This window comes from Kitasatospora sp. NPDC004272 (genome assembly GCF_053603035.1).
Genome location: NZ_JBSGET010000044.1, coordinates 1 through 51,843, shown reverse-complemented (window position 1 = coordinate 51,843; position 51,843 = coordinate 1). Strand labels below are relative to the sequence as shown.

The 51,843-nt window shown below is 74.0% G+C and carries 38 protein-coding genes, 1 rRNA gene and 1 pseudogene; 14 read left to right on the top strand and 26 right to left on the bottom strand.

Translation table 11 applies throughout. From position 1 onward, the window contains the following. Positions 1 to 76 precede the first annotated feature (76 nt). From hflX to miaA, 5 genes are all read right to left on the bottom strand, one after another. Entirely contained in the window at positions 77 to 1,576 is a 1,500-nt protein-coding gene (gene hflX / locus ACWEO5_RS16085; RefSeq protein ID WP_344552657.1) for a GTPase HflX, read from the bottom strand. 1 nt (position 1,577) lies between these two features. Then, positions 1,578 to 3,833, bottom strand: coding sequence for a RelA/SpoT family protein (locus tag ACWEO5_RS16080; RefSeq protein ID WP_452162971.1), 2,256 nt, complete (start codon positions 3,831 to 3,833; stop codon positions 1,578 to 1,580). Positions 3,834 to 4,026: 193 nt separating this feature from the next. After that, on the bottom strand, positions 4,027 to 4,905 hold the full coding sequence (gene dapF, locus ACWEO5_RS16075; RefSeq protein ID WP_452162970.1) for a diaminopimelate epimerase: 879 nt from the start codon (positions 4,903 to 4,905) through the stop codon (positions 4,027 to 4,029). A gap of 49 nt (positions 4,906 to 4,954) precedes the next feature. Then, positions 4,955 to 5,440: a hypothetical protein gene (locus ACWEO5_RS16070; RefSeq protein ID WP_452162969.1), complete on the bottom strand. Its 486-nt coding sequence runs from the start codon at positions 5,438 to 5,440 to the stop codon at positions 4,955 to 4,957. 252 nt (positions 5,441 to 5,692) lie between these two features. Further along, a complete protein-coding gene (gene miaA, locus ACWEO5_RS16065) occupies positions 5,693 to 6,670 on the bottom strand; it encodes a tRNA (adenosine(37)-N6)-dimethylallyltransferase MiaA (RefSeq protein ID WP_452162968.1) in 978 nt (325 codons plus the stop codon). Between the two features lie 109 nt (positions 6,671 to 6,779). Between miaA and ACWEO5_RS16060 the strand changes: the two genes are divergently transcribed. Beyond that, on the top strand, positions 6,780 to 7,001 hold the full coding sequence (locus ACWEO5_RS16060) for an antitoxin (protein ID WP_014138444.1): 222 nt from the start codon (positions 6,780 to 6,782) through the stop codon (positions 6,999 to 7,001). A gap of 42 nt (positions 7,002 to 7,043) precedes the next feature. On the opposite strand, the gene ACWEO5_RS16055 is transcribed toward ACWEO5_RS16060, so the two are convergent. After that, positions 7,044 to 7,736 (bottom strand): class III extradiol dioxygenase subunit B-like domain-containing protein, encoded by a 693-nt coding sequence (locus tag ACWEO5_RS16055; protein WP_344552664.1) that lies wholly within the window; start codon positions 7,734 to 7,736, stop codon positions 7,044 to 7,046. Positions 7,737 to 7,958: 222 nt separating this feature from the next. Then, positions 7,959 to 9,452, bottom strand: a complete 1,494-nt coding sequence (gene miaB, locus ACWEO5_RS16050) for a tRNA (N6-isopentenyl adenosine(37)-C2)-methylthiotransferase MiaB (protein WP_452162967.1) — start codon at positions 9,450 to 9,452, stop codon at positions 7,959 to 7,961. 73 nt (positions 9,453 to 9,525) lie between these two features. On the opposite strand from miaB, the gene ACWEO5_RS16045 reads away from it, so the two are divergent. Beyond that, entirely contained in the window at positions 9,526 to 10,551 is a 1,026-nt protein-coding gene (locus ACWEO5_RS16045) for a TAXI family TRAP transporter solute-binding subunit (protein WP_452162966.1), read from the top strand. A gap of 30 nt (positions 10,552 to 10,581) precedes the next feature. On the opposite strand, the gene ACWEO5_RS16040 is transcribed toward ACWEO5_RS16045, so the two are convergent. Both ACWEO5_RS16040 and ACWEO5_RS16035 read right to left on the bottom strand, forming a co-directional pair. Next, the gene (locus ACWEO5_RS16040; protein WP_452162965.1) at positions 10,582 to 12,009 is read right to left on the bottom strand and encodes a sensor histidine kinase; all 1,428 of its coding nucleotides are present in this window, start codon (positions 12,007 to 12,009) and stop codon (positions 10,582 to 10,584) included. A 6-nt stretch (positions 12,010 to 12,015) separates the two neighbouring features. Continuing rightward, positions 12,016 to 12,747, bottom strand: a complete 732-nt coding sequence (locus tag ACWEO5_RS16035) for a response regulator transcription factor (protein WP_452162964.1) — start codon at positions 12,745 to 12,747, stop codon at positions 12,016 to 12,018. A 441-nt stretch (positions 12,748 to 13,188) separates the two neighbouring features. On the opposite strand from ACWEO5_RS16035, the gene ACWEO5_RS16030 reads away from it, so the two are divergent. From ACWEO5_RS16030 to ACWEO5_RS16010, 5 genes are all read left to right on the top strand, one after another. After that, the gene (locus ACWEO5_RS16030; RefSeq protein ID WP_380274751.1) at positions 13,189 to 13,971 is read left to right on the top strand and encodes an amino acid ABC transporter ATP-binding protein; all 783 of its coding nucleotides are present in this window, start codon (positions 13,189 to 13,191) and stop codon (positions 13,969 to 13,971) included. Between the two features lie 75 nt (positions 13,972 to 14,046). After that, positions 14,047 to 14,964: a glutamate ABC transporter substrate-binding protein gene (locus ACWEO5_RS16025; protein WP_344552670.1), complete on the top strand. Its 918-nt coding sequence runs from the start codon at positions 14,047 to 14,049 to the stop codon at positions 14,962 to 14,964. A gap of 43 nt (positions 14,965 to 15,007) precedes the next feature. After that, positions 15,008 to 15,658 (top strand): amino acid ABC transporter permease, encoded by a 651-nt coding sequence (locus tag ACWEO5_RS16020; protein WP_344552671.1) that lies wholly within the window; start codon positions 15,008 to 15,010, stop codon positions 15,656 to 15,658. Then, positions 15,655 to 16,482, top strand: coding sequence for an amino acid ABC transporter permease (locus ACWEO5_RS16015; RefSeq protein WP_452162963.1), 828 nt, complete (start codon positions 15,655 to 15,657; stop codon positions 16,480 to 16,482). The genes ACWEO5_RS16020 and ACWEO5_RS16015 overlap by 4 nt, the downstream gene beginning before the upstream one ends. Before the next feature lie 107 nt (positions 16,483 to 16,589). Then, positions 16,590 to 18,263 carry an FAD-dependent monooxygenase gene (locus tag ACWEO5_RS16010; protein ID WP_452162962.1) on the top strand — a complete coding sequence of 558 codons (1,674 nt, stop codon included), beginning with the start codon at positions 16,590 to 16,592 and terminating at the stop codon, positions 18,261 to 18,263. Positions 18,264 to 18,585: 322 nt separating this feature from the next. Here the strand turns inward: ACWEO5_RS16010 and rny are convergent, their stop codons facing one another. From rny to ACWEO5_RS15980, 6 genes are all read right to left on the bottom strand, one after another. Next, positions 18,586 to 19,989: a ribonuclease Y gene (rny, locus tag ACWEO5_RS16005; protein WP_344552675.1), complete on the bottom strand. Its 1,404-nt coding sequence runs from the start codon at positions 19,987 to 19,989 to the stop codon at positions 18,586 to 18,588. Positions 19,990 to 20,186: 197 nt separating this feature from the next. Next, the gene (locus ACWEO5_RS16000) at positions 20,187 to 21,116 is read right to left on the bottom strand and encodes a RecX family transcriptional regulator (protein ID WP_452162961.1); all 930 of its coding nucleotides are present in this window, start codon (positions 21,114 to 21,116) and stop codon (positions 20,187 to 20,189) included. A 4-nt stretch (positions 21,117 to 21,120) separates the two neighbouring features. After that, the gene (gene recA / locus ACWEO5_RS15995; RefSeq protein WP_344552677.1) at positions 21,121 to 22,221 is read right to left on the bottom strand and encodes a recombinase RecA; all 1,101 of its coding nucleotides are present in this window, start codon (positions 22,219 to 22,221) and stop codon (positions 21,121 to 21,123) included. Between the two features lie 241 nt (positions 22,222 to 22,462). Further along, entirely contained in the window at positions 22,463 to 23,959 is a 1,497-nt protein-coding gene (locus ACWEO5_RS15990; protein ID WP_452162960.1) for an AI-2E family transporter, read from the bottom strand. A 34-nt stretch (positions 23,960 to 23,993) separates the two neighbouring features. After that, on the bottom strand, positions 23,994 to 24,188 hold the full coding sequence (locus tag ACWEO5_RS15985; protein ID WP_030457969.1) for a DUF3046 domain-containing protein: 195 nt from the start codon (positions 24,186 to 24,188) through the stop codon (positions 23,994 to 23,996). Positions 24,189 to 24,273: 85 nt separating this feature from the next. Further along, on the bottom strand, positions 24,274 to 25,950 hold the full coding sequence (locus ACWEO5_RS15980) for a S8 family serine peptidase (protein ID WP_452162959.1): 1,677 nt from the start codon (positions 25,948 to 25,950) through the stop codon (positions 24,274 to 24,276). Between the two features lie 151 nt (positions 25,951 to 26,101). On the opposite strand from ACWEO5_RS15980, the gene ACWEO5_RS15975 reads away from it, so the two are divergent. Further along, on the top strand, positions 26,102 to 30,790 hold the full coding sequence (locus tag ACWEO5_RS15975; RefSeq protein WP_452162958.1) for an ATP-dependent helicase: 4,689 nt from the start codon (positions 26,102 to 26,104) through the stop codon (positions 30,788 to 30,790). 15 nt (positions 30,791 to 30,805) lie between these two features. On the opposite strand, the gene ACWEO5_RS15970 is transcribed toward ACWEO5_RS15975, so the two are convergent. From ACWEO5_RS15970 to ACWEO5_RS15930, 9 genes are all read right to left on the bottom strand, one after another. Beyond that, positions 30,806 to 31,054, bottom strand: coding sequence for a hypothetical protein (locus tag ACWEO5_RS15970; RefSeq protein ID WP_452162957.1), 249 nt, complete (start codon positions 31,052 to 31,054; stop codon positions 30,806 to 30,808). Between the two features lie 52 nt (positions 31,055 to 31,106). Continuing rightward, on the bottom strand, positions 31,107 to 31,475 hold the full coding sequence (locus tag ACWEO5_RS15965) for a helix-turn-helix domain-containing protein (RefSeq protein ID WP_030457965.1): 369 nt from the start codon (positions 31,473 to 31,475) through the stop codon (positions 31,107 to 31,109). Positions 31,476 to 31,789: 314 nt separating this feature from the next. After that, a complete protein-coding gene (locus tag ACWEO5_RS15960; protein WP_452162956.1) occupies positions 31,790 to 32,272 on the bottom strand; it encodes a CinA family protein in 483 nt (160 codons plus the stop codon). Then, a complete protein-coding gene (gene pgsA, locus ACWEO5_RS15955) occupies positions 32,265 to 32,897 on the bottom strand; it encodes a CDP-diacylglycerol--glycerol-3-phosphate 3-phosphatidyltransferase (protein ID WP_452162955.1) in 633 nt (210 codons plus the stop codon). Before pgsA ends, ACWEO5_RS15960 begins: the two co-directional genes overlap by 8 nt. Further along, entirely contained in the window at positions 32,894 to 34,375 is a 1,482-nt protein-coding gene (rimO, locus tag ACWEO5_RS15950) for a 30S ribosomal protein S12 methylthiotransferase RimO (RefSeq protein ID WP_452162954.1), read from the bottom strand. Before rimO ends, pgsA begins: the two co-directional genes overlap by 4 nt. 82 nt (positions 34,376 to 34,457) lie before the next feature. After that, positions 34,458 to 35,324 carry a helix-turn-helix domain-containing protein gene (locus tag ACWEO5_RS15945; protein WP_452162953.1) on the bottom strand — a complete coding sequence of 289 codons (867 nt, stop codon included), beginning with the start codon at positions 35,322 to 35,324 and terminating at the stop codon, positions 34,458 to 34,460. Between the two features lie 157 nt (positions 35,325 to 35,481). Beyond that, positions 35,482 to 38,172, bottom strand: coding sequence for a DNA translocase FtsK (locus ACWEO5_RS15940; protein WP_452162952.1), 2,691 nt, complete (start codon positions 38,170 to 38,172; stop codon positions 35,482 to 35,484). A gap of 121 nt (positions 38,173 to 38,293) precedes the next feature. Further along, positions 38,294 to 38,929 carry a response regulator gene (locus ACWEO5_RS15935; RefSeq protein WP_344552704.1) on the bottom strand — a complete coding sequence of 212 codons (636 nt, stop codon included), beginning with the start codon at positions 38,927 to 38,929 and terminating at the stop codon, positions 38,294 to 38,296. Positions 38,930 to 39,131: 202 nt separating this feature from the next. After that, positions 39,132 to 43,595: a HAMP domain-containing protein gene (locus ACWEO5_RS15930; protein WP_452162972.1), complete on the bottom strand. Its 4,464-nt coding sequence runs from the start codon at positions 43,593 to 43,595 to the stop codon at positions 39,132 to 39,134. Positions 43,596 to 44,113: 518 nt separating this feature from the next. Here ACWEO5_RS15930 and ACWEO5_RS15925 point away from each other — a divergent pair. From ACWEO5_RS15925 to ACWEO5_RS15900, 6 genes and pseudogenes are all read left to right on the top strand, one after another. Next, positions 44,114 to 46,663, top strand: a complete 2,550-nt coding sequence (locus ACWEO5_RS15925; protein ID WP_452162951.1) for a SpoIIE family protein phosphatase — start codon at positions 44,114 to 44,116, stop codon at positions 46,661 to 46,663. Positions 46,664 to 46,942: 279 nt separating this feature from the next. Continuing rightward, complete coding sequence (locus tag ACWEO5_RS15920; protein ID WP_344552690.1) at positions 46,943 to 47,497, top strand: acetate uptake transporter; 555 nt, start codon at positions 46,943 to 46,945, stop codon at positions 47,495 to 47,497. A gap of 185 nt (positions 47,498 to 47,682) precedes the next feature. Further along, positions 47,683 to 48,072 carry a GntR family transcriptional regulator gene (locus ACWEO5_RS15915; protein ID WP_452162950.1) on the top strand — a complete coding sequence of 130 codons (390 nt, stop codon included), beginning with the start codon at positions 47,683 to 47,685 and terminating at the stop codon, positions 48,070 to 48,072. Further along, a pseudogene (locus ACWEO5_RS15910) lies at positions 48,069 to 48,350 on the top strand (ATP-binding cassette domain-containing protein); the annotation flags it as partial. The gene ACWEO5_RS15915 and the pseudogene ACWEO5_RS15910, both read left to right, overlap by 4 nt. A 184-nt stretch (positions 48,351 to 48,534) precedes the next feature. After that, positions 48,535 to 49,776, top strand: coding sequence for an RNA-guided endonuclease InsQ/TnpB family protein (locus ACWEO5_RS15905; RefSeq protein WP_452162949.1), 1,242 nt, complete (start codon positions 48,535 to 48,537; stop codon positions 49,774 to 49,776). Positions 49,777 to 49,816: 40 nt separating this feature from the next. After that, positions 49,817 to 50,692, top strand: a complete 876-nt coding sequence (locus tag ACWEO5_RS15900) for an ArsR family transcriptional regulator (protein ID WP_452162948.1) — start codon at positions 49,817 to 49,819, stop codon at positions 50,690 to 50,692. A gap of 96 nt (positions 50,693 to 50,788) precedes the next feature. Here the strand turns inward: ACWEO5_RS15900 and ACWEO5_RS15895 are convergent, their stop codons facing one another. Continuing rightward, entirely contained in the window at positions 50,789 to 51,676 is an 888-nt protein-coding gene (locus tag ACWEO5_RS15895; RefSeq protein WP_452162947.1) for a phosphatase PAP2 family protein, read from the bottom strand. Positions 51,677 to 51,755: 79 nt separating this feature from the next. After that, a 5S ribosomal RNA gene (gene rrf / locus ACWEO5_RS15890) occupies positions 51,756 to 51,843 on the bottom strand; the annotation flags it as partial.

Below are 51,843 nucleotides of genomic sequence, written 5' to 3'. Positions count from 1 at the left end.
TTCGCCCGCGGGCCCGCCCGGGGCGGGGGGCCCCGCGGGCGGGGCGCCGCCCGCCCGTCGGGTCGGTCCGGCCGCGTCAGGCCGTGACGACCTCGTACTTCTCCAGCTCGCCGGCCAGCACCGTCGCCACCTTGGCGTGCAGCAGGGTGCCGTCCGCCGTGTGCTCGGTGGAGATCAGCTCGCCCTCCGCGTGGACCCGGGAGACCAGGTCGCCGCGGGTGTAGGGGACCAGGGCCCGGATCTCCACCGCGGGGCGGGGCAGTTCCCGGTCGATCAGTTCGAGCAGTTCCTCGATGCCCTGGCCGCTGCGGGCCGACACCACGATGGCGTGCGGCTCGCGGCGCAGCAGGCGCTGGAGGACCAGCGGGTCCGCCGCGTCGGCCTTGTTGATCACCACGATCTCCGGCACGTTCTGCGCGTCGACCGAGACGACCACCTCGCGGACGGCAGCCAGCTGGGTCTCCGGCTCGGGGTGCGAGCCGTCCACCACGTGCAGGATGAGGTCGGCGTCGGCGACCTCCTCCATGGTGGAGCGGAACGCCTCGACCAGGTGGTGCGGCAGGTGCCGGACGAAGCCGACCGTGTCGGCCAGGGTGTAGAGCCGGCCGCTCGGGGTCTGGGCCCGGCGGACCGTCGGGTCCAGGGTGGCGAACAGGGCGTTCTCCACCAGGACGCCGGCGCCGGTGAGCCGGTTGAGCAGCGAGGACTTGCCCGCGTTGGTGTAACCGGCGATGGCCACCGACGGGACGTGGTTGCGCCGCCGCTCCTGCCGCTTGGTGTCGCGGCCCTTCTTCATCTCGGCGATCTCCTTGCGGAGCTTCGCCATCTTCTCGCGGATCCGCCGCCGGTCGGTCTCGATCTTGGTCTCACCGGGACCGCGGGTGGCCATGCCGCCGCCCGAGCTGCCGGAGCCACCGCCACCCATCTGCCGGGACAGCGACTGGCCCCAGCCGCGCAGGCGCGGCAGCATGTACTGCATCTGCGCGAGCGAGACCTGCGCCTTGCCCTCCCGGGACTTGGCGTGCTGGGCGAAGATGTCCAGGATCAGGGCGGTGCGGTCGACGACCTTGACCTTGACCACGTCTTCGAGGTGGATCAGCTGGCCGGGGGTGAGCTCACCGTCGCAGACCACGGTGTCGGCGCCGGTGGAGGCGACGATGTCGCGCAGCTCCTTGGCCTTGCCGGAGCCGATGTAGGTGGCCGCGTCGGGCTTGTCGCGGCGCTGGATCACGCCGTCCAGGACTTCGGAGCCGGCCGTCTCGGCGAGGGCGGCGAGCTCGGCCATCGAGTTCTCCGCCTCCTCCAGCGTGCCGTCCGTCCACACCCCGACGAGCACCACGCGCTCCAGCCGGAGCTGGCGGTACTCGACTTCGGTGACGTCCTGCAGTTCGGTGGAGAGGCCGGCGACGCGGCGGAGCGCGGCGCGCTCGGTGCGGTCGTACTGCTCTCCGTCGTAGTTGCCGAGGCCCTCGTCGATCGCCGCGAGGTCCTCGTCCATCAGGGCTTCCGCCTTGAGGTCGGTGAGTCGGTTGGCGGACTCGCCCGATCGGGTGCGGCTGTCGAACGTGGAGGTCATTTCATCCTTGGGTTGATCGGATCGTGCTCTCGGACAACACGGCGGAGCCGCCGTGAATTCCCCACGATGGTGGCACGTCCGCCGTGTCCGAGCCATCCCTTTTACCAGGGGCCTCCTCGGCCCCGGCACCCGCCCCCGCCGCCGCCTCCGGTCCGCTGGGCCGGTAGACGTCGTACACGCCGGAGACCCGGAGCATCGCCCGCATCACCGCGGGCAGCGCCGCCGCGTCCGGCAGTTCCAGGGTGTAGCTGTGCCGGACCCGCAGCTGGCGGGGCGGTTCGACCTCGGCGGAGAAGATCGACACGCCCTCGCCGGAGATCGCCGCGGTGAGGTCGGCGAGCAGCCGGGGGCGGTTGAGCGCCTCGGCGTGCAGGGTGGCCCGGTAGCCCCACTGCGGGGCGCCGCCGGGCAGCCAGCGGACGGCGGCGGCGTGGCGGCCGCCGCGCAGCATCCGGGTGCCGGTGGGGCAGCCCGCGCGGTGCACCGCGACGGCCCCGCCGCGCAGCACGATGCCGGTCACCTCGTCGGGCGGGACGGGTGTGCAGCAGCGGGCCAACCGGACGGTGGCACCGGGCAGTTCGGGTACTTCCGCGGGGGCGGCGGCGGGCGGCGCGGGGGGCGCGGCGGGGGCCGGGGCGGTGTTCGCGGCGGGCTGTTCGGGCAGTTCGGGGGCGGCCGGGCGGGCGGCCAGCCGGCGGGCGACGGCGAGCCGGGCGCCGGGGGTGCGGACGTACTCCAGCCACTGCGGGTCCGGGCCGCTGTCCTCGCCGTCGGGGGCGAGCAGCAGGCCGAGCATGTCGCCGTCGCGCAGTTCGGTGGAGAGCGCGGTGAGCCGGCCGTTGACCCGGGCGCCGATACATCGGTGGCCGGTCTCCTCGCCGAGCTGGTAGGCGGCGTCCAGGCAGCTGGAGCCGGCCGGCAGGTGCAGGGTGGCGCCGTCCTCGGTGACGGCGGTGATCTCGCGGTCGTCGCGCAGGTCGGCGGTGAGCGCGGACCAGAAGGCGTCCGGGTCGGGGGTGTCCTGCTGCCAGTCGAGCAGCCGGGCCAGCCAGCCGGGGCGGGCCGGGTCGGTGCGGTCCTCGGGGTCGTCGGCGGCGCCCTGCCGGTCGGCGGCGCGCGGGTCGCCGAGGGCGACCACGCCGGTCTCGGCGACCTCGTGCATCCGCCGGGTGCGGACCAGCACCTCGACCACCTCGCCGCCGGGCAGCGCGACCGCGGTGTGCAGCGACTGGTACAGGTTGAACTTGGGGGCGGCCACGAAGTCCTTGAACTCTCCGGGCAGCGGCGTCCAGCAGGTGTGCAGCTCGCCGAGCACGGCGTAGCAGTCGGCGTTCTCCTCGACCACCACCAGCAGCCGCCCGAAGTCGGCGGGCCGCAGCCCGGCGCCGTCCGGCCCGGCCCCGCGCTTGATCATCAGCCGGTGCAGCGAGACCAGGTGCCGGGGGCGGACGGTCACGGCGGCGGGGACGCCGGCCTCGGCGAGCTGGCGGCCGAGCTCGGCGGCGAACGGGGCGAGCACGCCGTCCGTCCAGCCGCCGGCCACCGCGCCGGTGCGCCCGTACTCCTCGGGGTGCAGGGTGGCGAAGACGATGTCCTCCAGCTCCGCCTTGACCACCTGGATGCCGAGCCGCTCGGCGAGCGGGATCAGCACGTCCCGGGTGACGTTGGCGATCCGCACCTGGCTGGCGGGCTTCATGTGCCGGATGGTGCGCATGTTGTGCAGCCGGTCGGCGAGCTTGATCACCATCACCCGGACGTCGTCGCCGGTGGCGACCAGCATCTTGCGGAAGGTCTCGGGCTCGGCGGCGGCCCCGAAGTCGACCTTCTCCAGTTTGGTGACGCCGTCCACCAGGTACGCCACCTCGGGCCCGAAGTCCTCGGCGACCTGCGCCAGGGTCACCTCGGTGTCCTCGACGGTGTCGTGCAGCAGCGAGGCGACCAGCGTGGTGGTGTCCGAACCGAGCTGGGCGAGGATCATCGTGACCGCGAGCGGGTGGGTGATGTACGGCTCGCCGCTCTTCCGGGTCTGCCCCCGGTGGCTCTCCTCGGCGAGGCGGTACGCCCTGGTCAGCAGCGGTACGTCGGCCTGCGGGTGGTGCACCCGGTGGGCCTGGACGATCGGCTCGATGGCGTCGGGGACGGGCGTCCGCCCGGTGGCGAGCAGTGCCGCCCGGCCGGCCCGGCCGAGCGCCGCACGGCTGAACCGGCCCGCCTGCTGCTTGGACGGCGAACCCGCCAACTCGGAGCGGATGGTCATCTGCACCTCCGGCAGCAACACCGGAGCGACGGCCGACCCGGTGGTCCATGCTACCGAGCAGAGCACGTTGCGCGAGCCCCCGCTTCCCCTCTGCCACCCGGATCACTCGAACGGGCGGATTAGCCGGAGAGCGGTCTGGGAAGCGGGAACTGACCCGCCGTCGCCCTGACCCGCCCGTCGCCCTGACCGGCCGTCAGGCGAGCACGCCCTCCGCGACGATCACCGCGGGGCCGGTCATCTCGATCCGGCCGTCCGGGAACTCCTCGATCACCAGCCGCCCGCCGGGCAGGTCCACCGTGTAGCGCGCGGACTCGCCGGTGACCGCCGGGTCGACCCCGTCGCGCCGGATCGCCGCCACCGCGACGGCGCAGGCGCCGGTGCCGCAGGAGCGGGTCTCGCCGGAGCCGCGCTCGTGCACCCGCATCGCCACGTGCCGCTCGCCGCGGTCCACCACGAACTCCACGTTCACGCCCTGCGGGTAGGCGCCCGCGGGGGCGGTGGCCGGGGCGTCGAGCAGGTGGCCCGCGTGCGCCAGGTCCGCGACGAAGGCGACGGCGTGCGGGTTGCCCATGTTGACGTTCAGCGCGGGCCAGGTCCGCCCGTCCACGGTGACGGTGATGCCGTCCGGGCCGGGGAACACGGCGCGGCCCATGTCCACGGTGACCTCGCCCGGGGTGCCGTCCGGGGCGTCCGGGGCGATCCGCACCCGCTTGACCCCGCCGCGGGTGGCCACCGCCAGCTCGCCCGGCTCGGCGTGCCCGGCGTGCACCAGGTACCGGGCGAACACCCGCACCCCGTTGCCGCACATCTCGGCGATCGAGCCGTCCGCGTTGCGGTAGTCCATGAACCACTCGGCCTGCCCGGCCATCCCCGCCGCGGCGGGCTCGGCCGCCGAGCGGACCACCCGCAGCACGCCGTCCGCGCCGATCCCGGCCCGCCGGTCGCACAGGGCGGCGACGTCCGCCGCCGACAGGTCGATCCGACCGTCCGGGTCCGGGACGATCACGAAGTCGTTCTGGGTGCCGTGCCCCTTGAGGAAGGCCGTTCCGCTGGTTCCGCTGCGCTCGCTCACACCGCCGATGGTAACGGGGGCCGCCGGGCGACCGGCCCGCGGTGCGGCGCTAGCCGCGCAGGTGGACGACCCGCCAGACGGCGAGCGCGACGGCCGCCGCGGCCAGCAGGGTGTACAGCACGATGGCCTTCCAGCCCGCCCGCTCGCTGCTGCCCCGGCGGGGCACGCCCGGCCACTTGTAGCCGGCCCGGCGGCCGGCCATCGCGCCCCAGCCGACCGAGGCCGAGGTGATCAGCAGGCCGAGCATCCCGATCATCGCGGTGGCGCCCTCGCTGCCGAAGGCGAGCGGGAAGGCGAACATCAGCGAGCCGAACATCAGCGTCGCGGCGATCGGCAGGATCTGCCACCAGCGCAGTCGGCGGCGGGGCCGGATGTCCCGCTCGTGGACCACGCCCGGCGCGGCGGCCAGGTCGTCGATGGCGGGCAGCGCGACCGCGTACGAGGTGGTGGGGACGGCGAGCTCGGGAAGGGTCTCGGACCCGTCCGAGACGTCGCCGAGCAGCTCATCGGTTTCGGGGCCGGTACCCGTTGACACGCGGCCTCCCCTGACGGCTCGACACGAGCTCCGGGGCTCGCGGGCAGTGAGGCCGGCCCGCGTGCCGGGCCTCGGTGCTACCGATGATGGCACGTACCAACACTCCGGCAGGGGGTCCCACGGCTTGATCGGGTGATCCGATGCCAGGACGTGATCCGGTCGTGACCGCCGGTGCCTTCTGCACCTGCGTCTGCCGGTGCAGACGCCGCGGGCCTGGCCGGATCAGGCCGCCGGGCAGCCGAAATGCGCCGGTCAGCCCGCCTTGCCGGGTTCTTCCGGACGGTGGATCAGTTCCAGTGCCCGGCCCAGCAGCCCGACCGGATCGGCGCCCTCGGGGCGGTCCAGCCAGTGGATCCGGTCGTCCCGGCGGAACCAGGACTCCTGCCGCCGGGCGAACCGGCGGGTGGCCCGGACGGTCTCCGCCCGCGCCTCGTCCTCGGTGCACTCCCCCGCGAAGAACGCCAGCACCTGCTGGTAGCCGAGCGCCCGGCTCGCGGTCAGCCCCTCGCGCAGCCCGGCCGCCTCCAACTCCCGCACCTCGTCGAGCAGCCCGGCCTCCCACATCCGGTCCACCCGCAGCTCGATCCGCCGGTCCAGCTCCGGACGGGGCACCCGGACGCCGATCTGCACCGCGTCGTACACCGCCCGCTGGGTCGGCAGGCTGGCCGTGAACGGGCGCCCGGTGAACTCGATGACCTCCAGCGCCCGGACCACCCGCCGCCCGTTGCTGGGCAGGATCGCCGCCGCCGCCGCCGGGTCGAGGCCGGCCAGCCGCCGGTGCAGCACGCCGGAGCCGACCCGCTCCAGCTCCTCCTCCAGCCGGGCCCGCACCTCGGGGTCGGTGCCGGGGAACTCCATCTCGTCCACCGCCGCCCGCACGTACAGGCCGGACCCGCCGACCAGCACCGGCACCTGCCCCGCCGCCAGCTGCCGGTCCATCTCCGCCCGCGCGAGGCGCTGGTACTCGGCCACCGAGGCGGTCTCGGTCACCTCCCACACGTCCAGCAGGTGGTGCGGGACGCCGGCCCGCTCCTCGGCCGTCAGCTTGGCGGTGCCGATGTCCATGCCCCGGTACAGCTGCATCGAGTCGGTGTTCACCACCTCCCCGCCGAGCTCGCGGGCGATCGCCACCGCCAGGTCGGACTTGCCGGCCGCCGTGGCGCCGACCACCGAGACCACCCGGGGCAGGGCGTCGGGGCGTGCGGAAGGGGGGGTAGGGGAACCACTCACCCCACCAGTCTCGCAAAAGCCGGGCACCTCCCGTGTCGCAGCGTCGTTGACCGGGGAGGATCAGCTATATCCGGTACCGAAATCACCCGATTCGCGAGGAGCGCACTCCATGGGCCTGATGGACAACCTCAAGGGCAAGGCCGAGGAACTCAAGGAGAAGGCCAGCGAGCTGGCCGGCAAGCACGGCGACAAGATCGACAGCGTGGTGGACAAGACCGGCGAGGCGATCGACAAGGCCACCAAGCACAAGTACTCCGACAAGATCGTCAAGGGCACCTCGGCCACCAAGCACGCCCGCGACGACTTCGCCGCCAAGCCCAAGGACGACTGACCCCGCCCGGGGCCCGCGCGCCGTCCGGCGCGTTCGGCGCGCTCAGCGCCAGGAGGCCACCAGGTAGCCGACGCCGTACGGGGCGTCCTCGTACCGCAGTTCACCGCTGAGCGCGGCGCCCTCCGCGGCACCCGCCAGCACCTGCCACGGGGCGCGCCCCTCGGCCATCAGCTCGGCCGACAGCCCCGCGTCCAGCCCCGCCAGCGCGGACGCGTCCGCCCCGGCCAGCGCGAGCGCCACCGCCCGGTCGTACCCCTCGGCCCGCTCGTCCAGGTACCCGGGCGCCTTCACCGAGCGCCGGGCGCTGCCGTCACCGAGCACCAACAGGCCCACCCGGTCCGCGAGTTCGGCCAACCCCCGGCCCAGGCCCAGCAGCCGCTCGACGCCCGTGTCCGGCCGCACCGCGACGGCGTGCGTCGGCACCCGGACGCCCGCCTCCTCCAGCAGCCACGCCCCCACCGTCAGCGCGGGCGACAGCTCCGGACCGTCCACCCCGCCCAGCGGCAGCCGCACCGCCTTCGACACCCCGTACCGGCGCAGCGACCCCGCCCCGCCCTCCGTCCACACCCCGGCCCGCTCGCCGGTCCCGACCACCACCACCAGGTCGACCCCCGCCAGCTCCCCCACCGCCGCCAGGCACGCCCCCCGCAACTCCGCCACCTCACCGGCGGCCCCCACCGCCACCTCCGGCACGAGCAACGGCGGGCAGGGGCACACGGCGGCGGCAGCAAGCATGACGATCACTCTACGCGGAGCGCACCGACGACAGCCGCGAAGCCCGGGAACGCGAGCACGCACAGCGGGATCGCGACGCAGGACGATCACCTGCACCGTCCCGCGACCACGCTGACGTGCCGCTCCCTCCCGCGGCCCCGAGGGGGCTGGGGGTGCCCCCTGCGCGCGGTTCCCCGCGCCCCCGGCTTCACCTCGGCGCAGCAGCCCGGCCGAGCGCAGCGGCTACTCGCAGCCGCAGCCGCCCCCGCCCGGCGCCGCCGCGACCTGCTTGGGCGCGCCGATGCCCGGCAGCCCCAGCATCACGCCCGCCGGCTTCGCGGCCGGCGCCGCCTGCCGCTTCTCCCACGCGTCGCCCGCCCGGGTGCGGCGCACGCCCAGCGCGGGGCCCTCCGCGAGGAGGTGGTGCGGGGCGGCGTAGGTGATCTCGACGGTGACCATGTCGCCGGGCCGCACGCCGCCCTCCGGACGCGAGAAGTGGACCAGCCGGTTGTCGGGCGCGCGCCCGGAGAGCCGGTCGGTGCGGTCGTCCTTCTTGCCCTCGCCCTCGGCGACCAGGATCTCCAGCCGGCGGCCGACCTGCTTCTTGTTCTCCTCCCAGGAGATCTCCTCCTGGAGGGCGACCAGCCGTTCGTAGCGCTCCTGCACCACGGCCTTCGGGACCTGGTCCGCCATGTCGGCGGCGGGCGTCCCGGGCCGCTTGGAGTACTGGAAGGTGAAGGCGTTGGCGAACCGGGCCTCGCGGACCACGTGCATGGTCTGCTCGAAGTCCTCGTCGGTCTCGCCGGGGAAGCCGACGATGATGTCGGTGGAGATCGCGGCGTCGGGCATCGCGGCCCGGACCTTCTCGATGATGCCGAGGAAGCGTTCCTGCCGGTAGGAGCGCCGCATCGCCTTCAGGACGGTGTCCGAGCCGGACTGCAGCGGCATGTGCAGCTGGTGCATCACGTTGGGCGTCTCGGCCATCGCGGCGATCACGTCGTCGGTGAAGTCGCGCGGGTGCGGCGAGGTGAAGCGGACCCGCTCCAGGCCCTCGACCTGGCCGCAGGCGCGCAGCAGCTTGCCGAACGCCTCCCGGTCGCCGAGGTCGGAGCCGTACGCGTTGACGTTCTGCCCGAGCAGGGTGACCTCGACGACGCCCTCGGCGACCAGGGCCTCGACCTCGGCGAGCACGTCGCCGGGGCGGCGGTCCTCCTCCTTGCCGCGCAGGGCGGGGACGATGCAGAAGGTGCAGGTGTTGTTGCAGCCGACCGAGATCGCGACCCAGGCCGCGTACGCGGACTCGCGCCGGGTGGGCAGGGTGGAGGGGAAGGTCTCCAGCGATTCGAGGATCTCGACCTGGGCCTTGCGCTCGACCGCGGCGCGCTCCAGCAGGGCGGGCAGGTGGCCGATGTTGTGGGTGCCGAAGACGACGTCGACCCAGGGGGCCTTGCGGACGATGGTCTCGCGGTCCTTCTGCGCCAGGCAGCCGCCGACGGCGATCTGCATGCCGCGGTTGGCCTGCTTGGCGGGGGCGAGCCGGCCGAGGTTGCCGTACAGCTTGTTGTCGGCGTTCTCGCGGACCGCGCAGGTGTTGAAGACCACCAGGTCGGGGTCGCCGTCGCCGGCCGCCTTGGCGTAGCCGGCCTCCTCCAGCAGCCCGGACAGGCGCTCGGAGTCGTGGACGTTCATCTGGCAGCCGTACGTGACGACCTTGTAAGTTCGCAAGCTCTCCTCCATACCCACAGAGCCAAGGGTACGGGCAGCGGAGGGGGCCTCCCGCCGGGCGGTGGGGGCTGGCAGTATCCACGGCATGGCTGCTGCGAACCTCCCCTCCCGTCCGGGTGCCGCGCTGCGCCGGGTGCTGCGCCACCGGCTGTTCCGGCTCGGCGCGGTGCTGCTGCTGGTGGCGGCGGGCGCGGGCGGCTGGTGGGCGTCCTCGGCGTCCTCGGCCTCGGGCCCGCACGGCCGGGTCACCTTCGCGACCGGGGTGAACGGCGGGGTGTACGACCGGTACGGGGTGCTGCTGCAGCAGTACCTGGGCGTGCACATGCCGGGGCTGAAGGTCCGGCTGGACAACTCCGAGGGCTCGCTGGACAACCTGGAGCGGGTGCTGGCGGGCCAGGACGACTTCGCGGTCGCCACGGCGGACTCGGTGGCGACCTTCGGCAGCCCGCGCAAGCCGGAGCTGCGGGCGATCGCCCGGCTCTACGACGACTACATGCAGCTGGTGGTGCCGGCCGACTCGCCGGTGCACTCGGTGGCGGACCTGCGGGGGAAGCGGGTCGGGGTGGGGCAGGCGAAGTCGGGGGTGAACCTGGTGACCCGGCGGCTGCTGGAGGCGGCGGGCCTGAACCCGGACCGGGACGTGCGGCCGTCCCTGGTCAGCGTCGGCCAGGCGGCGGACGGGCTGCAGCGGAAGGAGCTGGACGCGTTCTTCTGGTCGGGCGGCCTGCCGACGACCGCGCTGACCGACCTGTCGCAGCGCACGCCGATCCGGATCGTGCCGATGGGCGACCTGTCCGACCCGCTGCACCAGCTGGCGGGCCCGGGGATGGACGCGTACCGGGCGGCGACCATCCCCGCCGACGCCTACCCGGACGTGCAGCCGGAGCGGGTCGCGGTGCCGACGGTGGCGGTGCCGAACCTGCTGGTGACCCGGGCGGACGTAGACCCGGCGCTGGTGGAGGCGCTGACCCGGGCGGTGATCGACAGCCGGGACGACATCGGCGGCCAGGTGCACGCCGCCCAGCTGGTGGACCTGCGCACCGCGGTGTACACCGATCCGCTGCCGCTGCACGACGGCGCCGAGCGCTACTACCTGTCGGTCAAGCCCTGACCGCTCCGGGGACCGCGGGCCCGCCGCGCCTCACCGGCGGCGCCGGGGCACCGCCAGCCGGACGGTAAGGCCGTGGGGCTCGGCGGGCGCGAAGTCCAGTCCGCCGCCGCCGGCCAGCAGCAGGGTGCGGGCGATGGACAGGCCCAGGCCCGAGCCGTCGATGTTCTGGTGCCGGGAGGAGCGCCAGAACCGGTCGCCGACCCGGGCCAGTTCCTCCTCGGTGAGGCCGGGCCCGGCGTCGGTGACGGTGGCGGTGACCTCGTCCTTGCCGATGCTGAGGCCGACCCGGACGGTGCTCTCGGCCGGGGTGAACTTCAGCGCGTTGTCCAGGACGGCGTCCAGCGCGCTGCCGAAGCCGATCGGGTCGGCCCAGGCGTGCGCCATCGGCGGGCCCTCCCAGCTGAGCCGGACGCCCCCGCGCTCGGCCAGCGGCCGCCAGGCGTCGACCCGGGTGCGGACGAGTTCGGCCAGGTCGACGGGTTCGGGTTCGGGCCGGGAGCCCTCGGCGGTGGCCAGGCCGAGCAGGTCGTCCAGCACCCGGGCCAGCCGGGCGCCCTCCTCGCGGACGGCGACGAGCTCCTCCTCGTGGCCCTCGGGCAGGTCCAGGCCGATCAGCTCGACCCGCAGCAGCAGTGCGGCGAGCGGGTTGCGCAGCTGGTGGGAGGCGTCGGCGACGAACGCCCGCTGCTGGTCGATGGCGAGCACCACGTGGTCCGCCATGTCGTTGAACGAGCGGGCCAGCCGCCGCAGTTCGGGCGGCCCGCCGCTGGGGGCGACCCGGGCGCCGAGCCGTCCGGTGGCGATGTCGTGGGTGGCCCGGTCCAGGGTGCGGACCGGGCGCAGCACCCAGCCGGTCAGCCGGACGGCCAGCAGGATGGCGACGATCATGGCGAGCGCCTCGCCGCCGGCCAGCACCATCCAGCGGTGCAGGATGCGCGAGCGCAGGCCGCCGGTGGGCGACTCGGTGAGCACCACCGCGACCACGTCGCCGTCGCGGACCACCGGCAGGGCGACGGCCAGGGTACGGTCGGGGGTCCACGGCCAGACCTGCGGCGGGTTGTGGCTGCGGCGGCCGGCCAGCGCCTCCTGGTAGGCCTGCCGGCCGGGGCCGTCGGCGGGGGGCCGCCAGCCGTCGGGGGCGGCGGCGACGGCGCTGCCGTCGCGCTGGAAGACGCCGATCCGGACGCCGTACAGCTCGTGGTAGCGCTCGGCCTCGCTGGTCAGGGCGTACAGTCGGCCGTTGTCGCCGGGGCCGGGCTGCGGGTCGCCCTTGACGGCGGCGGTGTTGGGGCGGCCCTGGGTGGGCAGGTCCTGGGCGAAGCGGGCGGCGTCGTCGATCCGGTCGACGACCACCTTGGACTGCTCGGAGGCGGCGATCAGGTAGGCCAGGGGCACTCCGAGCGCGGCCAGCACGCAGGCCATCAGGGCGATCAGGATGCCGAGCAGGCGGTTGCGCACGTACGGTCAGCGCTCCGCCGCGTCGTCGGTGACGCCGCCCTCGGGCTGGTCGGCTATCAGCCGGTAGCCGACGCCGCGGACGGCCTCGACCAGTCCGGGCAGGCCGAGCTTGGTGCGCAGCGAGCCGATGTGCACCTCCAGGGTGCGGCCGTTGCCCTCCCAGCCGGAGCGCCAGACCTCGCTGAAGATCTGTTCCCGGCGGTAGACCACGCCGGGGCTCTGGGCGAGCAGCGCCAGCAGGTCGAACTCCTTGCGGGTGAGCGGGACGTCGCGGCCCTCGACCGAGACCCGGCGGCGCTCGCGGTCGATCTCGATGCCGCGGGAGGCGAGCGGTCCGGCCGGTTCGGGGCCGTTCTCCTCGGTGGCCCTGGGGGTGCCGCGGCGGGCGACCGCGTGGATGCGGGCCAGGAGTTCGCCCATGTCGTAGGGCTTGACCACGTAGTCGTCGGCGCCGAGGTTGAGGCCGTGGATGCGGGAGCGGATGTCGGCGCGCGCGGTCACCATGATGACCGGGACGCCGCTGCCGGCCCGGATCCGGCTGCACACCTCGAAGCCGTCCCGGTCGGGCAGGCCGAGGTCGAGCAGCACCACCCGGTAGGGGTCGCTGCCGTCGGGGACGAGCGCGTCCAGCGCCTCGTGGCCGCTGCGGGCGTGCCGGACCTGGAAGCCGTGCCGGCCGAGCACCGCGACCAGGGCGGCGGCCACGCGGTCGTCGTCCTCGACCAGGAGCAGGCGCATCGGGTTCCCTTTCCGGCGGTGTTCGTTCGGGTTCGGTTCGGCGTGTTCGTCCGGGTTCGGTCCGGCGGCGCCGCGGACCGGTTCGGACACGTCCGGTCGTTCCGCGGCGCGGGTCGCCCCGCGGCCGCGGCTTCGGCACCGTCCCGGCGGAACGGCGCCATCCTGGCATCCATGCCCATCCGGCGTCACCCGGTCAACCGGGACGGCCGGTCCGTTACCCAGCCGGTATCCGCTACCTGCCGACTACCCGGCGTAGCCGAACCGTGATCCTCAAGTTCAGCTCAGATCGGCTGACGAGGGGTCGTGTACCTGTCTAAAGTCACCCCAGTCCGGGGGCCGAGGGCTCCGCCGGCTCCGGCCCCCGGACATCAGACGGACCATCACCGGCTCTGCGGCCCCTGCGAGTTGGCCCGGGTTCGGAGGACGAGGGAGCGAGCCGCGATGACCGAGAACAGCGCCGAGCCGCAGCGGGCGGAGGGCGGCGGGAGCACCCCGCTGGTGTCGCTGCGCGGGGTGAACAAGCACTTCGGCGCGCTGCACGTGCTGCAGGACATCGACCTGGAGATCGCCCAGGGCGAGGTCGTGGTGCTGATCGGCCCGTCCGGCTCCGGCAAGTCCACGCTGTGCCGCACCATCAACCGGCTGGAGACCATCGACTCCGGCACGATCGAGGTGGACGGCCGTCCGCTGCCCGCCGAGGGCCGCGAACTGGCCCGGCTGCGCGCCCAGGTCGGCATGGTGTTCCAGTCCTTCAACCTGTTCGCGCACAAGACCGTGCTGCAGAACGTGGTGCTGGCCCAGGTGAAGGTCGGCCGGGTGCCGAAGGCCGAGGCCGAGAGGACCGCCCGCGAGCTGCTGGAGCGGGTCGGCGTCGGCGCCCAGGCGGACAAGTTCCCGGCCCAGCTGTCCGGCGGCCAGCAGCAGCGGGTGGCGATCGCCCGCGCGCTGGCGATGAACCCCAAGGTGATGCTGTTCGACGAGCCCACCTCGGCCCTCGACCCGGAGATGGTCAACGAGGTGCTGGAGGTGATGCGCTCGCTCGCCGCCAAGGGCATGACCATGGTGGTGGTGACCCACGAGATGGGCTTCGCGCGCTCGGCCGCCAACCGCGTCCTGTTCATGGCGGACGGCCGGATCGTCGAGCAGAACACCCCCGAGGCGTTCTTCACCGCGCCGCGCAGCGACCGTGCCAAGGACTTCCTCTCGAAGATCCTGCACCACTGAGACCCAGCTTGATCTAGCGTCAGTTCGAATGTGCCCGGAGCCAGCGATGGCCCCTACCGAGGAGAGAACGACCGCATGAAGGCCCGTCGTACCGTAGCCGCCGCCCTGTCCGTCCTCGCCCTGACGGCGGTCGCCGCCTGCGGCAAGGACGGATCGCCGAACTCCGATGCCGACAAGGGCGGTTCGGCCGCCCCGCAGCTGCCGACCTACCAGGTGAACGCCGACGCCAAGCTGGACGGCTCGCCGGTGTGGACCGAGGCCAAGAAGCGCGGCAAGCTGGTCATCGGCGCCAAGTCCGACCAGCCCTTCCTCGGCTTCGAGGACGTGCAGACCGGCAAGCGCAACGGCTTCGACATCGAGATCGCCAAGATGGTCGCCGCCGACCTGGGCTTCTCCGCCGACCAGATCGACTTCAAGACGATCAACTCCAGCGCCCGCGAGACCTCGCTGTCCGGCGGCCAGGTCGACTACTACGTCGGCACCTACTCGATCAACGACAAGCGCAAGACCCAGATCGACTTCGCCGGCCCGTACTACATCGCCGGCCAGTCGCTGCTGGTGAACAAGGACAACGCCGACATCACCAGCCCCGAGACCACCAAGGGCAAGTCGGTCTGCACCGCCGCCGGCTCCACCTCGATCGACAACATCAAGAAGTACGAGCCCAACGTCACCACCTTCGACAGCTACTCGCTCTGCGTGGAGAAGCTGCTCACCAAGGAGGTCGACGCGGTCACCACCGACGACGCGATCCTCAAGGGCTACGCCGCGAAGAACCAGGGCAAGCTCAAGGTCGTCGGCGAGCCGTTCTCCAAGGAGCGCTACGGCATCGGCCTGAAGAAGGGCGACGCGGTGCTGCAGAAGGCGATCAACGACGCCCTCAAGAAGCACGAGGACAACGGCGACTGGAAGAAGGCGTACGACGCCACCCTGGGCCTGTCCGGCTCGGCCGCGCCGTCCGTCCCCGACCTGGACCCGACCACCGCCTCCTGACGCCCGTCCGGAACACCGATACCGAGGAAGGAGGGCCGCCGGCATGGGCATACCGTTCGAGGACGGCAACTTCTCGCTGTTCGTCCGCGGGTTCCTGGGAACGCTCGAACTGAGCGCGCTCAGTGCCCTGTTCGCCCTGTTGCTGGGCATCGTGCTGGCGGCCTTCCGCGTCTCGCCGGTCCCGGTGCTGCGGGCCTTCGGCACCGGCTGGGTGATGCTCTTCCGCAACACCCCGCTGACCCTGATGTTCTTCGCGGTGACCTTCGTGCTGCCGCGGCTGGACGTGCACATCAGCAGCTTCACCGCCGCGGTGGCCGCGCTCAGCATCTACACCGGCAGCTTCGTCTGCGAGGTGCTGCGCGCGGGCATCAACACCGTGCCGCTGGGCCAGGCCGAGGCGGCCCGCTCGCTGGGCATGGGCTTCGGCCAGACGCTGAGCCTGGTGGTGCTGCCGCAGGCGGCCCGCGCGGTGCTCGCGCCGATGGGCTCGGTGTTCATCGCGCTGCCCCGCAACTCGGCCGTGGCCGGCGCCTTCAACGTCTTCGAGCTGTTCAGCGTGCAGAAGACCCTGACCGAGAAGGGTTACGCCATCTTCGCCATCTTCTTCTGGGTGGCCCTGGCCTACCTGGTGATCAGCTTCTCGGTCGGCGCGGTCTTCTCCGCCCTGGAGCGGCGCACGGCGGTGGCCCGATGAGCACCCGCGCCGCCTCCGTCCTGTACGACGTCCCGGGCCCGCGGGCCCGGCGGCGCTACCTGCTGGCCGGCGTGCTCGGCACGCTGGGCATCGCCGCCCTGTTCTGGTGGGTCGTCTCCACCCTGGCCGACCAGGGCCAGTTCGACGGCTCGCTGTGGGCGCCCTTCGAGTACAACGCCGTCCAGCAGCGGATCCTGGACGGCGTGCTGGCCACCCTGGAGGTCTTCGGCCTGTCCGCGGTCGGCTCGCTGCTGCTCGGCGTGCTGTTCGCCACCGGCCGGCTCTCCGACCACCGGCCGGTGCGCGCGGTGTCCACCGCGGTGGTCCAGTTCTTCCGGGCCATGCCGCTGGTCATCATGATCTTCGCGCTGTACCAGGCGGTGTTCACCGCCGAGCCGATGTGGGGCCTGGTCGTCGGCCTGGTGCTGTACAACGGCGCCGTGCAGGCCGAGATCATCCGCTCCGGCATCAACGCCGTCCCGCGCGGCCAGGCCGAGGCCGCGTACGCCCTGGGCCTGCGCAAGACCCAGGTGATGAGCCTGGTGCTCGTCCCGCAGGCGGTCCGGGCGATGCTGCCCGCGATCATCGGCCAGCTGGTCGTCACCCTCAAGGACACCTCGCTCGGCTACATCATCACGTACTCCGAGCTGCTGTACGTCGGCAAGCTGATCGCCTCCAACTCCGACGGCTACCCGTACATCCCGGTGGTCCTGGTGATCACCCCGATCTACATCGCGTTGTGCCTCGCGCTCAGCGGCCTGGCCCGCTGGATCGAGTCCCGCGGCCGCCGCGGCGCGAACCGTCGCGGCGCATCCGCTGCTTGACGGACACCCAGGTGATCTGTTGCATTGCTCTTCGTGACACCACCTGGGACCTCCCACCCGGCACATGACGCACCGGCGGCCGGCGCCGCCCGCCCGAAGGCCCCGGCATGGACGCGGTGATCATCGTCGGGGCCGGGCCGGTCGGCCTCGCCCTGGCGCTCGCCCTCGCGCGCAACGAAGTCCCCAGCACCGTCCTGGACGAGGGGCCCGGCGTCAGCGCCGAGAGCCCCCGCACCGTCGTGCTCGGCGGCGACACCGCCGCCTTCCTCGGCCGGATCGGCTACGCCCGGGTCGGCTCCGACGCCGCCCGCTGGGACGCCTTCACCATCTGGCGCCGCCGCGCCGAGGTGCTGCGCCTGCCGCTGGACGACGAACCCGTCCTGCACCTCGCCCAGCACCGCCTCCAGCGCGGCCTGCGCGACGCCGTCGCCGCCACCCCGCTGATCCGCCTGCTGCCGCGGCACAAGGTGGTCGAGATCGCCCAGGACCGCGACGGGGTCGCCGTCCGCACCAACTCCGCCGGGGAGGAGACCTGGTGGCGCGGCAGCCACCTGGTCGGCTGCGACGGCGCCCGCTCAGGCGTCCGCAAGCTGCTCAAGGTCCGCTTCCCCGGCCGGCCCGCCGTCGACCGGCACGCCGTCGCCACCGTCCGGGTGGACCTGCCCTTCCCCGGCGAGGCCCGGCTGCACCGCGAACCCCCGTGGCGCGGCGACCGCGAGGCGTCCGCCCGCCCGCTGCCCGACGGCCTGTGGCGGCTCGACTGGCGGCTGCCCCCCGGCCGCCCCCAGCCCACCGAACCCGTCGACCCGCACGCCACCTGGCCCGGCATCGTCACCGGCGACACCCTGCTCACCCGGGTCACCTCCGCGCTCACCGGCTGGTGCGGCGAACTCCCGCCGCACCAACTGCTCGCCGCCGCCGACCACACCTACCAGCAGCGGCTGGCCGCCCGCTTCCGCACCGGCCGCTGCTTCCTGGCCGGCGACGCCGCCCACCTGCACGGCGCGCTCGGCATGCAGAACCTCGCCGACGGCCTGCGCGACGCCGACAACCTCGCCTGGCGGCTCGCCCTCGCCTGGCACCTGCCGCCCGGCGGCGACCGCGCCGACCGCGCCCTGCTCGACGGCTACGAGGCCGAGCGCCGCGGCGCGGTGGGCGCCCGGCTGCGCGCCGTCGACCAGAGCATGCCGCTGCTGCGGCCGCTGCGCGGCTGGGCCGAGACCCGGCGCTCGCTGCTGTCCGGCTCCTTCCGCAAGCACGCCCCGCTGCTCGCCGACGGCCAGCTCGGCACCGGCCGCTTCGGCGGCGCCCCCGCCTACCCCGCCGCCCCCTCCGGCGTCTCCCCCCGGGTCCCCGAGCAGCGCGGCTCCGGCCGCGGCACCTCGCTGACCGAGCTGCTCCCGGCGACCGCCCCCGGCGTCCTGGTCCCCGACCTCCCGGTGGTCACCGCCGACGGCGCGGCGGACACCCTGCGGGCCCGCCTCGGCGGCCCCTTCCTCCTGGTCCTGGTCGCCCCCGGCACCACCGTCTGGTCCGCCGAGCACTGGCTCGGCGCCGGCCTGATGCCCCGCCTCGCCGAACTCGCCGCCGAACTCCCCGTCCCCACCGAGGTCCTGGTCACCGACGCCTACCCCGGCGCCACCCCGCACACCGTCCTGCTGGTCCGCCCCGACGGCCACCTGCTGGGCACCACCCCCGGCCTCCACCCCGAGACCCTGCACGCCCTCACCGCCCCGCTCACCCCCAAGCCGGGCCTGGAACAGCAGCAAGCCAAGGGATAGCACCCGCCCACCCAGCCACCCCCACGCCGGCACGAAGAAGACCGCAAGCACCAAACCAGGGGCGCGAGGAACCGCGCGCCCAGCCACCCCCACGCCCGCACGAAGAAGACCGCAAGCACCAAACCAGGGGCGCGAGGAACCGCGCGCCCAACCACCCCCACGCCCGCACCAAGAAGACCGCAAGCACCAAACCAGGGGCGCGAGGAACCGCGCGCCCAGCCACACCCGCACCGGCAAGATCGCGGCACCGGCAGCCAGTTGCCGCCCCGGGGCGCCCCCGCTGCGCGCCCTCGCGTCCCCGTTGCGCGCCAGCGCTCTCGCGCTACCGCGCAACCTCCGTCGCCCGCGACTCCCGCACCACCGTGATCCGGATCTGCCCCGGGTAGGTCAGCTCCTCGCGCACCTGCCGGGCGACCTCCCGGGCGATCTCCTGGGCCCGCAGGTCGTCCACGGCCTCGGGCTGCACCATCACCCGGACCTCCCGTCCGGCCTGCATCGCGTAGACCTTGGTGACGCCCTCGTGCGCCCGGGCGATCTCCTCCAGCCGCTCCAGCCGGCGCACGTACGCCTCCACCGACTCCTTGCGGGCGCCCGGCCGCCCGGCCGAGCAGGCGTCGGCGGCCTGGGTGAGCACGGCCTCCACGGTCTTCGCCTCGATCTCCCCGTGGTGGGCCGCTATCGCGTGCACGACCTCCTCCGTCTCGCCGTGCCGCCGGGCGAACTCGGCGCCGATCGCGGCGTGGCTGCCCGGCACCCGGTGGCTGAGCGCCTTGCCGATGTCGTGCAGCAGCGCGGCCCGCCGCACCGGCTCGGGGTCGACGCCGATCTCCGCGGCCATCATCCCGGCCAGGTGCGCGGACTCCACCAGGTGCCCGAGCACGTTCTGCCCGTACGAGGTGCGGTAGCGCAGGGTGCCGAGGGTGCGGACGAGTTCGGGCGACATCTCGCCGCTCGCGCCGATCCCGACGGTCAGCAGCGCGTCCTCCCCGGCCCGCACGCACAGCCGCTCGACCTCGGCCCGGCTGCGCTCGTGCGCCTCCTCGATCCGGGCCGGGTGGATCCGCCCGTCGACCAGCAGCGCCTCCAGGGTGAGCCGGGCGCTCTCCCGCCGGACGGGGTCGAAGCAGGAGAGCTGCACCAGCCCGGGGGTGTCGTCGACGATCAGGTTGACCCCGGTGACGGCTTCGAAGGCGCGGATGTTGCGGCCCTCGCGGCCGATCACCCGGCCCTTCATGTCCTCGCTGGGCAGCCGCAGGGTGGTGACCACGGTGTCGGCGGTGTGCTCGGCGGCCAGGCGCTGGACGGACGCGGCGATGATCTCGCGGGCCCGGCCCTCCCCCTCGGTGACGGCCCGCCGCTCGATCTCCCGGACGGTCAGCGCGGCCTCCCGGCGGGCCTCCGACTCGGCGGTCCGGACGATCTCCTCGCGGGCCTGCGCGGCGGTCAGCCCGGCGGTGTGCTCCAGTAGCCGGCGGTTCTCGGCCGCCTGGTCGGCGAGTTCGCCGCGCACCCGCTCGGATTCGGCGGCGCGGGCGGCGAGTTCGTCCTCGTGCTGGTGGAGGCGGTGCAGCTCGGAGGTCAACCGGGCCTCGCGGCGGTCGAGTTCGGCCCGGCGCTGGCGGAGCATCAGGAACCCGGCGGCCAGCACCAGTACCAGGGCGCCGATCAGCACCCCGGCCGCCAGCAGCAGGGAGGAACCCGTTTCGGTGCCCTGAGCGATGCCCATCCGGCCACTCCCCGTCCTGCTCACGCTGCCGCTGAGGCGACCTCCGCGATCGTCCTGCCACTGAGTGTGAGGCTAGGCCGAGGTTACGAAACGGTCAAGATGCGATCGAGAATTGGCTCCATCGATCTGATCACCAGTCATCAAATCGCACGGTGGCGCGGGCACCCTGCCGCGGGCTCCGCGCCCGGCGCCCGCGCTCAGTCCCCCTCCACCTCCGGCCAGTCCTCCTCTTCCGTCCCCTCCGCGTCCAACGCCTCCCGCACCACCCGGTACGCCAGGCCCTCGGCGTAGCCGCGGCGGGCCAGCACCCCGACCAACCGCCTGGTCCGCACGTCCCGTTCCAGGCCGGCGGTGGAGCGCAGCTTCCGCGCCACCAGCGCCCGGGCGGCCTCGGACTCGTCGTCGGCGTCCACCTGGAGCAGGGCCCGTTCGGCGGTCTCCCCGGTGACGCCCTTGGTCCGCAACTCCTGGGCCAGCGCCCGCCGGGACAGCCCGCGCACCGCGTGCCGGGACTCCACCCAGGCTTCGGCGAAGGCGGCGTCGTCGATCAGGCCGACCTCCTCCAGCCGGTCCAGCACCCGTTCGGCGGCCTCGTCCGGGATCTCCTTGCGGCGCAGCGCATCGGCCAACTGCTTGCGGGACTTGGCGGCTCCGGTGAGCAGCCGCAGGCAGATGTCCCGGGCCCGCTCCGCCGGGTCGCCCTCCGGTTCGACGGCCCGCCCGCGCCGCGGCTTGCGCTCCTCCCGCGGCTCCCCCGCCCCGCCCGGGCCCTCGGCCCGCTCGGCCTTCGCCCGCCGCTGCGGCCGCTCCGGGGCCGCCGGGGCCGCCTCCGGCAGCTCGCCCAGCGCGCTGCGCCGTCGCCGCCGCCCACCGGGCAGCTCGGAGGCCCGGACCAGTCCGGGCAGTTCGCTCACCGGGGGCTCCTCGGGCCCCGGCCGCCCGGCCGCCGCGGCGGGCCGGTCCGGCGGGCCGGCCGGTTCCGGCCCGGTGTCCTCCTCCGCCACGGCCGCGAACCAGTCCGGCGGACCGTACTCGTCGGCGCCCCCGCTGCCACTGCCGAAAATGCCCGCACCGGGCCCGTCCTCGGACGGGCCCGGTGCCGGGTGGTCGCTCTGCTGCGGTGTCAACGGATCAGCTCTTGGCGGCGGCCGCCGTCTTCTTGGCCGCGGCCTTCGCCGGGGCCGCGGCCGCCGGGATCTCCACGGCGGGGGCGGCCTCGCCCTCGGCCTCGGGGGGCTTCGGGCCGATGCCCAGCTTGCCCTTGATCTTGGCCTCGATCTCGTCGGCCAGCTGCGGGTTGTCCTTCAGGAAGTTGCGGGCGTTCTCCTTGCCCTGGCCCAGCTGGTCGCCCTCGTAGGTGTACCAGGCGCCGGACTTCCGGATGAAGCCGTGCTCCACGCCCATGTCGATCAGGCCGCCCTCGCGGCTGATGCCGACGCCGTAGAGGATGTCGAACTCGGCCTGCTTGAACGGCGCGGCCACCTTGTTCTTGACCACCTTGACGCGGGTGCGGTTGCCGACCGCCTCGGTGCCGTCCTTCAGGGTCTCGATCCGCCGGATGTCGAGGCGGACCGAGGCGTAGAACTTGAGCGCGCGGCCACCGGTGGTGGTCTCCGGCGAGCCGAACATCACACCGATCTTCTCGCGCAGCTGGTTGATGAAGATCGCGGTGGTGTTCGACTGGTTCAGCGCACCGGCGATCTTCCGCAGCGCCTGGCTCATCAGGCGGGCCTGGAGGCCGACGTGCGAGTCGCCCATCTCGCCCTCGATCTCGGCCCGCGGCACCAGCGCGGCCACCGAGTCGATGATCACCAGGTCGATCGCGCCGGAGCGGATCAGCATGTCGGTGATCTCCAGCGCCTGCTCGCCGGTGTCCGGCTGGCTGACCAGCAGGGCGTCGGTGTCTACGCCGAGCTTCTTGGCGTACTCGGGGTCGAGCGCGTGCTCGGCGTCGACGAAGGCGACGGTGCCGCCGGCCTTCTGGGCGTTGGCGGCCAGGTGCAGGGTCAGGGTGGTCTTGCCGGAGGACTCCGGGCCGTAGATCTCGACCACGCGGCCGCGCGGGATGCCGCCCACGCCGAGCGCCACGTCGAGGGCGGTGGACCCGGTGGAGATCACCTCGACCGGCTCGTTCGCCTTCTCACCGAGGCGCATCACCGAGCCCTTGCCGAACTGCCGCTCGATCTGGGCGAGTGCGGCCTCCAGGGCCTTCTCGCGATCCGTTCCTGCCATGGCTTCCACCCTCGGGTTCTGTCCTGTGCGCTTCATCGTCACCGACGCTAGCGCGTCCCACCGACAATCGGCCCCGGACGGGCTCGGCCTGTGGAAAACTCCGCGCCGAAGAGTACAAAGAACACACGTTCGATTCCAGTCTCGCACCTCGGCCGCCCCGCCCCGCCCCCGCCGCGCCGCTCTCCGTGCGCCCCTCCCCGCCCCTCCCCGCCCCTACGGAGCCCGGGGCGGGTGCGAGCGCTCACTCCCCGGGCGGATCCTCCCGCCGCCCGCCGCCCGAGCCCTCCGGGCCGCCCCCGCCGGAGCCGTCCGACCGTCCGCCCCCGCCCGACCGTCCGCCGCCCCCGTCCGAACCGTTCGACCGCCCCCCGTCCGAACCGTTCGACCGCCCGCCGCCCGAACCGTCCGAGCCGCCGGAGACCATCCGCCGCAGCCGCCGCACGGTGTGCCGCCGCCGCTCGCGCCGCTCCTCGCCGCGGTCGATCCGCGGGTCGTCCTCGACCTCGTAGCGGCGCACGTACGTCCCGACGAAGCCCTGCAGGGTCGCCGCGACGGGGATGGCGATCAGCGCGCCGACCGCGCCGAGCAGGGCGGCGCCCGCGATCACCGCGCCGAACGCGACGGCGGGGTGCACGTCGACGGTCTTCGCGGTGATCCGCGGGTGCAGCAGGTAGTTCTCGATCTGCTGGTAGACGATCACGAAGGCCAGCACCCACAGCGCCTCCACCGGCCGCTCGGTCAGCCCGACCAGGACGGGCAGCGCCCCGGCCAGGTAGGTGCCGATGGTGGGCACGAACTGCGACATGACGCCGACCCAGACGGCCAGCGCCGCCGCGTACGGCAGGCCGATGGCGGCGAAGAACGCCCAGTGCGCGAGCGTGGAGATCAGCGCGAGCAGCGCCCGGGAGTACAGGTACCCGCCGGTCTTGGCGAGGGCGATCTCCCAGGCCCGCAGCACCTCGCCCTGCTTGGACGGCGGCAGCAGCGAGCAGACGTTGCGCCGCACCCGGGGGCCCTCGGCGGTGAAGTAGAAGGTGAACAGGCCGACGGTGAACGCCTGGAACAGCCCGCCGATGACGGTGCCGGTGACGCCCCAGACGTTGTCGGCGGCCTGCTGGGCGTACTTCTCGATGGTGCCGGAGTCCTTGAGCACCTGGTGCTGGAGCTGGTCCAGCGACAGGTCGGTGTGGAAGGTGCGGTTGATCCAGTTGATCAGGTCCTGGAGCAGCTGCGGCAGCTTCCCGGCGATCTGGGTGATCTGGTCGACCAGCAGGGTGCCGAGCGAGGCCAGGAAGCCCGCCACCGCCAGGGCCAGGCCGATGAACACCAGGAAGGTGCCGAGTCCGCGGCGCACCCCGCGGGCGGCCATCCGGTCGACGGCGGGTTCCATCGCCAGCGACAGGAAGAACGCCACCAGCAGCATCACGAACAGGTCGATCAGCTGGTGGAAGGCCCAGTCGGCGAGCTGGAACAGCCCGACGCCGAGCAGTGCCAGCAGTATCGCCCTGGGCAGCCAGCGGGGCATCGCGCCGCCGCCGAGCTCGACCCGGCGCAGCAGCCGGGCGGCGGCCGTGTCGACCGTCTCGGCGGCGCCGGGGCCGGCCGGAGCGCCGGGCGCGGAGGGGCCACCGGGGCCGGAGGGGCCACCGGGTGCGGAGGGGCCACCGGGTGCGGAGGGGCCACCGGGGCCGGCGTCGGCATCGAACGGGGTGTCGGGGTGCTCTGCGCTGCTCGCCACCGGGCCAGTCTGGCCCACCTCGTGCCGTCCGGGGTCACCGCAGCAGGGAAGACACTCCCTGCGTGACGCAGACCACCCGCCAGACGTCCTTGGCCTCCCAGCCGGCGTCCAGCGCCTGCCGGACGGTGCGCCCGCCGAGTTCGCCCATCACGTGGTCCTGCGCGAAGGACTCCGCGTACGCCTCGCCGAAGTGCTCGTGCATCCGTCGCCAGAACTCGGTCAGCCTCATCCGACCAGTATCGGCCACCGGCACGCGTCCCCCTCCGGCCGGCCGGATCGGAGCCGACCGGTCAGCCGGTCAGCCGGTCAGCCGGTCAGCCGGTCGGCAGGGCGAGGATCCCGGCGCCGTAGTAGTCGTGCTCCTGGCAGCCGAGCGGCAGGGTGCGGGCGCAGTTGTCGGCGGCGGCCCGGGAGAGGGCGGCGGTGATCCGCCCGGGGTCCCAGTCGGGGTGCAGGGCGGCGACCACGGCGACGGCGCCGGTGACGTGCGCGGCGGACATCGAGGTGCCGGCCAGCGCGGCGTAGCGGCCGCCGGGCCAGTCGGAGACGACCGCGCCCTGGGTGCCGCCGTCGGGGTCGCCGCCGGGGGCGGCGATGGAGACCTTGCCGCGCCCGTAGTTGCTGTACGCGGAGGGCAGGCCGGTGCGGTCGACGGCGGTGACGGTGACCACGCCGGGCAGTTCGCCGGGCAGCCGGATGCACTCAGTGCCCAGCTGCCGCTCCTCGGGGGGGCCGGAGGTGCGGTCGTTGGGGCTGCGCCGGTCCTCGCGGCCGGCGTTGAGGTCCTGCCCGTCGTTGCCCGCCGAGGCGACCACCACGGCGCCCTTGCGCTGGGCGTAGGCGACGGCCCGGCCGACGGCGGCGGCCAGCGCGGCCTGGTCGGCGTCCTCGGGGCAGTTGTACTTCCACGGGTCGGCGAAGTAGCTGTCGTTGATCGCCCGGGCGCCGTGGTCGGCGGCCCAGAGCATGCCGCAGACGATGTTCTCGGCGTAGTACTGGCCGAGCGGTCCGAGCAGCCGGACGGCGGCGATCCGCACGCCGGGGGCGACGCCGGTGACGCCGTGGCCGTCGCGGGCGGCGCCGACGATCCCGGCGACGTGGGTGCCGTGGCCGCTCTCGTTGATCGCGTCGTCGGGGCGCCAGGCGCCGCTGCGGGAGTCGGGGCGGCCGTCGGCGCAGGACGCGGAGGCGGCCGGGTCGACGGCGGTGCGCAGGTCGGGGTGGGTGTCGTCGACGCCGGAGTCCAGCACCGCGACGGTGACCCCGGACAGCTGCTGGGCGGTGGGCAGCGCGCCGGCCCGGTCGGCGGAGGGCGTGCCGGCGCCGGCCAGCGGCGGGCGCAGCAGGGCGGCGGTGCGCCCGGCGGGGCGGCCGAGGGCGCCGATCATGGCGAGGTTCCAGTCGGACTGCTCGCCGGGGTCGGGCACGGTGGCGGTGGAGTCGTCGGCGCCCTCCGCCACGTCGTCCGCGACGGGTGCCGCGTCGCCCCCGGCGGGTGCCGGCGCGGCGGGTGCCGGCGCGGCGGGCGGCAGCGCGGCGGGCGGCAGCGCGGCGGGCGGCAGCCCGGCGGTGCCGGTCCCGGCGGCCGCCCAGGTGTCCTCGCCGGTGCCGAACGCGGCGCCGGCCAGCGGCCGGGGCGGCGAGGGCACCGGGACGGTGCGGGTGGCGCCGACGGCGGCTATCCCGGGCTGCCGGCGCAGCTTCCCGGCGAACTGCGGGCCGGCGTAGGCGAGCACCGCGCCGATCTGCGGGTAGTCCTGGACGATCTTGCCGCCGAGCGCCCGGGCCCGGTCGGCGGCGTGCGCGGCGCCCTGCGCGTCGGTGCGCTCGTCCAGCACCAGGTAGCTGAGGTAGGTGCCGCCGTTGCCGGTGACGTACGGGACGGCGCCGCCGAGCAGCAGTCCGGTGAGCAGCGTCGCGCCGAGCACCCGGACGCTGCGGCGCCGTCGGGTGGCGGGGGTGCTGCCGGGGGCCTGGCTCACCTGCTCCATCGCACGGTCTCCGCTCGTCAGGCAGGGCCGGACTCCGGGAAATCGAGTCCGGATCCTCACGATATGAGTGATTTGTACGATTTGCTGCCCGGGATTGGGTCAGACGGTGACCGTTCCGTGACCTGTCAGCGTGTCGGGGCACCATGGGGGCATGGCCATCTCCGACGCCGATCCGCTGCAGGGTTTCGCCCCGGCCACCCGGGCCTGGTTCACGGGGGCGTTCGCCGCGCCCACCGAGGCGCAGTCCCGGGCCTGGTCGGCGATCGGGCTGGGGACGGACGTGCTGGTGGTCGCCCCGACCGGCTCCGGCAAGACGCTGGCGGCCTTCCTCTCCGCGCTGGACCGGCTGGCCGCCGACCCGCCCCCGGCCGACCCGAAGCGCCGCTGCCGGGTGCTCTACGTCTCCCCGCTGAAGGCCCTCGCGGTCGACGTCGAGCGCAACCTGCGCGCCCCGCTCACCGGCCTGCGGCAGGCGAGCGTCCGGCTGGGCCTGCCGGAGCCCGAGGTCCGGGTCGGCGTCCGCTCCGGCGACACCCCGGCCGCCGAGCGCCGGAAGTTCGCCACCCAGCCGCCGGACATCCTGATCACCACCCCCGAGTCGCTGTTCCTGCTGCTCACCTCCGCCGCCCGGGAGTCCCTGCGCGGCGTCGACACGGTGATCCTGGACGAGGTGCACGCGGTGGCCGGCACCAAGCGCGGCGCGCACCTGGCGCTCAGCCTGGAGCGCCTGGACGAGCTGCTGGAGCGCCCGGCCCGCCGGATCGGCCTGTCGGCGACCGTCCGCCCGGTCGAGGAGGTCGCCCGCTACCTGAGCCCGCAGCGCGGCGCGGCGATCGTCCGGCCCGGCGGCGACAAGCGCTTCGACCTGTCCGTGGTGGTCCCCGTCCCGGACCTGGCGGACCTGCCCGCCGCCCCCGCCGAGGAGGACGACCCGCAGCGGCAGTCCTCGATCTGGCCGCACGTCGAGGAGCGGATCGTCGACCTGGTGCAGGCGCACCGCTCGACCATCGTGTTCGCCAACTCCCGCCGGTTGGCCGAGCGGCTGTGCAACCGGCTGAACGAGATCGCCCACGAGCGGGCCACCGGCGCCCCGCTGCCCGCCGCGCACTCCCCCGCCGAGCTGATGGGCGGCTCGGGCGCCGCCGCCGGCGCCCCGCCGCTGCTGGCCCGGGCGCACCACGGCTCGGTCTCCAAGGAGCAGCGGGCGCTGGTGGAGGAGGAGTTGAAGGCCGGCCGGCTGCCCGCCGTGGTCGCCACCTCCAGCCTGGAGCTGGGCATCGACATGGGCTCCGTCGACCTGGTGGTGCAGGTCGAGTCCCCGCCCTCGGTCGCCTCCGGCCTGCAGCGGGTCGGCCGGGCCGGGCACCAGGTCGGGGCGGTCTCCCGGGGCGTGTTCTTCCCCAAGTACCGGGGCGACCTGGTGCAGTCCGCCGTGGTCACCGAGCGGATGCGGGCCGGCCGGATCGAGGCCCTGCGCGTCCCGCGCAACCCGCTGGACGTGCTGGCCCAGCAGCTGGTCGCGATCACCGCCCTGGACACCTGGGACGTGGACGAGCTGCTCGCCCTGTGCCGCCGCGCCGCCCCGTTCGCCACCCTCCCGCAGTCCGCCTTCGACGGCGTGCTGGACATGCTGGCCGGCCGCTACCCGTCCGACGCCTTCGCCGAACTGCGCCCCCGCCTGGTCTGGGACCGCGTCGCCGGCACGGTCACCGGCCGCCCCGGCGCCCAGCGCCTCGCCGTCACCTCCGGCGGCACCATCCCGGACCGCGGCCTGTTCGGCGTCTTCATCGCCGGTTCCACCGCGGCCGATTCGAAGGCGGGCAAGAAGGGCGGCGGCCGGGTCGGAGAGCTGGACGAGGAGATGGTCTACGAGTCCCGGGTGGGGGACGTCTTCACCCTGGGCACCACCTCCTGGCGGATCCAGGAGATCACCCACGACAAGGTGCTGGTCACCCCCGCCCCCGGCGTCCCGGGCCGACTGCCGTTCTGGAAGGGCGACACCCTCGGCCGCCCGCTCGAACTCGGCCGCGCGGTGGGCGCGTTCGTCCGCGAGATCGGCGCGCTGGAGCCCGCCGCGGCCACCGAACGGCTGCGCGCGGCGGGCCTGGACGACTGGGCGGCCGGCAACCTGCTCGCCTACCTCGCCGAGCAGCGCGCGGCCTGCGGCCACCTGCCCGACGACCGCACCATCGTGGTCGAGCGCTTCCGCGACGAGCTCGGCGACTGGCGGATCGTCGTGCACTCCCCGTTCGGCGCCCAGGTGCACGCCCCGTGGGCGCTGGCCATCGGCGCCCGGCTGCGCGAGAAGCACGGCCTGGACCCGCAGGTGATGCACGCCGACGACGGCATCGTGCTGCGCCTGCCGGACGCCGACCTGCTGGCCGACTTCCCCGCCTTCCCCACCGCCCCGGCCAGCGCCCCGGCCGCCGACGAGGCCGCCGACGAGGCCCCGGTGGGCGCGGACGCCGCGGTCTTCGACGCCGCCGAGATCGAGCAGCTGGTCACCGACCAGGTCGGCGGCTCGGCCCTGTTCGCCGCCCGGTTCCGCGAGTGCGCCGGCCGCGCCCTGCTGCTGCCGCGCCGCAGCCCGGGCAAGCGCACCCCGCTGTGGCAGCAGCGCCAGCGCGCCTCCCAACTGCTGGAGGTGGCCGCCGAGTACGGCTCCTTCCCGATCGTCCTGGAGGCCGTCCGCGAGTGCCTGCAGGACGTGTTCGACGTGCCGGGCCTGGTCGAGCTGATGGGGGACCTGGAGTCCCGCGCGGTGCGGCTGGTCGAGGTCACCACGCCCGAGCCGTCCCCGTTCGCCCGCTCCCTGCTGTTCGGCTACGTCGCCCAGTTCCTCTACGAGGGCGACTCACCGGTCGCCGAGCGCCGGGCCGCCGCCCTCGCGCTGGACTCCCGGCTGCTGTCCGAGCTGCTCGGCCAGGCCGAACTGCGCGAACTGCTCGACCCGCAGGTCCTCGCCGACCTGGAGGCCGAGCTCCAGCGCCGCACCCCCGAGCGCCGGATCCGGGACGCCGAGGGCGTCGCCGACGCGCTGCGCCTGCTCGGCCCGCTCGCCGAGGCCGAGCTCGCCGAGCGCGGCGCCGAGCCGCTGTGGGCGCTGGAGCTGGAGGCCGCCCGCCGGGCGATCCAGGTCCGGATCGGCGGTGCCCTGCGCTGGGCCGCGGTCGAGGACGCCGGGCGGCTGCGCGACGCCCTGGGCACCCCGCTGCCGGTCGGCGTCCCCGAGGCGTTCACCGAGCCGGTCAAGGACCCGCTGGGCGACCTGCTGGCCCGGTACGCCCGCACCCACGGCCCGTTCACCGCGCAGGAGGCCGCGGACCGCTTCGGCCTCGGCAGCGCCGTCGTCACCGGCACCCTGCACCGGCTGACCGCCGCCGGCCGCCTGGTCCGGGGCGAGTTCCGCCCGCCCGTCGCCCACCACCCTTCTCACGAAGCGCTCCGCGCCCCCTCTTCAGGGAACGCCGCCGCCCCCGAGTGGTGCGACGCCGAGGTGCTGCGCCGCCTGCGCCGCCGCTCGCTGGCCGCCCTGCGGCACGAGGTGGAGGCCGTCCCGCCGAAGGCGCTGGCCGGCTTCCTCCCGCAGTGGCAGCACCTGGCCGGGCACCGCCTGCGCGGCGCCGACGGCCTCTACCGGGTGGTCGAGCAGCTCCAGGGCACCGCGCTGCCCGCCTCCGCCCTGGAGAAGCTGGTGCTGCCCGCCCGGCTCACCGACTACTCCCCCGCCCTGCTGGACGAGCTGATGGCGGCCGGCGAGATCGGCTGGTCCGGCGCGGGCGCGCTGCCCGGCAAGGACGGCTGGATCAGCCTGCACCTGCCGGAGAACGCCCACCTGCTGCGCCCCGAGCCGCTGCCGCTCACTCCGGGCCCGGTGCACACCGCCCTGCTGGAGGCGCTGAGCGGCGGCTACGGCGCGTTCTTCCGCCAGCTCGCCGAGCGCGTCCCGGACACCCCGGACGCCGAGATCGCCGAGGCCCTGTGGGACCTCGTGTGGGCCGGGTACGCCACCAACGACACGCTGGCCCCGCTGCGCGGCCTGCTCGGCTCCGGCCGCACCGCGGGCGCCACCGCGCACCGCGCACCGCGCGCCACCCCGCGCGGCCGCTACGGCGGCGCGGCCCGCGGCCTGGCCCGCCCGTCCGCGCGCACCGGCCCGCCGACGGCGGTCGGCCGCTGGTCGCTGCTGCCCGCGCTGGACGGCGAACCGACGGTGCGGGCCGCCGCCCGGGCCCAGGCCCTGCTGGACCGGCACGGCGTGCTGACCAGGGGCGCGGTGGCCGCCGAGCGGGTCCCGGGCGGCTTCGCGGGCGTCTACCGGGTGCTGTCCGTGTTCGAGGAGCGCGGCCGGGCCCGCCGGGGCTACTTCGTCGAGGGGCTCGGCGGCGCCCAGTTCGCCATGGACGGGGCCGCGGACCGGCTGCGCTCGGTCAGTTCCCGGCTGGAGCGGGCAACGGGCGACGACTGGTCCGCCGGGGCCGCGGCGCCGGCCCCGCAGGCCCTGGTGCTGGCCGCCGCCGACCCCGCCAACGCGTACGGCGCGGCGCTGCCCTGGCCGGAGCCCCCGTCCGACACCGCGGCCGCCCACCGGCCGGGCCGCAAGGCCGGCTCGCTGGTCGTCCTGGTCGACGGCGAGCTGGTGCTCTACCTGGAGCGCGGCGGCAAGTCCCTGCTCGCCTGGGCCGACGGGGGCCCGGTCCTGGAGGCCGCGCTGGCCGCGCTGGCCGGTCCGCTCACCGTGGAGCGCGTCAACGGCCACCCGGCCCTCACCAGTCCGCTGGGCCCCGGGCTGGAAACGGCCGGTTTCCACCCCACCCCGAAGGGCTACCGGATCCGGTAGCGGCCGGGCGGTGCTTCACCCGTCCGGGTGAGCGCCGTCCGCCCCGGCCGGGTCCGGCGCCCCGGGGGCCGTGTCCCGTTTCCGCGGTTCCGGGGGCGCGGTCCTGGCGTGCACCGGGACCAGCCCCACCCCCCACCACCCGGCCGCGAGCATGCCGAGAGCGGCACCGCCGGGTATGGCGGTGCCGCTCATCAGCATCAGTATCAGGCCCAGGCCGACCAGTGCCGTCGCACCGAGCAGCAGCGCACTGCGCGCACTCCGCATCGTGGCCCTCCTTCACCCGGCGTCCCGCGTCCGCGGGACGGTCGAGGTCCGGTCAGGCCGCCACCACGTCCATCGCCGCCTTGGGCGAGATGGAACCGGACCGGTCGACACCGGGGGCCGGCAGCGGAACCGGTTCGAGCACCGGCCTCAGCAGATCACCCTCCGAGAGGGTGGCCATCGCCGCAAGTTCGGCGAGCGACAGTTCGTCGCTGACCTCCCGCATGACCTCCGACATCCGCACGTCGAGCGCGTCGCAGATGGCGGAGAGCAGCTCGGAGGACGCCTCCTTCTGACCCCGCTCGACCTCGGAGAGGTACCCGAGCGAAACCCTGGCGGCTGCCGACACCTCGCGGAGTGTGCGGCCCTGGCGCTGGCGCTGCCGACGCAGCACATCGCCCAGCAGGCGACGGAGCAGGATCATCGGTGCCTCCCTCCTCGGACTGCGGATCGAGATGTCACGACCCCACCGTACCGCCTTGCCAGCATCCCGTGCGGGGACCGGGGTCGTGTTCACTCTGGGCTGCAAGGTGCCCCTCCCTGTTTCTTCCCCTCCGGAGCCGTCGAACCACCCGTGACGGGCAGATGTCCGGCACCGGACGCACGGTCGACACCGGGTCGACGTCATTCGCCCCGGCCGTCTTCCGTCCGGCCGGAGCATCCGGTCTAACACGATCCTCCACCGGGTGCGGCGGGTTCACGGGTTTTGGGTCCGGACCGCCGGACCTTCGGCGATGCTCAGCCCCCGGCGGCCGCCAGCCGCCGGAGCAGCAGCTCCAGCGCGGCGTCCACCGCCCCGTGCCGGATCGTGTCACGCCCACCCGACAACCGGAGCGGGAGCGCTTCTGTTCCCGCCGGCCCGGCGAGGGCCACGTGGACGGTGCCGACCGGCTGCCCGCCCTGCGGCTCGGGCCCGGCCACCCCGGTGGTGGCCAGCGCCCAGTCGGCGCCGAGCAGCCGGCGGACGCCCTCGGCCATCTGCCGGGCCACCACCGGGTGGACCGGGCCGTACACGTCGAGCAGGCCCTCGTCGACGCCGAGCACGGACGCCTTGAGCTCGGTGGCGTACGCGGTGACCGAGCCCCGGAACACCGCGGAGGCGCCGGGGACGCCGACCAGGGCGGCGGCCAGCAGGCCGCCGGTGAGCGACTCGGCGACGGCCAGGGTGGCGCCGTCGGCCCGCAGCGCCGCCAGCGCCCGGGCGGCGGCGTCCTCACTCACCGCGGCGCTCCCGGGCGATGCCCTCGCGGCGCAGCCGGACGGCCTGGAGCACGTAGTCGAGGCCGGTGGCGAGGGTGAGGAACACCGCGACGCCCATCACCACGGCCCGGCCGGTGGCCAGCGGACCGGTGAGCACCAGGACGTACATGCCGACCGCGGTGCCCTGGGCGAGCGTCTTGAGCTTGCCGCCGCGGCTGGCCGGGATGACGGCGTAGCGGATCACCCAGAACCGCATCAGCGTGATGCCGAGCTCGCGGGCCAGGACGACCACGGTGATCCACCAGGGCAGGTCGCCGAGCAGGGACAGCCCGATCAGGCCGGTGCCCATGATCGCCTTGTCGGCGATCGGGTCGGCGATCCGGCCGAAGTCAGTGACCAGGCCCTTGCGGCGGGCCAGCGCGCCGTCGAACACGTCGGTGATCATCGCGATGGCGAAGGCCGCCCAGGCGAAGGCCCGCCACTTCGGGTCGTGGCCGCCGTCGGCGAACAGCAGCGCGGCGAAGACCGGGACGAGCACCAGCCGGAACATGGTCAGCACGTTGGCGATGTTCCACACGCCGGGCTGCGGCGGGACGGCGGCCGGGGTCGGCCGGGTGGCGGCCGGGGCCCCCGGCCCCTTGGTCATACGTCGGCTCCGGCGAGCTCCGCGGCCTGGTCGCCCTCGACGGTCCCGACGGCCTCGGCGACCAGGTCGACGCCCTCGGTGCCGACCACCACGGCCCGGTAGGACCGGCCGACCACCGCGTCCGGGGCGCCGAGCAGGGTGGTCAGGCCGTCGGTCTCCGGGGCCTGGTGGGCCGCGCGGCCCTCGACCACCCCGTCCTCCACCGACTCGACCAGCACCGTGACCTCGCTGCCGATCCGCTGCTCGGCGCGCTGCGCGGTGAGCTCCTCGGCGAGCTTGGAGAGCCGGGCGACCCGGTCGTTCACCACGTCCTGGTCGAGCTTGCCGTCGTAGCCGGCCGCCTCGGTGCCGTCCTCGTCGGAGTACCCGAACACGCCGATGGCGTCGAGCCCGGCGTGGGTGATGAACCGTTCCAGCTCCGCGTAGTCCTCCTCGCTCTCGCCGGGGAAGCCGACGATGAAGTTGGAGCGGGCGCCGGCCTCGGGGGCCTTGGCCCGGATCGACTCCAGCAGGCCGAGGAACTGCTCGGTGGAGCCGAAGCGGCGCATCCGGCGCAGCACGGCGGGCGCGGAGTGCTGGAAGGACAGGTCGAAGTACGGGACGACCTTGTCGGTGCCGGTCATCACGTCGATCAGGCCGGGGCGCATCTCGGCGGGCTGCAGGTAGCTGACCCGGACCCGCTCGATGCCCTCGACGGCGGCGATCTCGCTCAGCAGGGTCTCCAGCAGGCGGATGTCGCCGAGGTCCTTGCCGTAGGAGGTGTTGTTCTCGGAGACCAGGACGACCTCGCGGACGCCCTGCCCGGCCAGCCAGACCGCCTCGCCCAGGACGTCGCTGGGGCGGCGGGAGATGAAGGAGCCGCGGAAAGCGGGGATGGCGCAGAACGAGCAGCGGCGGTCGCAGCCGGAGGCGAGCTTGATCGAGGCGACCGGGGCGTCGTCCAGCCGCTTGCGCAGGGTGCGCGGGCCGGAGGCGGGGGCGACGCCGTCGGGGAGGTCCTCGGGGGCGCCGTGGCCGGGCAGCGCGACCTCGGCGGCGGCGGCCTGCCGCTCGACCGGGGTGAGCGGCAGCAGCTTGCGGCGGTCGCGCGGGGTGTGGGCCTCGACGTGGCCGCCGGAGAGGATGGTGTTCAGGCGGCTGGAGATGTCGGCGTAGTCGTCGAAGCCGAGCACGCCGTCGGCCTCGGGGAGGGCGTCGGCGAGCTCCTTGCCGTAGCGCTCGGCCATGCAGCCGACCGCGACCACGGCCTGGGTGCGGCCGTGCCCCTTGAGGTCGTTGGCCTCCAGCAGGGCGTCGACGGAGTCCTTCTTGGCGGCCTCGACGAACCCGCAGGTGTTGACGACGGCGACGTCGGCCTCGCTGGCGTCGTCGACCAGTCGCCAGCCGTCGGCCTCCAGTCGCCCGGCGAGTTCCTCGGAGTCGACCTCGTTGCGGGCGCATCCGAGCGTGACCAGGGCGACAGTGCGGGTTTCAGGCATGACGCCAAGATTAACGCGCGCCTCCCGGTGGAGTTTCCCCCGGAGGGCGCGCGCGTTGCCGTGAGGACCGGATCGTCCCGGTTCAGCCCGCCTGCGGGTCGCCCGGGGTGTAGGTGAGGTGCACGACCTGGCCGTCCTGGCCGGCCGGACCGAGGTCCTTGCCGTTGACGAACAGGTGCACGGCCCCGGCGTTGCCGATCACCAGGGTGATCTTCTTGGGGTCGGTGAAGGTCTGGTCCTGGCCGGCTTCCAGGTTGTTGGAGTACAGCGACTTGCCGTTGCCGTCCTTGGCGGTGACCCAGCTCTTGTCCGGTCCGGCGACCAGCTTGACGGTGACCTTGTCGGCGGGCGCGGCGGCGATCGCCGCGACGCTGTTCTCCGGGGCCGGCGGCTGCGCGGACGGGGAGCCGGCGGCCGGGGCGGAGACGCCGGAGGGCAGCGGGGCGCTGGCCGCGCCGGGCTGGTCGCCGCCGGAGGACGAGGAGCCGACCAGGTTGTAGCCGATCAGCGCGACCACGGCGAGGATCGCGACCACCATCGCGGCGGTCCAGTTCGGGCGGTTGTGGTCGCGGACCTTGATCGGGCCGGGGTCGACCAGCGGGCCGGCCGGCCGGGCCGGGGCGCCGCCGTGCTCGGCGTCGTAGCGGGCGACCAGCGCCTCGCCGTCCAGGCCGACCTCGCGGGCCAGCAGGCGCAGGTGGCCGCGGGCGTAGAAGGCGCCGCCGCAGCGCTCGAAGTCGTCGGACTCGACGGCGTGCACGATCGGCACCCGGATCCGGGTGCGGGTGCTGACCTGGTCGACCGTCAGGCCGGCGTCGATCCGGGCCTTGGCGAGCTGCCGCCCGATGCTCGGCCCGTCGGTGGTGGCACGACTCGACTCCTCGGCGGCAGCGGCGGCGGGCGCGGAGGAGTCGGGGGCGGAGCGGCGGGGGGACTTGCCGATGGTCACTGGGCACGCCTTTCGAGCGGAGGCCACCTGCTGAGGCACCAGTCTAGGGGTGGGGGCGGAACGTTTCTCAACCGGAGGGGGCCCGAACGTGCCACAGTCTCGCAACAGAAGTTGACGGGCGCTCACGGCGGTTCCCGGCCGTCCGGACGCCCGCCGCCTACCCCCGGAGGGTCAGCAGTACACCGTCCAGTTCGTCCGGTTTGACCAGCACGTCCCGGGCCTTGGAGCCCTCGCTGGGACCGACGATGCCGCGGGACTCCATCAGGTCCATCAGCCGGCCCGCCTTGGCGAAGCCGACCCGCAGCTTGCGCTGGAGCATCGAGGTCGACCCGAACTGGGTGGTGACCACCAGTTCGGCGGCCTGGATCAGCAGGTCGAGGTCGTCGCCGATCTCCTCGTCGATCTCCTTCTTCGGGCCGCCGCCGACCACCACGTCGTCCCGGTAGCGGGCGGTCAGCTGGTCCTTGCAGTGCTGGACGACCCTGGCGATCTCCGCCTCGGTGACGAAGGCGCCCTGCATCCGGACCGGCTTGGAGGCGCCCATCGGCAGGAACAGCGCGTCGCCCTTGCCGATCAGCTTCTCCGCGCCGGGCTGGTCGAGGATGACCCGGGAGTCGGCCATCGCCGAGGTGGCGAAGGCCAGCCGGGACGGCACGTTGGCCTTGATCAGGCCGGTGACCACGTCCACCGAGGGGCGCTGGGTGGCCAGCACCAGATGGATGCCGGCGGCCCGGGCGAGCTGGGTGATCCGGACCACCGAGTCCTCGACGTCGCGCGGGGCGACCATCATCAGGTCGGCCAGCTCGTCGACGATCACCAGCAGGTACGGGTAGGGCGCCAGCTCGCGCTCGCTGCCCAGCGGCGGCTGGACGGTGCCGGCCCGGACCGCGGCGTTGAAGTCGTCGACGTGCCGGAAGCCGTAGGCCGCCAGGTCGTCGTAGCGGGTGTCCATCTCGCGGACCACCCACTGGAGGGCCTCGGCGGCCTTCTTCGGGTTGGTGATGATCGGCGTGATCAGGTGCGGGATGCCCTCGTACGCGGTCAGCTCGACCCGCTTGGGGTCGACCAGCACCATCCGGACCTCGTCGGGGGTGGCGCGCACCAGCACCGAGGTGATCAGGCAGTTGATGCAGGAGGACTTGCCCGCGCCGGTGGCGCCGGCCACCAGGACGTGCGGCATCTTCGCCAGGTTGGCCATCACGGTGTGGCCCTCGACGTCCTTGCCCATGCCGACCACCATCGGGTGGGTGTCCTCGGCGGCGGTGCGCGAGCGCAGCAGGTCGCCGAGGGTGACCATCTCCCGGTCCCGGTTGGGGATCTCCACGCCGACCGCGGACTTGCCGGGGATCGGCGAGATGATCCGCACGTCGGGGGTGGCCACCGCGTAGGCGATGTTCTTCGCCAGCGCGGTGATCCGCTCGACCTTCACGGCGGGGCCGAGCTCGACCTCGTAGCGGGTCACCGTCGGGCCGCGGGTGAAGCCGGTGACCCGCGCGTCGACCTTGAACTCGGCGAACACGCCGCTGAGTTGCGCCACCACGTCGTCGTTGATCTGGGACCGGGCCTTGCCCGGGGCGCCGCGCTCCAGCAGGTCCAGCGCGGGCAGCGCGTAGCCGCCGTCGCCGGAGAGCCGGAGCTGCTCCATCCGGACCGGGGCCTCGCCGTGGCCCTCGGGGGCGTCGGCGGCCCGGGCCGCGGGCACCTCGGGCGTCCACGGCTCCTCCGGCGGGGCCGTGTTGTCCTTGACCTGGCCGACCATGCTGGCCACCGCGGGCGAGCCGGGGACGCCGTACAGCAGCGCGCCGTCCAGGTCGGCGGCGACGCCGGCCGCGAGGTCGCGGGTCTGGTACGGGTCCTTCTCGAAGGAGAGCGGCTCGGTGGGCTGCACGTCCCCGGCGTCGTCGCCCTTGCGGCGGCGGCGCCGGCGGCGGGCGGAGAGCTCGTCGTTCTCGACCGTGATCGGCAGCGCGTCCGGGTCGGCGTCCTCGGGCGGCGCGGTGGAGTACTCCCGCTCGGCGTCCGGGGCCGCGCCCTCCTCCAGGTCGCCGGGCAGCGGCTCGACCACGCCCAGGCGCACGCCGAGCTGCCGCAGCCGCTCGGGGATCCGGTTGACCGGGGTGGCGGTGACCACCAGCAGGCCGAAGAACGCGACCAGCAGCAGCAGCGGGACGGCCAGCGGCGGACCGGCCGCGGCCATCATCGGAGTGGACGCGGCCCAGCCGATCAGACCGCCGGCCTGCCGGATCTTGGTCGCCCCGGCGCCCATCGCGGGCCCGCCGCAGCCGATGTGCACCAGGCCCAGCACGCCGACCACCAGGGTGCTCAGGCCGATCGCGATCCGGCCGTTGGCCTCCGGCACCTCGGGGTGGCGCATCAGCCGGACGGCGAGGGCGCCGAACAGGAACGGCACCAGCACGTCGAGCCGGCCGAACAGGCCGGAGACCACGTTGGTGGCCGCCTCGCCGAGCCAGCCCTGCGGGCTGAACCACGTCCCCGCGGCGGTCACCAGGGCGAGCGCCAGCAGCAGCAGCGCCACGCCGTCCTTGCGGTGCTCGGGGTGCAGGTTGCGGGCGCCGTGGCCGAAGCCGCGGAACACCGCTCCCACCGAGTGCGCCAGGCCCAGCCAGAGCGCCCGGACGGCCCGGAAGAGTATCGGCCGCTTCGGCGGCGGCGGGGGCGCGGCGGCCGCCTTCTTGGCCGGGGCGGCCTTCTTCGCCGGAGCCTTCTTGGCGGGCGCGGCCTTCTTGGCCGGTGCCTTCTTGGCCGGTGCGTCCTTGCCCGGCGCGCCCTTGGCCGGCCCGGGCTTGCTGGTGCGTGCGGCGGCGCTTCCGGGCGTTCGTGTGGCCATGGGGGGCAGCCTACCGGCGCGCCCGGGCCGCGGACATGCGCGGGCGCACTTCGGCGGGTTGTGTCGCCGACGCGCCGTCAGCCGCCCGGGAATCACCCGGACGGATGACCCCGACGGTCCGTCAGCCGGCGCCGGGACGCAGCGCGTCGAGCGCCCCGCGCAGGCCGGCGATCTGCCGCTCCAGGTGTGCGGCGGTCGCCGCGGCCGGGCCGTCGGAGCCCGACTCCAGCTGCTTGGTGAGCGCCTCGGCCTGCTCCTCGACGGCGGCCAGCCGGGCCGACAGCTCGCCGAGCAGCGCCCCGCCGATGGCCGGCTCCGCACCCGCCTCCAGCTGCAGGCGCAGCAGCGCGGCCTGCTCCTTCAGCTGGGTGTTCTTCTGGTACAGGTCGACGAAGACGGAGACCTTGGCCCGCAGCACCCACGGGTCGAAGGGCTTGGAGATGTAGTCGACCGCACCGGCCGCGTAGCCGCGGAAGGTGTGGTGCGGACCGTGGTTGATCGCGGTCAGGAAGATGATCGGGATGTCCCTGGTCCGCTCCCGGCGCTTGATGTGCGCGGCGGTCTCGAAGCCGTCCATGCCGGGCATCTGCACGTCCAGCAGGATCACCGCGAAGTCGTCGGTGAGCAGGGCCTTGAGCGCCTCCTCGCCGGAGGCGGCGCGCACCAGGGTCTGGTCGAGCGCGGAGAGGATCGCCTCCAGGGCGAGCAGGTTCTCCGGACGGTCGTCGACCAGGAGGATCTTCGCCTTCTGCACCAGGACCCGCCCTCCTGCCGGTTGTTTCCCGAGGGCCGGCACCTTCGTACCGCCCATCACTGCCCCGGTCATGCTAGCCGTACCCCCTTGCCCGCCACAGGCCCGGTGCCGGGCGTCACCGTCCGGTCACTGTTGGCAACGAGCGGTGACCCTACCGGGTTCCCGCCCGCGGGTGCCAGCCGGAGCGGGCTCCCGCGGGTGGCGGTCACCTGACGGGCAGGTGTTGGCGCATCACCGCCAGCAGGTGGTCGGTCTCGACCGGCTTGGTGATGTGGTCGGTCGCGCCCGCCTGGAGGCTCTTCTCGCGGTCGCCCTTCATCGCCTTGGCGGTCAGCGCGATGATCGGCAGGCCGGAGAACCGGGGCATCCGGCGGATCTGCTCGGTGGTCGCGTAGCCGTCCAGCTCGGGCATCATGATGTCCATCAGCACCAGGGCGACGTCCTCGTGCTGTTCGAGCATCTCGATGCCCTCGCGGCCGTTCTCGGCGTACAGCACGGTCAGGCCGTACTGCTCCAGCACGCTGGTGAGGGCGAACACGTTGCGGATGTCGTCGTCGACGATCAGGACCCGCTCGCCGTCGAAGCGGGGCGGGGTGCCGCCGGTGCGGGTCGCCTCGCCCTGGCGCGGGACGGTCTCCTCGGCGGCGCGCGGGGTCTCCGCGGGGCGGCGGCGCTCGACGGTGGAGCGGCGGCGCTCCTCGACCAGGCCGCGGGCCTCCTGGGTCCACTGCTCGGCCGGGGTGCGGGAGGCTTCGAGGGCGCGCGGGGCGCCCGCGCGCTCCAGGGTGACCGGCTCGGGGCCCTCGCTGCGCAGCGGCAGGTAGAGGGTGAAGGCGGAGCCGCGGCCGATCTCGCTCTCGACGTGGATCTCGCCGCCCAGCAGCCGGGCGATCTCCCGGCTGATCGACAGGCCCAGGCCGGTGCCGCCGTACTTGCGGCTGGTGCCGCCGTCGGCCTGCTTGAACGCCTCGAAGATCTCCCGGAGCTTGTTGCCGGGGATGCCGATGCCGGTGTCGGAGACCGAGAAGGCGATCAGCGGCTCGTCCGGGTCGGCCATGGTGCCGGACTCCAGCAGCTGCTCGCGCACGTGCTGCGGGATCTCCTGGCCGGCCACCGGGCGGATCATCAGCTCGACCGCGCCGGCGTCGGTGAACTTCACCGCGTTGGAGAGCAGGTTGCGCAGCACCTGCTGGAGGCGCTGCTCGTCGGTGTGCAGGGTGGCCGGCAGGTCCGGGGAGACCCGGACCGCGAAGTCCAGGTTCTTCTCGGCGGCCAGCGGCCGGAACGCGGCCTCCACGTAGTCGACCAGCTGGACGAGGGCGATCCGGGCCGGGCGGACGTCCATCTTGCCCGCCTCGACCTTGGACAGGTCGAGGATGTCGTTGATCAGCTGGAGCAGGTCGCTGCCCGCGCCGTGGATGGTCTCGGCGAACTCCACCTGCTTGGCCGACAGGTTGCCCTCGTTGTTGTCGGAGAGCAGCTTGGCCAGGATCAGCAGCGAGTTGAGCGGGGTGCGCAGCTCGTGCGACATGTTGGCGAGGAACTCGCTCTTGTAGCGCGAGGCCAGCGCGAGCTGCTCGGCGCGCTCCTCCAGGATCTGCCGGGCCTCCTCGATCTCGCTGTTCTTGATCTCGATGTCGCGGTTCTGCTGGGCGAGTTGCTCGGCCTTCTCCTGCAGCTCCTCGTTGGTGCGCTCCAGCTCCTCCTGGCGGGCCTCCAGTTCGGCGGAGCGCATCGAGAGCTCGGCGGTGAGCCGCTGGGACTCCAGCAGCAGGCCCTCGGTCTTGGTGTTGACCGAGATGGTGTTGACGGTGACGCCGATCTGGTCGGCGATCTGGTTGAGGAAGTCCAGCGCGACGGTGGTGAAGCTGGAGAAGGTGGCGAGTTCGATCACGCCGAGCAGCCGGCCCTCGAACAGCACCGGCATCACCACCACGTGCGCCGGGGAGGACTCGCCGAGGCCGGAGGAGATCTTCAGGTAGCCGGGCGGGGTCTCCTTGAGCACGATCGGCCGCTTCTCCACGGCGGCCTGCCCGATCAGGCCCTCGCCGAGCCGGAAGGTGGTGGGCATGGTGCGCCGGTGGTAGCCGTAGCTGCCGATCAGGCGCAGCACGACGTCGTTCTCGTCGTCGTCCTCGGTGACGAGTTCGGCGGCCCGGCCGGCCGGCTGGGCGAGGAAGAAGGCGCCGTGCTGGGCGGAGACCACCGGGGTCAGCTCGCTCATGATCAGCGAGGCGACGGCGGACAGGTCGCGGCGGCCCTGCAGCAGGCCGGACATCCGGGCCAGGTTGGACTTGAGCCAGTCCTGCTCCTTGTTGGTGCGGGTGGTCTCGCGCAGGTTGGCGATCATCTGGTTGATGTTGTCCTTGAGCTCGTCGAGCTCGCCGGACGCGTCCACGTTGATCCGCGGCGACAGGTCGCCGCGGGTGACGGCGGTGGCGACCTGGGCGATCGCGCGCACCTGCCGGGTCAGGTTGTTGGCCAGCTCGTTCACCGACTCGGTGAGGTCCTGCCAGGTGCCGTCGACGCCGGGGACCCGGGCCTGGCCGCCGAGCCGGCCGTCGGTGCCGACCTCGCGGGCGACGCGGGTCACCTCGTCGGCGAACGCGGAGAGCTGGTCGACCATGGTGTTGATGCTGGTCTTGAGCTGGAGGATCTCGCCGCGGGCGTCAACGTCGATCTTCTGCGACAGGTCGCCCTTGGCGACCGCGGTGATCACCAGCGCGATGTTGCGGACCTGGCCGGTGAGGTTGTTGGCCATCAGGTTGACGTTCTCGGTCAGGTCCTTCCAGATCCCGGCGACGCCCGGCACGCTGGCCTGGCCGCCCAGGATGCCGTCGGTGCCGACCTCGCGGGCGACGCGGGTGACCTCGACGGCGAAGGCCGACAGCTGGTCGACCATGGTGTTCAGGGTGTCGGCGAGCGCGGCGACCTCGCCGGCCGCGTCGATGGCGATCTTCTTGGACAGGTCGCCGCGGGCCACCGCGGCGGCGACCTCGGCGATGTTGCGGACCTGGCTGGTCAGGTTGGACGCCATCAGGTTGACGTTGTCGGTCAGGTCCCGCCAGATGCCGGAGACGCCGGAGACCCGGGCCTGACCGCCCAGGATGCCGTCGGTGCCCACCTCGCGGGCGACGCGGGTCACCTCGTCGGCGAACGCGGACAGCTGCTCGACCATCGTGTTGACGGTGGTGACGAGCTCGCGGATCTCGCCCTTCGCATCGACGGTGATCTTCTTGGAGACGTCGCCGCGGGCCACCGCGGTGGTCACCTCGGCGATCGAACGCACCTGGCTGGTCAGGTTGTTGGCCATCAGGTTCACCGAGTTGGTGAGGTCCTTCCAGGTGCCGGAGACCCCGGGCACGCTGGCCTGGCCGCCGAGGATGCCCTCGGTGCCGACGTCCCGGGCGACCCGGGTGACCTCGTCCGCGAACGCCGACAGCTGGTCGACCATGGTGTTGATGGTGTTCTTCAGCTCCAGGATCTCGCCCCGGGCGTCGACCTGGATCTTCTGCGACAGGTCGCCCTTGGCGACCGCGGTGGTGACCTGCGCGATGCCGCGGACCTGGCTGGTCAGGTTGTTCGCCATCGAGTTGACGTTCTCGGTGAGGTCCTTCCAGACCCCGGCCACGCCCGGCACCTGCGCCTGGCCGCCGAGGATGCCCTCGGTGCCGACCGCGCGCGCCACCCGGGTCACCTGCTCGGCGAAGCCGGAGAGCTGGTCGACCATGGTGTTGATGGTGTTCTTCAGCTCCAGGATCTCGCCCCGGGCGTCGACCTCGATCTTGCGCGAGAGGTCGCCCTTGGCGACCGCGGTGGTCACCTCGGCGATGTTGCGGACCTGCGCGGTCAGGTTGGCCGCCATGAAGTTCACCGAGTCGGTCAGGTCGCGCCACACGCCGGCCACGCCCGACACCTGCGCCTGGCCGCCCAGGCGGCCCTCGGTGCCCACGTCGCGGGCCACCGTGGTGACCTGCGCGGCGAACGAGTTGAGCTGGTCGACCATCGTGTTGACGGTGTTCTTCAGCTCCAGCATCTCGCCGTCGACGTCCACCGTGACCTTGCGCGACAGGTCGCCGCGGGCCACCGCGGTGGTCACCTCGGCGATGTTGCGGACCTGCGCGGTCAGCCGCCCGGCCATGGTGTTGACCGAGTCCGACAGGTCCTTCCAGGAGCCGGAGACGCTGCGCACCCGGGCCTGGCCGCCCAGCTTGCCCTCGGTGCCGACCTCGATCGCCACCCGGGTCACCTCGTCGGTGAACTCGGACAGCTGGTCGACCAGGCCGTTGACGGTCCGGCCGACCTTCAGGAACTCGCCGCGCAGCGGGTAGCTCGCCCCGGTGGTGTGCAGCGAGCGCAGTTCCATGGTCTGGGTCAGGTCGCCCTCGGCGATCGAGGACAGCACCCGGCCGACCTCGGCCATCGGCCGCGCCAGGTCGTCGATCAGCGCGTTGCAGTTGTCGACCGCGGCCATCCAGGCGCCCTCGCCGACGCCGGTCTCCAGCCGCTCGGACAGCCGGCCCTCGCGGCCCACCGCCCGCCGCACCCGGGCCAGTTCACCGGTGAGGTGCTGGTTGCGCTCGGCGACCTCGTTGAACACCGCGGCGATCTCCGCCAGCAGGCCGTCGCCCGGGAAGGTCAGCCGGCGGCGGAAGTTGCCGTCGCGCATCGCGGTCAGCGCGGTCAGCAGCTTGCGCAGCTCCGCCGGCTCGGCCCCGCGCCCCGGGTTCGGGCGCCGCCCGCCGCCGGCCCGCGACGGGGGCACCGGGCGGGCACCGCGCGCAGCGGCGGTCGTCGTTCCGGACACGTCCTTGGTCGCCGAACTCAACGGGGCCCTCCCAGGTCCTGACTCGGTTCACCGCCGCGGGAGGACCGGCGTCCGGCCTTCGCTCCCGCGCCGTCCCTGTCGACCGTACTGCGGCCGTGACGGCACGCGGACCCCCCAGTGTGACAGCACTGGCACCCGGTGTCGGACCGGTTGCGGAGGGTTTTCCCGGCGACCAGGGAAAGTGGTGAACGAAATCACCCCCAGGGACCTGTTTCGGCGCCCCGGCCCCACTGGGTACCAACCGGAAAGTAGGGTGGAGGGCCGCACCGGACCCGGGCGACCCCGCCCCGGGACCGCCGCACCGCCCCGACCTCCCGTCGGACCAGCAAGCAGAGACCAGCAGCAGAGGAGACGTGGCCGTGGTCACCGCGCGCGCAGCCGCCACCTTCGAACCGGTCGACCGGTCGGCCGCCGCGGCCCGCGGCTTCGTCCGGGACGCCCTGCTCGGGTGGGGCGTGCCCGAGGTGGTGGACGACGCCGTGGTGCTGGTCAGCGAACTGGTCACCAACGCGGTGGTGCACGCCGGGACGGCCGCCGAGGTGGTCTGCCTGCGCGAGGAGGACACCGTCCGGATCGAGGTCAGCGACCGGCACCCGGAGCGCGGCCTGCCCTCCTTCGCCAACGTGACGATGAACTCCGAGCGGTACGCCGACCCGGACGGCGAGGGCGGCCGCGGCCTGCTGATGTGCTCGGCGCTGTCCAGCAGTTGGGGCGTGGAGTACGCGGCCGGCCGCAAGACCGTCTGGTTCCGCCTCGCCCTGCCCGAGCAGCGCCCCGGCACCCGGTACGCGCTGCCCAGCCTGCCCGGCGGCGAACTCCCGGCCGCGGACGGCCCGGTGCGGGTCGCCGTGGTGCAGCTCGACGACCACGGGCGGGTCCGGCACTGGAACGCCGACGCCGAGTCGCTCTTCCACCGCCCCGCGGACGCCGTGTTCGGCCGCCCCTGGGCCGAACTGGCCGTCTGGCCGCAGACCCCCGGCCTCGGCCTCGGCGACACCCTGCGCCTGGCCCGCTGGGAGGGCTCGTACGCGGTGCGCGGCGGCGACGGCGCGGTGCAGGAGGTGTACGGCACCCACGTGCGGCTGCGCGACAGCTCCGGCACCCCGACGGTGGCGTGCCTGCTGGTCCGCGAGGCCGACCGCGCGGTGCTGCGCACCCCCGGCACCCCGGGCAGCGCCGTGGAGGGCGCCGCCACCGCCGTCGAGCCGCTGGACCTGCTGGTCGGCCCGGTCTCCCCCGACGACCTGTCCAGCCTGCTGCAGCGGATCGTCGAGCGCGCCCGCGACCTGCTCGACGCCGACGCCGCCTACCTGCTGCTCACCAGCGAGGACGAGACCGAGTTCGAGCTGCGCGCCGCCACCGGCCTGGCCGGCCCGTCCCGGCGCTTCTCCCGGCTGCCGGTGGACGCCGGCGCGGGCCGCTTCGACTCGGCCCGGCTGCCCGCCGTGCACGAGGACCTGGCGGTCCGCCCGACCGGCGCCGCCCCGCTGCTCGACGGCACCGACCTGCGCTCGCTGATCACCGTCCCGCTCAAGGTCGAGGGCCGGCTGACCGGCTCGCTCGGGGTGGCCGCGGCCGCCCCCGGCCGCTACGACAACGAGGACGCGCTGCGGCTGCAGTTCGCCGCCGACCGGATCGCGCTGGCCCTGGAGAGCGCCCGGCTGAGCGAGCTGGAACGGCTGCGCCGCGGCTCGCTGTCCTTCCTGGTGGAGGCGTCCGACCTGCTGGCCGGCACCCTGGAGCACGAGCAGACGCTCGCCCTGATGGCGCAGATGGCCGTCCCCACGCTCTCCTCCTGGTGCGCCGTCTACACCACGCCGGACCAGGCGCCCGGCGCCGAACTCGCCTTCGTGCTGCACGAGGACGAGGACCGGATCGACGCGCTGCGCGCCCTGCTCGACAAGACCCCCGCCCCGGAGGCGGAGCCCAGCCCGGGCGCCCGCCCGTGGGACGCCCCCGCCGAGACCGCCCGGGCGCTCGGCCACCCGGTCGGCCCGGAGCTCGGCGAGACGGTGGTCATGCCGCTGTCCGCCCGCAACCGGGTGATCGGCCTGCTGGTGCTCGGCACCCGGCGCGGCGTCCGGTTCCGCCAGGAGATCCTGGAGCTCGGCGAGGACCTCTCCCGCCGGGCCGCCCTGGCGCTGGACAACTCCCGCCTGTACTCCGAGCGCACCGCCACCAGCCAGGCGTTCCAGCGCGCCCTGCTGCCCCCGGAGCTGCCGAAGATCCCGGGCGTCGAGGTGGAGGTCTTCTACCAGGCCGCGGGCGAGGGCAACGAGGTCGGTGGCGACTTCTACGACCTGTTCCCGATCCGCGAGGGCACCTACGGCTTCGCGATCGGCGACGTCTGCGGCACCGGCCCGGAGGCCGCCTCGGTCACCGGCCTGGCCCGCAACTCGCTGCGCCTGCTGGCCCGCGAGGGCCTCGACGCCCCGCAGGTCCTCACCCGGCTGAACGCGGCGATCCTGGACGAGGGCAGCCGGGCCCGCTTCCTCACCCTGCTGTACGGCGAGCTGACGCCCCGCGCGGACGGCTCGACCGTGCTGTCGCTGGTCTGCGCCGGCCACCCGCTGCCGCTGCGGCTGCGCACCGACGGGCAGGTCGACCAGGCCGCCTCGCCGCAGCCGCTGCTCGGGGTGATGGACGAACTCGACCTCACCGCCGAGGAGTTGGTGCTCGCTCCGGGCGAGGTGCTGCTGTGCGTGACGGACGGCGTGACCGAGCGCCGGGAGGGCCGCCGGATGCTCGGCGACGACGGCCTGGTCGAGGTGCTGACCGGCTGCGCGGGCCTGACCGCGGGCGCGGTCGCGGCCCGGGTGCACCGGGCGGTGGAGCGCTTCGCGCCCGAGCCGCCGTCCGACGACATGGCGATCCTGACGCTGCGCATCCCGACCCAGCGTCAGAACTGACCGGACCCCGGACCCGAACTGGTCACGGTTTGCTCACACTTGCTCATCCTGCGTGATTCACAAGGGTACAAAACCGGGGCGCCGGGTACACCGTAAGCACCGGGGGCTTCCACCCCGGAGGGCACGACCAGCGGCCGAGCCGCCGGTTCTCTCCTTCGCCGCAGCCGCCGCACCCCCTCTCCGGTGCGCCCACGACCCGGCACCTGGCACCACCTCTTCGCACACCCACTTTTCACCGTGATCTCGCCATGCCCTGGCGCAGAGTGAAAGGAGCCTCCGGTGAGCAATGAAGCCTCCGGGGCGAACGCCCGATCCGCTGACGCGGGTCCGCTCGGATACCTGGCCCTCGGTCTGACTCTGCTGGCGTACGGCCTGCTCGGCACGGGTGTCCTCAGCGGCACCTCGGCCGGCGGCGCCTCCACGCTGGCCAACCTGGTCGGCGGCGTGACGCTGTTCGTCGCCGGCCTCTGGCAGTTCCGCGGCGGCGACCGCTTCAGCGGCACCGCGTTCACCGCCCTGGGCGCCTTCTGGGCGACCTGGGCCGCCGCCGGCCCGGCCGGCAAGAACACCGCGGGCCTGTTCCTGCTGCTGTGGGCGCTGCTGGCGCTCACCCTGACGGCCGCCTCCTGGGGCGGCGGCCTGCTCACCCGCGCGGTGTACGGCCTGCTGACCGTCTCCCTGGTGCTCAGCGCCATCGGGGCGTTCGGCGACGCCTCCGGCTGGGGCAAGGTCGGCGGCTGGGTCGCCGCCGTGGCCGGCCTGGCCGCCTGGTACTCGGCCACCGCCGAACTGACCGGCGGCCGTTGGGGCCGGGTCGCCCTGCCGGTCAGGTAAGCGCACCGCCGCACCACCGCACCACCGCTCGTCGCTCGTCGCTCGTCCCGGAGCCCGGACGCCACCCCCACGGCGCCCGGGCTCCGGCATGTCCGCAGGTCAACCCCCGCTTGTGATAACCCACTTGACAGGACTGACGGACCTTCAGTTCCATAGTGCTAGGAACCTAGATAAATGAGGTTGCGGTGATCGAGTTCCACATCGAGCCCCGGTCCGGCGTCGCCCCCTACCTGCAACTGGTCCACCAGGTGCGGCAGGCGCTGCGGCTGGGCCTGCTGTCCGAGGGGGACCGGCTGCCCAAGGTCAAGGAGGTCGCGGCCAAGGTCGCGATCAACCCCAACACCGTGCTCAAGGCGTACCGCCAACTGGAGAACGAGGGCCTGGTCTCCCCCAAGCCCGGCGTCGGCACCTTCGTCAGCGGCACCCTCGGCGCCCCCGCCGTCTCCGAACACGAGCCGCTGCGAAGGGAGTTGAGCCGCTGGCTGGCCACCGCCCGGGCCGCCGGGCTGGACGAGGAGTCCATCGAGGCGCTGTTCCGCCAGACCGTCCGAAGTCCCACCGAAGAGGAGCGATGACCGCGATCGTCGAAACCCGGGCGCTGCACAAGCGCTACGGCCGCCGCCAGGCGCTCACCGACTGCACCCTGAGCGTCCCCGCCGGACGCGTCGTCGGCCTGGTCGGCCCGAACGGCGCCGGCAAGTCCACCCTGCTGCAACTCGCCTGCGGCCTGCTCACCCGGGTCGGCTTCGTCGCCCAGGAGCACGCCGCGCTCTCGGTCGCCGACCACCTGCGGCTGGGCGCCCGGCTCAACCTCCGCTGGGACGCCGCCCTGGCCGAACGCCGCGTCCGGCAGGCTCGAAGTCAGCGCAGATGCTCCGCATAGTCTCTTCGGGCCAGGCTAGGCCGGGCCGGGTCTGGTGGCGGTCAGCGGTCACTCTGTGGCGATATTGCGTCGCGAAGGCCGGGTGTGCGGGCGGGTGTTGACGGGTCGGGTCGTTGCGGTGTCCTGTCGTGGGTCGGGGGGCTACGGTGTCGTTGTGCAGCTCAGGTACTCCTTCCGCGTCTACCCGACCGCCGGTCAGTGCTCGGCGCTGGCGAGGGCGTTCGGGTGTGCGAGGGTGGTGTACAACGATGCCTTGCGCGCTCGGGAGGACGCCCGCACCGCCGGGCTGCCGTTCCCGAAGACCGGCGACCTGTCGAAGGCGCTGATCACCGGGGCGAAGAGGACCCCGGAACGCGCCTGGCTGGGCGAGGTGTCGGCCGTCGTGCTCCAGCAGTCCCTGCGGGACCTGGAGGCCGCGTACCGGAACTTCTTCGACGGGTTGAAGGGCAAGCGGCCCCGCACGGGGGCGCCGCGCTTCAAGTCCCGCAAGGACACCCGGCAGGCCGTGCGCTTCACCGCCAACGCCCGATGGTCGATCACGCCGGGCGGGAAGTTGCGCCTGCCGAAGATCGGCGACCTGACGGTGAAGTGGTCCCGCACCCTGCCCTCGACGCCGTCCACGGTGACGGTCGTGAAGGACTCGGCGGGCCGGTACTTCGCGAGCTTCGTCATCGAGAGCGACCCCGCCGGCGACCTGGCCCGCATGCCCGACACCGACACCGTGGTCGGCATCGACCTCGGGCTGACGCACTTCGCGGTCCTCTCCGACGGCACGAAGATCGACAGCCCCCGCTTCCTGCGCCGCGCCGAGAAGAAGCTCAAGCGCACGCAGCAGGCCCTGGCCCGCAAGGCCAAGGGGTCGAAGAACCGTGACAAGGCCCGTATCAGGGTCGCCCGCGCACACGCGCGGGTGGCCGACGCGCGGCACGAGTTCCACCACCGGCTCTCCACGAAGGTCGTCCGCGACAACCAAGCGGTGGCAGTGGAAGACCTGGCGGTCAAGGCACTTGCGCGCACGCGCATGGCCAAGTCGGTGCACGACGCCGGATGGTCGCGGTTCGTGGCCATGCTGGAGTACAAGGCCGCACGCTACGGGCGGCAGTTCATCCGGATCGGACGCTTCGAACCCACCTCCCAGGTGTGCTCGCACTGCGGCGTCAAGGACGGCCCCAAGCCCCTGCACGTCCGCGAGTGGACGTGCAGGGCGTGCGGGGCCGTCCTCGACCGGGACGTCAACGCGGCGGTCAACGTCGCCAAGGCCGCCGGACTGGCGGTGACAGCCTGTCGAGCGCAGGTCAGACGGGCACCCGTGCCCGCACCGCGCGAAGAAGCAGGAACCCACCCGAAGCACCCCACCCCACCGGTGCGGGAGCAGACGGGAATCCCCAGCCCCTAGGCCAGGGAGGATGTCAATGTCTGCGTCCGGAGGGGAACGCATGGGTCACTGGCTGGTCGGCACGGAATCACTCACCGCGTGCCGTTTCGCGCTCTCACCCCTGGTCGAGACGGTCGCCGCGGTCGGCGTCCTCGCCGAGATCCGGCCCGAGCCCTGGCGCCGCGGCTGGCTCGCCGACCACCAACCCGCCTTCCGGGCCCGCCTCGCGGCCACCCCGCAGGCCACCCCCTGGCTGACCGCCCGCGAACCCGCCGACTGGCCCGCCGCCCTCCCCCTGCCCGCGCCGGACCCGGACGCCGATCCCCACCTGCTCGACCTCCCCGCCGCCGACCTGCCCCCCGCGCTCGCCGAACTCCTCGACTGGACGTGGCAGCACGTCGTCCGCCCCGAATGGCCCGCCCGCCTGCGCACCCTGCACACCGACCTCACCACCCGCCGGGAACGCGCCGCACGGCACGGCTGGCCCGCCGCCCTCCCCCACCTCGGCCCCCAGCACCGCTGGCTCCCCGACGGCCGCCTCCGCCTCACCGCCCCCGCCCTCCCCCCGCACCAGCCACCCGCCCCCGAGCTGCTGTTCGTCCCGACCAGCGCCCGCCACGGCTGGCTCCGCCCGGACGAGTCGCACACCCGCCTCACCGTCGTCTACCCGACCTCCGCCGCGCCCGTCCCCGGCCCCCGCACCCCGCCCGCCAGCCTGGGCCGCCTGCTCGGCGGCGCCCGCGCCGCCCTGCTGACCGGCCTCGACCGGCCGCGCGACACCACCCAGTTGGCCGCCCTCACCGGCCTCGGCCCGGCCGCCGTCGACGACCACCTCAGCGTCCTGCTCGACGCCCGCCTGGTCGCCGGCACCAGCACGCCCGGCCGCTACTACCGCACCGCCCTCGCCGAGGCCCTGCTCTCCGCCCAGCCCGGCTGACGGCGCCGGGGAACGCCGAGAACGCCGAGAACGCCGACGGCGGCCCCGGAACCCCCGTCCCCGGACCGCCGCCACTCCCGGGAGCCGGGTGCCCGCTCAGCCCTGCTGCACCGCGCTGCGCTCCCGCTGCTCCCCCGGCTCCTCCGCCACCGCCCGGGGCCCCTCGTCCTCCCGCTGCCGCCAGCCCGACACCGCAGCCTGCACCAGGTACACGGTCAGCAGGATCACCACCGCGACCAGGCCGTCGGCCCAGAAGTGGTTCGCCGTCACCACCACCACCCACACCGTCACCACCGGGTGCAGCGCCATCAGCCACCGCCACGGCCCGCGCGCCACCGAGACCACCGCCACCGCCGCGATCACGCACCACGCCACGTGCACCGACGGCATCGCCGACAGCTGGTCCGCGACCACCCCCGCCACCGCGTTGCCGTACACCGACTGCCCGTACTGCTCCGCCAGGTCGACGAACCCGTTCCCCGGCAGCATCCGCGGCGGCGCCACCGGAATGAACTGGATCAGCAGGCACACCGCGGTCGTCGCCACCACCGTGGTCCGCACCCACGCGTACCGCGCCCGGTGCCGCAGGAACAGCCAGAGCAGCACCACCAGCATCACGCCGAAGTGCATCGTCGCGTAGTAGTAGTTCGCCCCCTGCACCAGCCACGGGTGCCCCACCACCGCCCGCTGCCAGGACGCCTCGTCCGGCAGCCCGAGCTCCCCCTCCGTCCGGTGGATCCACTCCGCCCGCTCCAGCGCGTGGTCCGTGCCCATCAACGAGAGGTGCCCCACCACCTGCCACAGCGCGAACAGCGCCAGCAGCGTCCCCGCCTCCCGCAGCGCGTCCGCCACCGTCCCCGCCCGACGCCGCCGCACCTCCCCGCCGGCCCGCCGGGCCACCCCCCTCCTGACGGCGAACGCCGCAGCGTACAGCGCCGCGGAGGCACCGGCCGAGGTTTGCCACGTCAACGTCAGGTTCTGCATTGGCGCAGGCTACCCGGCCCGCCCCGGGAATGCGAAAAAGCCCCCCGACGTCCCGTCGGGGGGCTTTCCCACAATGATTGTTCGGCGGCGTCCTACTCTCCCACAGGGTCCCCCCTGCAGTACCATCGGCGCTGTGAGGCTTAGCTTCCGGGTTCGGAATGTAACCG

Coding starts and splice junctions, on each gene's coding strand:
- hflX (WP_344552657.1), bottom strand. CDS start 1,576: ATGACCTCCACGTTCGACAGCCGCACCCGATCGGGCGAGTCCGCCAAC.
- ACWEO5_RS16080 (WP_452162971.1), bottom strand. CDS start 3,833: ATGACCATCCGCTCCGAGTTGGCGGGTTCGCCGTCCAAGCAGCAGGCG.
- ACWEO5_RS16060 (WP_014138444.1), top strand. CDS start 6,780: ATGGGCCTGATGGACAACCTCAAGGGCAAGGCCGAGGAACTCAAGGAG.
- ACWEO5_RS16055 (WP_344552664.1), bottom strand. CDS start 7,736: ATGCTTGCTGCCGCCGCCGTGTGCCCCTGCCCGCCGTTGCTCGTGCCG.
- miaB (WP_452162967.1), bottom strand. CDS start 9,452: ATGGAGGAGAGCTTGCGAACTTACAAGGTCGTCACGTACGGCTGCCAG.
- ACWEO5_RS16045 (WP_452162966.1), top strand. CDS start 9,526: ATGGCTGCTGCGAACCTCCCCTCCCGTCCGGGTGCCGCGCTGCGCCGG.
- ACWEO5_RS16035 (WP_452162964.1), bottom strand. CDS start 12,747: ATGCGCCTGCTCCTGGTCGAGGACGACGACCGCGTGGCCGCCGCCCTG.
- ACWEO5_RS16030 (WP_380274751.1), top strand. CDS start 13,189: ATGACCGAGAACAGCGCCGAGCCGCAGCGGGCGGAGGGCGGCGGGAGC.
- ACWEO5_RS16025 (WP_344552670.1), top strand. CDS start 14,047: ATGAAGGCCCGTCGTACCGTAGCCGCCGCCCTGTCCGTCCTCGCCCTG.
- ACWEO5_RS16020 (WP_344552671.1), top strand. CDS start 15,008: ATGGGCATACCGTTCGAGGACGGCAACTTCTCGCTGTTCGTCCGCGGG.
- ACWEO5_RS16015 (WP_452162963.1), top strand. CDS start 15,655: ATGAGCACCCGCGCCGCCTCCGTCCTGTACGACGTCCCGGGCCCGCGG.
- ACWEO5_RS16010 (WP_452162962.1), top strand. CDS start 16,590: ATGGACGCGGTGATCATCGTCGGGGCCGGGCCGGTCGGCCTCGCCCTG.
- rny (WP_344552675.1), bottom strand. CDS start 19,989: ATGGGCATCGCTCAGGGCACCGAAACGGGTTCCTCCCTGCTGCTGGCG.
- recA (WP_344552677.1), bottom strand. CDS start 22,221: ATGGCAGGAACGGATCGCGAGAAGGCCCTGGAGGCCGCACTCGCCCAG.
- ACWEO5_RS15985 (WP_030457969.1), bottom strand. CDS start 24,188: ATGAGGCTGACCGAGTTCTGGCGACGGATGCACGAGCACTTCGGCGAG.
- ACWEO5_RS15980 (WP_452162959.1), bottom strand. CDS start 25,950: ATGGAGCAGGTGAGCCAGGCCCCCGGCAGCACCCCCGCCACCCGACGG.
- ACWEO5_RS15975 (WP_452162958.1), top strand. CDS start 26,102: ATGGCCATCTCCGACGCCGATCCGCTGCAGGGTTTCGCCCCGGCCACC.
- ACWEO5_RS15970 (WP_452162957.1), bottom strand. CDS start 31,054: ATGCGGAGTGCGCGCAGTGCGCTGCTGCTCGGTGCGACGGCACTGGTC.
- ACWEO5_RS15965 (WP_030457965.1), bottom strand. CDS start 31,475: ATGATCCTGCTCCGTCGCCTGCTGGGCGATGTGCTGCGTCGGCAGCGC.
- pgsA (WP_452162955.1), bottom strand. CDS start 32,897: ATGACCAAGGGGCCGGGGGCCCCGGCCGCCACCCGGCCGACCCCGGCC.
- rimO (WP_452162954.1), bottom strand. CDS start 34,375: ATGCCTGAAACCCGCACTGTCGCCCTGGTCACGCTCGGATGCGCCCGC.
- ACWEO5_RS15940 (WP_452162952.1), bottom strand. CDS start 38,172: ATGGCCACACGAACGCCCGGAAGCGCCGCCGCACGCACCAGCAAGCCC.
- ACWEO5_RS15930 (WP_452162972.1), bottom strand. CDS start 43,595: ATGCGCGACGGCAACTTCCGCCGCCGGCTGACCTTCCCGGGCGACGGC.
- ACWEO5_RS15900 (WP_452162948.1), top strand. CDS start 49,817: ATGGGTCACTGGCTGGTCGGCACGGAATCACTCACCGCGTGCCGTTTC.
- ACWEO5_RS15895 (WP_452162947.1), bottom strand. CDS start 51,676: ATGCAGAACCTGACGTTGACGTGGCAAACCTCGGCCGGTGCCTCCGCG.